Annotated in this window: 61 protein-coding genes and 1 pseudogene (1 of these 62 running past the window's edge); 17 read left to right on the top strand and 45 right to left on the bottom strand. The window is 75.5% G+C overall.

What is annotated here, in order from left to right:
- Window positions 1–56 precede the first annotated feature (56 nt).
- From sucD to ACI780_RS12375, 4 genes are all read right to left on the bottom strand, one after another.
- Window positions 57–935 (bottom strand): succinate--CoA ligase subunit alpha, encoded by an 879-nt coding sequence (gene sucD, locus ACI780_RS12360; protein ID WP_456869163.1) that lies wholly within the window; start codon window positions 933–935, stop codon window positions 57–59.
- Between the two features lie 91 nt (window positions 936–1,026).
- The gene (gene sucC, locus ACI780_RS12365) at window positions 1,027–2,187 is read right to left on the bottom strand and encodes an ADP-forming succinate--CoA ligase subunit beta (RefSeq protein WP_457003238.1); all 1,161 of its coding nucleotides are present in this window, start codon (window positions 2,185–2,187) and stop codon (window positions 1,027–1,029) included.
- 91 nt (window positions 2,188–2,278) lie between these two features.
- Complete coding sequence (locus ACI780_RS12370) at window positions 2,279–2,647, bottom strand: cobalamin B12-binding domain-containing protein (protein ID WP_456869165.1); 369 nt, start codon at window positions 2,645–2,647, stop codon at window positions 2,279–2,281.
- Window positions 2,644–3,750, bottom strand: a complete 1,107-nt coding sequence (locus tag ACI780_RS12375) for a hypothetical protein (protein WP_456869166.1) — start codon at window positions 3,748–3,750, stop codon at window positions 2,644–2,646. Before ACI780_RS12375 ends, ACI780_RS12370 begins: the two co-directional genes overlap by 4 nt.
- 283 nt (window positions 3,751–4,033) lie before the next feature.
- Here ACI780_RS12375 and ACI780_RS12380 point away from each other — a divergent pair, with 283 nt between their 5' ends.
- Window positions 4,034–4,855, top strand: coding sequence for a lipase family alpha/beta hydrolase (locus ACI780_RS12380; protein WP_456869167.1), 822 nt, complete (start codon window positions 4,034–4,036; stop codon window positions 4,853–4,855).
- A gap of 192 nt (window positions 4,856–5,047) precedes the next feature.
- On the top strand, window positions 5,048–5,947 hold the full coding sequence (locus ACI780_RS12385) for a M23 family metallopeptidase (RefSeq protein ID WP_457003241.1): 900 nt from the start codon (window positions 5,048–5,050) through the stop codon (window positions 5,945–5,947).
- Window positions 5,948–6,112: 165 nt separating this feature from the next.
- Here ACI780_RS12385 and pcrA read toward each other — a convergent pair whose 3' ends face one another.
- Window positions 6,113–8,407 (bottom strand): DNA helicase PcrA, encoded by a 2,295-nt coding sequence (gene pcrA, locus ACI780_RS12390; protein WP_456869169.1) that lies wholly within the window; start codon window positions 8,405–8,407, stop codon window positions 6,113–6,115.
- A gap of 242 nt (window positions 8,408–8,649) precedes the next feature.
- Between pcrA and ACI780_RS12395 the strand changes: the two genes are divergently transcribed.
- Entirely contained in the window at window positions 8,650–8,913 is a 264-nt protein-coding gene (locus tag ACI780_RS12395) for a chorismate mutase (RefSeq protein ID WP_456869170.1), read from the top strand.
- An 18-nt stretch (window positions 8,914–8,931) separates the two neighbouring features.
- On the opposite strand, the gene ACI780_RS12400 is transcribed toward ACI780_RS12395, so the two are convergent.
- Window positions 8,932–9,339 carry a YybH family protein gene (locus tag ACI780_RS12400; protein WP_457003243.1) on the bottom strand — a complete coding sequence of 136 codons (408 nt, stop codon included), beginning with the start codon at window positions 9,337–9,339 and terminating at the stop codon, window positions 8,932–8,934.
- Between the two features lie 162 nt (window positions 9,340–9,501).
- On the opposite strand from ACI780_RS12400, the gene ACI780_RS12405 reads away from it, so the two are divergent.
- From ACI780_RS12405 to ACI780_RS12415, 3 genes are read left to right on the top strand one after another with little or no spacing between them, the layout of a single operon-like run.
- The gene (locus ACI780_RS12405) at window positions 9,502–10,071 is read left to right on the top strand and encodes a carboxymuconolactone decarboxylase family protein (protein WP_457003245.1); all 570 of its coding nucleotides are present in this window, start codon (window positions 9,502–9,504) and stop codon (window positions 10,069–10,071) included.
- Window positions 10,068–10,940, top strand: a complete 873-nt coding sequence (locus tag ACI780_RS12410) for an RNA polymerase sigma-70 factor (protein ID WP_456869173.1) — start codon at window positions 10,068–10,070, stop codon at window positions 10,938–10,940. Before ACI780_RS12405 ends, ACI780_RS12410 begins: the two co-directional genes overlap by 4 nt.
- Window positions 10,941–10,974: 34 nt before the next feature.
- A complete protein-coding gene (locus ACI780_RS12415; RefSeq protein WP_456869174.1) occupies window positions 10,975–11,709 on the top strand; it encodes a PIG-L deacetylase family protein in 735 nt (244 codons plus the stop codon).
- 57 nt (window positions 11,710–11,766) lie between these two features.
- Here ACI780_RS12415 and ACI780_RS12420 read toward each other — a convergent pair whose 3' ends face one another.
- The 3 genes from ACI780_RS12420 to ACI780_RS12430 form a co-directional block, all read right to left on the bottom strand.
- Window positions 11,767–13,362 (bottom strand): M20/M25/M40 family metallo-hydrolase, encoded by a 1,596-nt coding sequence (locus ACI780_RS12420; protein WP_457003247.1) that lies wholly within the window; start codon window positions 13,360–13,362, stop codon window positions 11,767–11,769.
- Between the two features lie 342 nt (window positions 13,363–13,704).
- On the bottom strand, window positions 13,705–14,373 hold the full coding sequence (locus ACI780_RS12425) for a response regulator (RefSeq protein WP_456869176.1): 669 nt from the start codon (window positions 14,371–14,373) through the stop codon (window positions 13,705–13,707).
- On the bottom strand, window positions 14,370–15,635 hold the full coding sequence (locus ACI780_RS12430; RefSeq protein WP_456869177.1) for an ATP-binding protein: 1,266 nt from the start codon (window positions 15,633–15,635) through the stop codon (window positions 14,370–14,372). The genes ACI780_RS12425 and ACI780_RS12430 overlap by 4 nt, the downstream gene beginning before the upstream one ends.
- A 125-nt stretch (window positions 15,636–15,760) precedes the next feature.
- Between ACI780_RS12430 and ACI780_RS12435 the strand changes: the two genes are divergently transcribed.
- Entirely contained in the window at window positions 15,761–16,654 is an 894-nt protein-coding gene (locus ACI780_RS12435) for a PspC domain-containing protein (protein ID WP_456869178.1), read from the top strand.
- A complete protein-coding gene (locus ACI780_RS12440) occupies window positions 16,647–16,943 on the top strand; it encodes a hypothetical protein (RefSeq protein WP_089402152.1) in 297 nt (98 codons plus the stop codon). Before ACI780_RS12435 ends, ACI780_RS12440 begins: the two co-directional genes overlap by 8 nt.
- 73 nt (window positions 16,944–17,016) lie before the next feature.
- Here ACI780_RS12440 and ACI780_RS12445 read toward each other — a convergent pair whose 3' ends face one another.
- The 4 genes from ACI780_RS12445 to guaB all read right to left on the bottom strand — a co-directional run bounded on the left by ACI780_RS12445 (window position 17,017) and on the right by guaB (window position 24,231).
- Window positions 17,017–19,746: a PA14 domain-containing protein gene (locus ACI780_RS12445; protein WP_456869179.1), complete on the bottom strand. Its 2,730-nt coding sequence runs from the start codon at window positions 19,744–19,746 to the stop codon at window positions 17,017–17,019.
- A gap of 251 nt (window positions 19,747–19,997) precedes the next feature.
- Complete coding sequence (guaA, locus tag ACI780_RS12450; protein WP_457003251.1) at window positions 19,998–21,560, bottom strand: glutamine-hydrolyzing GMP synthase; 1,563 nt, start codon at window positions 21,558–21,560, stop codon at window positions 19,998–20,000.
- A complete protein-coding gene (locus ACI780_RS12455) occupies window positions 21,560–22,696 on the bottom strand; it encodes a GuaB3 family IMP dehydrogenase-related protein (protein WP_456869181.1) in 1,137 nt (378 codons plus the stop codon). The genes guaA and ACI780_RS12455 overlap by 1 nt, the downstream gene beginning before the upstream one ends.
- 2 nt (window positions 22,697–22,698) lie before the next feature.
- Window positions 22,699–24,231: an IMP dehydrogenase gene (gene guaB, locus ACI780_RS12460; protein ID WP_456869182.1), complete on the bottom strand. Its 1,533-nt coding sequence runs from the start codon at window positions 24,229–24,231 to the stop codon at window positions 22,699–22,701.
- 212 nt (window positions 24,232–24,443) lie between these two features.
- Here guaB and ACI780_RS12465 point away from each other — a divergent pair, with 212 nt between their 5' ends.
- A complete protein-coding gene (locus tag ACI780_RS12465; RefSeq protein ID WP_456869183.1) occupies window positions 24,444–24,803 on the top strand; it encodes a DUF5319 family protein in 360 nt (119 codons plus the stop codon).
- A gap of 76 nt (window positions 24,804–24,879) precedes the next feature.
- On the opposite strand, the gene ACI780_RS12470 is transcribed toward ACI780_RS12465, so the two are convergent.
- The gene (locus ACI780_RS12470) at window positions 24,880–25,614 is read right to left on the bottom strand and encodes a LuxR C-terminal-related transcriptional regulator (protein ID WP_456869184.1); all 735 of its coding nucleotides are present in this window, start codon (window positions 25,612–25,614) and stop codon (window positions 24,880–24,882) included.
- Between the two features lie 242 nt (window positions 25,615–25,856).
- Between ACI780_RS12470 and ACI780_RS12475 the strand changes: the two genes are divergently transcribed.
- Window positions 25,857–26,156 carry a WhiB family transcriptional regulator gene (locus tag ACI780_RS12475; protein WP_089402147.1) on the top strand — a complete coding sequence of 100 codons (300 nt, stop codon included), beginning with the start codon at window positions 25,857–25,859 and terminating at the stop codon, window positions 26,154–26,156.
- 177 nt (window positions 26,157–26,333) lie between these two features.
- On the opposite strand, the gene groL is transcribed toward ACI780_RS12475, so the two are convergent.
- Both groL and groES read right to left on the bottom strand, forming a co-directional pair.
- On the bottom strand, window positions 26,334–27,974 hold the full coding sequence (groL, locus tag ACI780_RS12480) for a chaperonin GroEL (RefSeq protein ID WP_456869185.1): 1,641 nt from the start codon (window positions 27,972–27,974) through the stop codon (window positions 26,334–26,336).
- 103 nt (window positions 27,975–28,077) lie between these two features.
- On the bottom strand, window positions 28,078–28,386 hold the full coding sequence (groES, locus tag ACI780_RS12485; protein ID WP_456869186.1) for a co-chaperone GroES: 309 nt from the start codon (window positions 28,384–28,386) through the stop codon (window positions 28,078–28,080).
- 182 nt (window positions 28,387–28,568) lie between these two features.
- On the opposite strand from groES, the gene ACI780_RS12490 reads away from it, so the two are divergent.
- Window positions 28,569–29,777 carry a THUMP-like domain-containing protein gene (locus ACI780_RS12490; protein ID WP_457003255.1) on the top strand — a complete coding sequence of 403 codons (1,209 nt, stop codon included), beginning with the start codon at window positions 28,569–28,571 and terminating at the stop codon, window positions 29,775–29,777.
- A gap of 11 nt (window positions 29,778–29,788) precedes the next feature.
- Here the strand turns inward: ACI780_RS12490 and ACI780_RS12495 are convergent, their stop codons facing one another.
- From ACI780_RS12495 to ACI780_RS12535, 9 genes and pseudogenes are all read right to left on the bottom strand, one after another.
- The gene (locus ACI780_RS12495; protein WP_457003256.1) at window positions 29,789–30,157 is read right to left on the bottom strand and encodes a nuclear transport factor 2 family protein; all 369 of its coding nucleotides are present in this window, start codon (window positions 30,155–30,157) and stop codon (window positions 29,789–29,791) included.
- A gap of 32 nt (window positions 30,158–30,189) precedes the next feature.
- Window positions 30,190–31,224 carry a tRNA (adenosine(37)-N6)-threonylcarbamoyltransferase complex transferase subunit TsaD gene (gene tsaD, locus ACI780_RS12500; protein ID WP_456869189.1) on the bottom strand — a complete coding sequence of 345 codons (1,035 nt, stop codon included), beginning with the start codon at window positions 31,222–31,224 and terminating at the stop codon, window positions 30,190–30,192.
- Window positions 31,221–31,667, bottom strand: a complete 447-nt coding sequence (gene rimI / locus ACI780_RS12505; protein ID WP_457003259.1) for a ribosomal protein S18-alanine N-acetyltransferase — start codon at window positions 31,665–31,667, stop codon at window positions 31,221–31,223. The genes tsaD and rimI overlap by 4 nt, the downstream gene beginning before the upstream one ends.
- Window positions 31,664–32,302, bottom strand: coding sequence for a tRNA (adenosine(37)-N6)-threonylcarbamoyltransferase complex dimerization subunit type 1 TsaB (gene tsaB / locus ACI780_RS12510; RefSeq protein WP_457003261.1), 639 nt, complete (start codon window positions 32,300–32,302; stop codon window positions 31,664–31,666). The genes rimI and tsaB overlap by 4 nt, the downstream gene beginning before the upstream one ends.
- Before the next feature lie 124 nt (window positions 32,303–32,426).
- Window positions 32,427–32,636: pseudogene (locus ACI780_RS12515) on the bottom strand (NUDIX domain-containing protein); the annotation flags it as partial.
- Window positions 32,637–32,679: 43 nt separating this feature from the next.
- A complete protein-coding gene (locus ACI780_RS12520; RefSeq protein WP_456869194.1) occupies window positions 32,680–33,186 on the bottom strand; it encodes a GNAT family N-acetyltransferase in 507 nt (168 codons plus the stop codon).
- 62 nt (window positions 33,187–33,248) lie between these two features.
- Window positions 33,249–33,938, bottom strand: a complete 690-nt coding sequence (locus ACI780_RS12525; RefSeq protein ID WP_457003263.1) for a haloacid dehalogenase-like hydrolase — start codon at window positions 33,936–33,938, stop codon at window positions 33,249–33,251.
- Complete coding sequence (gene tsaE, locus ACI780_RS12530) at window positions 33,935–34,390, bottom strand: tRNA (adenosine(37)-N6)-threonylcarbamoyltransferase complex ATPase subunit type 1 TsaE (protein WP_457003265.1); 456 nt, start codon at window positions 34,388–34,390, stop codon at window positions 33,935–33,937. The genes ACI780_RS12525 and tsaE overlap by 4 nt, the downstream gene beginning before the upstream one ends.
- Window positions 34,387–35,016, bottom strand: a complete 630-nt coding sequence (locus ACI780_RS12535; RefSeq protein WP_456869197.1) for a uracil-DNA glycosylase — start codon at window positions 35,014–35,016, stop codon at window positions 34,387–34,389. Before ACI780_RS12535 ends, tsaE begins: the two co-directional genes overlap by 4 nt.
- Window positions 35,017–35,085: 69 nt before the next feature.
- Here ACI780_RS12535 and ACI780_RS12540 point away from each other — a divergent pair, with 69 nt between their 5' ends.
- Window positions 35,086–35,673: a TIGR04222 domain-containing membrane protein gene (locus ACI780_RS12540; RefSeq protein ID WP_457003268.1), complete on the top strand. Its 588-nt coding sequence runs from the start codon at window positions 35,086–35,088 to the stop codon at window positions 35,671–35,673.
- Here ACI780_RS12540 and ACI780_RS12545 read toward each other — a convergent pair.
- The 9 genes from ACI780_RS12545 to ACI780_RS12585 form a co-directional block, all read right to left on the bottom strand.
- Window positions 35,670–36,878 (bottom strand): alpha/beta fold hydrolase, encoded by a 1,209-nt coding sequence (locus ACI780_RS12545; protein ID WP_457003270.1) that lies wholly within the window; start codon window positions 36,876–36,878, stop codon window positions 35,670–35,672. The genes ACI780_RS12540 and ACI780_RS12545 overlap by 4 nt on opposite strands.
- Window positions 36,878–38,008, bottom strand: a complete 1,131-nt coding sequence (gene alr, locus ACI780_RS12550) for an alanine racemase (RefSeq protein ID WP_457003272.1) — start codon at window positions 38,006–38,008, stop codon at window positions 36,878–36,880. Before alr ends, ACI780_RS12545 begins: the two co-directional genes overlap by 1 nt.
- Window positions 38,005–39,459 (bottom strand): NAD(P)H-hydrate dehydratase, encoded by a 1,455-nt coding sequence (locus tag ACI780_RS12555; RefSeq protein WP_457003274.1) that lies wholly within the window; start codon window positions 39,457–39,459, stop codon window positions 38,005–38,007. Before ACI780_RS12555 ends, alr begins: the two co-directional genes overlap by 4 nt.
- A complete protein-coding gene (locus tag ACI780_RS12560) occupies window positions 39,456–39,830 on the bottom strand; it encodes a holo-ACP synthase (RefSeq protein ID WP_456869202.1) in 375 nt (124 codons plus the stop codon). The genes ACI780_RS12555 and ACI780_RS12560 overlap by 4 nt, the downstream gene beginning before the upstream one ends.
- A 161-nt stretch (window positions 39,831–39,991) precedes the next feature.
- The gene (glmS, locus tag ACI780_RS12565; protein WP_456869203.1) at window positions 39,992–41,866 is read right to left on the bottom strand and encodes a glutamine--fructose-6-phosphate transaminase (isomerizing); all 1,875 of its coding nucleotides are present in this window, start codon (window positions 41,864–41,866) and stop codon (window positions 39,992–39,994) included.
- A gap of 86 nt (window positions 41,867–41,952) precedes the next feature.
- Window positions 41,953–43,296: a phosphoglucosamine mutase gene (glmM, locus tag ACI780_RS12570; protein WP_456869204.1), complete on the bottom strand. Its 1,344-nt coding sequence runs from the start codon at window positions 43,294–43,296 to the stop codon at window positions 41,953–41,955.
- A gap of 11 nt (window positions 43,297–43,307) precedes the next feature.
- Window positions 43,308–43,730 (bottom strand): 30S ribosomal protein S9, encoded by a 423-nt coding sequence (gene rpsI, locus ACI780_RS12575; RefSeq protein WP_456869205.1) that lies wholly within the window; start codon window positions 43,728–43,730, stop codon window positions 43,308–43,310.
- Entirely contained in the window at window positions 43,727–44,170 is a 444-nt protein-coding gene (gene rplM, locus ACI780_RS12580; RefSeq protein ID WP_456869206.1) for a 50S ribosomal protein L13, read from the bottom strand. Before rplM ends, rpsI begins: the two co-directional genes overlap by 4 nt.
- Before the next feature lie 175 nt (window positions 44,171–44,345).
- The gene (locus tag ACI780_RS12585; RefSeq protein WP_456869207.1) at window positions 44,346–44,831 is read right to left on the bottom strand and encodes a beta-class carbonic anhydrase; all 486 of its coding nucleotides are present in this window, start codon (window positions 44,829–44,831) and stop codon (window positions 44,346–44,348) included.
- 155 nt (window positions 44,832–44,986) lie between these two features.
- Between ACI780_RS12585 and moeA the strand changes: the two genes are divergently transcribed.
- From moeA to ACI780_RS12600, 3 genes are read left to right on the top strand one after another with little or no spacing between them, the layout of a single operon-like run.
- Entirely contained in the window at window positions 44,987–46,180 is a 1,194-nt protein-coding gene (gene moeA / locus ACI780_RS12590; RefSeq protein WP_457003277.1) for a molybdopterin molybdotransferase MoeA, read from the top strand.
- A complete protein-coding gene (gene moaC, locus ACI780_RS12595; RefSeq protein WP_457003279.1) occupies window positions 46,177–46,647 on the top strand; it encodes a cyclic pyranopterin monophosphate synthase MoaC in 471 nt (156 codons plus the stop codon). The genes moeA and moaC overlap by 4 nt, the downstream gene beginning before the upstream one ends.
- Window positions 46,644–47,141 carry a MogA/MoaB family molybdenum cofactor biosynthesis protein gene (locus tag ACI780_RS12600; protein WP_457003281.1) on the top strand — a complete coding sequence of 166 codons (498 nt, stop codon included), beginning with the start codon at window positions 46,644–46,646 and terminating at the stop codon, window positions 47,139–47,141. The genes moaC and ACI780_RS12600 overlap by 4 nt, the downstream gene beginning before the upstream one ends.
- 61 nt (window positions 47,142–47,202) lie before the next feature.
- Here the strand turns inward: ACI780_RS12600 and fdhD are convergent, their stop codons facing one another.
- A complete protein-coding gene (gene fdhD / locus ACI780_RS12605; protein ID WP_456869211.1) occupies window positions 47,203–48,033 on the bottom strand; it encodes a formate dehydrogenase accessory sulfurtransferase FdhD in 831 nt (276 codons plus the stop codon).
- Between the two features lie 41 nt (window positions 48,034–48,074).
- Here fdhD and mobA point away from each other — a divergent pair, with 41 nt between their 5' ends.
- Together mobA and ACI780_RS12615 are read left to right on the top strand one after the other, a co-directional pair.
- Window positions 48,075–48,677, top strand: a complete 603-nt coding sequence (gene mobA / locus ACI780_RS12610) for a molybdenum cofactor guanylyltransferase (RefSeq protein WP_456869212.1) — start codon at window positions 48,075–48,077, stop codon at window positions 48,675–48,677.
- Between the two features lie 32 nt (window positions 48,678–48,709).
- Window positions 48,710–49,372, top strand: a complete 663-nt coding sequence (locus ACI780_RS12615; protein WP_457003284.1) for an NAD(P)-binding oxidoreductase — start codon at window positions 48,710–48,712, stop codon at window positions 49,370–49,372.
- A gap of 1 nt (window position 49,373) precedes the next feature.
- On the opposite strand, the gene truA is transcribed toward ACI780_RS12615, so the two are convergent.
- The 10 genes from truA to map all read right to left on the bottom strand — a co-directional run.
- Complete coding sequence (gene truA, locus ACI780_RS12620; protein WP_457003352.1) at window positions 49,374–50,222, bottom strand: tRNA pseudouridine(38-40) synthase TruA; 849 nt, start codon at window positions 50,220–50,222, stop codon at window positions 49,374–49,376.
- A gap of 7 nt (window positions 50,223–50,229) precedes the next feature.
- Window positions 50,230–50,613, bottom strand: a complete 384-nt coding sequence (locus tag ACI780_RS12625; protein ID WP_456869214.1) for a hypothetical protein — start codon at window positions 50,611–50,613, stop codon at window positions 50,230–50,232.
- Window positions 50,610–51,302, bottom strand: a complete 693-nt coding sequence (gene rplQ, locus ACI780_RS12630) for a 50S ribosomal protein L17 (RefSeq protein ID WP_456869215.1) — start codon at window positions 51,300–51,302, stop codon at window positions 50,610–50,612. The genes ACI780_RS12625 and rplQ overlap by 4 nt, the downstream gene beginning before the upstream one ends.
- A 149-nt stretch (window positions 51,303–51,451) precedes the next feature.
- Window positions 51,452–52,528 (bottom strand): DNA-directed RNA polymerase subunit alpha, encoded by a 1,077-nt coding sequence (locus ACI780_RS12635; RefSeq protein ID WP_456874286.1) that lies wholly within the window; start codon window positions 52,526–52,528, stop codon window positions 51,452–51,454.
- A 130-nt stretch (window positions 52,529–52,658) separates the two neighbouring features.
- A complete protein-coding gene (gene rpsD / locus ACI780_RS12640; protein ID WP_089402122.1) occupies window positions 52,659–53,285 on the bottom strand; it encodes a 30S ribosomal protein S4 in 627 nt (208 codons plus the stop codon).
- A gap of 35 nt (window positions 53,286–53,320) precedes the next feature.
- Window positions 53,321–53,728, bottom strand: a complete 408-nt coding sequence (rpsK, locus tag ACI780_RS12645; RefSeq protein ID WP_012950456.1) for a 30S ribosomal protein S11 — start codon at window positions 53,726–53,728, stop codon at window positions 53,321–53,323.
- Between the two features lie 96 nt (window positions 53,729–53,824).
- A complete protein-coding gene (gene rpsM / locus ACI780_RS12650) occupies window positions 53,825–54,205 on the bottom strand; it encodes a 30S ribosomal protein S13 (protein ID WP_089402121.1) in 381 nt (126 codons plus the stop codon).
- Between the two features lie 15 nt (window positions 54,206–54,220).
- Window positions 54,221–54,334 (bottom strand): 50S ribosomal protein L36, encoded by a 114-nt coding sequence (gene rpmJ, locus ACI780_RS12655; protein WP_012950458.1) that lies wholly within the window; start codon window positions 54,332–54,334, stop codon window positions 54,221–54,223.
- Window positions 54,335–54,407: 73 nt separating this feature from the next.
- Window positions 54,408–54,629: a translation initiation factor IF-1 gene (gene infA, locus ACI780_RS12660; protein ID WP_012950459.1), complete on the bottom strand. Its 222-nt coding sequence runs from the start codon at window positions 54,627–54,629 to the stop codon at window positions 54,408–54,410.
- Between the two features lie 255 nt (window positions 54,630–54,884).
- Window positions 54,885–55,661: the 3' portion of a type I methionyl aminopeptidase gene (gene map / locus ACI780_RS12665; protein WP_457003287.1), read on the bottom strand. The gene runs 27 nt beyond the window's last position; the window shows 777 of its 804 coding nt (coding positions 28–804); its start codon lies beyond the right edge, outside the window — the gene reads right to left on this strand; its stop codon occupies window positions 54,885–54,887.

Genomic DNA, 55,661 nt, shown 5'->3' on the forward strand with positions numbered 1-55,661 from the left:
CCCGCCCGGTCCGGCGTGCGGACCGGGCGGGCGCCCCCGTGCGGGTCGTGCGGGGCTCAGGCGCCGACGATCTCCCGCATCAGGCGGGCGGTCTCCGACGGCGTCTTGCCGACCTTGACCCCGGCGGCCTCGAGGGCCTCCTTCTTGGCCTGCGCCGTGCCGGCCGAGCCGGACACGATCGCGCCGGCGTGGCCCATCGTCTTGCCCTCGGGGGCGGTGAACCCGGCGACGTAGCCGACGACGGGCTTGGTGACGTTGGCCGCGATGAAGTCGGCCGCGCGCTCCTCGGCGTCGCCGCCGATCTCGCCGATCATGACGATCGCCTCGGTCTCCGGGTCGTCCTGGAAGGCCTGCAGGCAGTCGATGTGCGTGGTCCCGATGACCGGGTCGCCGCCGATGCCGACGCAGGTGGAGAACCCGATGTCGCGCAGCTCGTACATCATCTGGTAGGTCAGCGTGCCCGACTTGCTGACCAGGCCGATGCGGCCCTGCTTGGTGATGTTGGCCGGGATGATGCCGGCGTTGGAGCGCCCGGGGCTGATCAGGCCGGGGCAGTTCGGGCCGATGATGCGGGTCGCGCCGCCCTGGGCGTGCGCCCAGAACGAGGTCGAGTCGTGCACCGGGATGCCCTCGGTGATGACCACGGCCAGCCCGATCTGGGCGTCGACGGCCTCGATGACGGCGGCCTTCGCGCCGGCCGGCGGCACGAAGATCACGCTGACGTCGGCGCCGGTCTCCTTCATCGCCTCGGCGACGCCGCCGAACACCGGCACGCCGGCGCCGTCGAAGTCGACGCTCTGGCCGGCCTTCTTCGGGTTGACGCCGCCGACGATCGCGGTGCCGGAGGCGAGCATGCGCTGGGTGTGCTTGCGCCCCTCCGACCCGGTCATGCCCTGGACGATGACCTTGCTGTTCTCGTTGAGGAAGATCGACATCTCGTGGGTCCTGTCTGGAGAAGATGGAACGGCCCCGTTCCAGGGGCCCGCCCCGAGCCTGCGAGGGGTGGGGAGGAAGGGGGTCCTTCCCCTAGGCGGCGAGCTCGGCGGCCCGGCGCGCGGCGCCGTCCATCGTGTCCACCAGGGTGACCAGCGGGTGGGCGGCGTCGGCGAGGATCCGCCGGCCCTCCTCGACGTTGTTGCCGTCGAGCCGGACGACCAGCGGCTTGGTCGCCTCGTCGCCGAGCAGCTGCAGCGCGTGCACGATCCCGTTGGCCACCGCGTCGCACGCGGTGATGCCGCCGAAGACGTTGACGAAGACGCTCTTCACGGCCGGGTCGGACAGGATGATGTGCAGCCCGTTGGCCATCACCTCGGCCGAGGCGCCGCCACCGATGTCGAGGAAGTTGGCCGGCTTGACGCCGCCGAACTCCTCGCCGGCGTAGGCGACGACGTCGAGGGTGCTCATGACCAGGCCGGCGCCGTTGCCGATGATGCCGACCTCGCCCTCGAGCTTGACGTAGTTGAGGTCCTTCTCCTTGGCCGCGGCCTCGAGCGGGTCGGCCGCGGCGGTGTCCTCGAGGTCCTCGTGGCCCGGGTGCCGGAAGCGGGCGTTCTCGTCGAGGGTCACCTTCGCGTCGAGGGCGAGGACCGTGCCGTCGGGCGCCTTGGCCAGCGGGTTGACCTCGACGAGCGTGGCGTCCTCCTGGCTGAACACCTCCCACAGCTGCACGGCGATGGCGATCACCTGGTCGCGCACCTCGGGGGCGAAGCCGGCGGCGTCGACGATCTCGGCGGCCTTGGCGGCGTCCACGCCGACCGTGGCGTCGACCGGGATGCGGGCCAGTGCCTCGGGGCGCTCGACGGCGAGCTGCTCGATCTCCATGCCGCCCTCGACGCTGGCCATCGCCAGGAAGGTCCGGTTGGCGCGGTCGAGGAGGTAGGAGAAGTAGTACTCCTCGGCGATGTCGCTGGCCTGGGCGACCATCACGCGGTGGGTGACGTGCCCCTTGATGTCCAGCCCGAGGATGTCCTGGGCGCGGGCCCGGGCCTCGTCGGCGTCGTCGGCGAGCTTGACGCCGCCCGCCTTGCCGCGGCCGCCGGTCTTCACCTGCGCCTTGACGACGACGCGGGTGCCGATCTCCCGCGCGATCGCCTCGGCCTGGTCGGGTGTCTCGGCCACGCCGCCGGGCAGCACGGGTACACCGTGCGAGGCCAGCAGGTCACGCGCCTGGTACTCGAAGAGATCCACGGACAGGCACCGTAGCCCCCGCCCGAGCGGCCTGCCGCACCGGCGGTGGAGGGGGTGGGACGGGTCACAGCCCCCGCGACGACGCCGCTGGTCAGGGGGTCCCGGCGCCTCGCAGCGCGGCGACGACGTCGTCGGGCGGGGTGCCGTCGGGGAACCGCAGCACACCGGCGGGCAGGCCGCCGGGGTCCCCGAGGACGGCGACGGGGACGTCGCCGGCGCCGGCGGCGCGCAGCCGGTCGAGCAGGTCGGCGATCAGGTCCGGAGGCACCGCGGCCAGGCCGACGGCGTCGGCGTCCTCCTGGACGACGGTCGCGGCCAGCGGCCCGGCGGCGTCCGGCACGCCGGTCAGCACCACCTCGGCGCCGGCGTCGCGCAGCGCCCGGGCCAGCGCGACCGCGCGCGGGTCGTCCGGCCCGCCGGGCCCCGCGACGACCACCCGCAGCCGCTCGGCCCCGGTCACCCGCTCCCGGTCCGGCGCAGCCGCCAGGCGAGGAGGGTGAGCAGCGCGTAGGCGAGGCCCGCGACCAGCAGCCCGGCGCCGGGGACGGTCCACTCCAGCTCGTCGGAGGCGACGGCGTCGCGCAGGCCGGACAGGCCCGCCGCGAGCACGGTCACGGCGACGGCGAGGAACCCCCCGACGGCGGCCAGCCGCGGCCGCAGCGACGGGGAGAGCACCGACCCGAGGACGACCGCACCGGCGAGCAGCAGCCCGCCGAGCAGCGCCAGCCCCGGCCGCTCGAGCAGCGCCTGCGGGCCCTGCTGCTCGACGACGACCTCCAGGCCGGTGGCCGGGTCGTCGACGAGGCGGTCGGGGACGTCGGCGGCGGGCAGCGCCAGGCAGAGCACGGTGAGGACGCCGAGCAGCACCGCCGCGCCGGCCAGCCCCGACCGGACGGGGTCGAGGGCGCCGCGGTCCTCCATCACGGTGCGACTCCACACGGCGGCGGCACAGACGCCGGCCAGCACGGTCAGCAGGAGCGCGACGACCGCCAGCCACCAGCCGGGACCGGTCTCCACCGAGCTGGTCAGCACCCGCTCCCCGGCGAGCACCTCGACGCCGGGCCGCACCGTCGAGGCGCTGCCCCGGTACACCTCGATGAGCAGCGCGCCCAGCGCCAGCGGGCCGCCGACGCCGGCGTAGGCCAGCCCGAACCGGGGCACCCGGCCGGCGGCCAGCCCGGCTCCGACGGCGACCGAGGTGACCGGCACGACCAGGCCCACGAGGACCCCGCCGAGCCCCCCGCCGAGCGTCAGCTCGCGGTCGCCGACGACCAGGTAGGGAGGGAACAGCGCGGCCAGGCCGGCGAGGCCGGCGAGCACGAGGAGGACGCCGGCGACCCGGGCGGCGCGGGGGACCTCGCCGACGACGAGGCCGTCGGCGGGGACCGGCTGCCCGGCGGCACGGCCCGGGGCGAGCGGGGCCCGGCCGTCGGCGGCGGCGATGCCCGCGCCGCGCCGGTCGGGCCGGGCCGCGGCGGGTCGCCGGTCACCGCCGGCCGTGGCGCGCCGTGCGGTCGCGCCGCCGGCCCGGTCGTTCCGGGTGGTGCGTTCCGGGCCGGCCACGGGTCCCCCTTCGTCGTCGAGCAGTGTGGAGCGCCTCTTCGTCGAGATGTGTCACAGAACGGCGTCGATCTCGTCGAGACGCGGCATCCCGCCGTGTGACCGTCGCCACACGGGGGCATTACCGTCCTGTGAACGGAGCACAGCGGAGTGCTCCGGCCGCCGACGGGACCCCACCCGTTCCGGGCCGACGAACGGAGAGGGCACGTCCATGCACACGACCGCCGGCCCGGGGTCCCGTCCAGCGTCGCACACGGCGGCGCCCTCTCCCGGGACGTCGCGGGGCGTGCTGCGGGCGCTCGCCACACCGGCGACGGTGACCGGTGGGCTGACCGAGCTGGCGTGGGTCGGCGCGCACGTGCTCATGTACCCGCTGGGCACCTGGACCGAGGTGCTGCGGCCCGACGAGCGCTGCCGCCCCGGCGAGCAGCCGCCCGGCGTCCGCGCCCTGTTCGCCGCCGACCCGCTGGCCGCCCGCACCCCGGTCCTGCTCGTCCACGGCCTGGTCGACAACCGCTCGGTGTTCACGCTCATGCGGCGCGGCCTGCGCCGGCGGGGCTTCGCGCAGGTCTGCACCTGGAACTACAGCCCGCTGCTGGGCGACATCGCGCAGGGCGCCCGCGACCTCGGCGAGCACGTCGAGCGGATCTGCGCCCGGACCGGGCACGACCGCGTGCACCTCGTCGGGCACAGCCTCGGCGGCCTCATCGCCCGGCACTACGTGCAGCTGCAGGGCGGCGGCCGCCGGGTCGAGTCGCTGGTCACCCTCGGCACCCCGCACGGCGGGTCGGTCCTGGCGCACCTGCTGCCCACGCCGATGGTCCGCCAGCTGCGGCCGGGCTCGCCGGTGCTGCAGGAGCTCGCCGCCCCGGCACCGGACTGGGACACCCGCACGACCGCCGTCTACAGCGATCTCGACCAGCTGGTCCTGCCGACCCGCAACGGCCGGTGCGACCACCCCGACCTGCGGGCCCGCAACGTGCTCGCGCGGGGCGTGGGGCACATGTCCCTGCCGCACCACCGCGGCGTCGTCGACGAGGTGGCGGCCACGCTGGCGGGGCTGCGCCCGGTCGCCGCGCCGACGCCGGTGCCGGCGGCGGTCGCCTGACCGCTCCGCTCGCGGTCGGTCGACTCGGCGACACGCGCGGCGGCTTCCCCCGCCGCGACCTGACGGAACGTTACGGTCCGATCACGGAGCCGGTACCCACCGGCGGGCGCCCCCGGGCGCCTCCACCGCCGTCGCTCCCCCGACGGACCGCTGCACCCGGCGGCCCCCGGAGCGTGGACGAAGGGGATCTCGGTGACCGCGCTCGTGGAGCCCGCGGCCGGCCGCGCGCCGGCCGAGCCCGAGGCGACCGGCCGGATCCCCGGCCTGCGACCGGTGGCCCCGGTGCCGCCCGCCGCCGTCCTGCCGGCACGGACCACCCGCCGCGCCCCGGCCGCTCCCGCGACCGACACCCCCGCCGCTCCGCAGGCCACGACCCCCGAGGCCGGCGTCCCCGCGGCCGGCACCTCCGACGCCGGCGTCCCGGCGGCGGTTGCGCGCCGCTCCGTGCGCCGTCCCCCCGGTCGCCGCGGCGCGCTGTGGCTGGCGGCCCTGGTCGTCGGCGCGGTCGTCGCCGCCGTCCCCGGCTTCACCGGCAGCACGGCCGGTCCCGTCACCGCCAGCGCCGCCGACTACGGGCTGGGCGCCGCCGACCTCGGGTTCACCGGCGACATAGACGACGCCGGCGTCCACCAGGGCATCACCCAGGCGGAGGCCGCCGTCCGGCTGTCCGAGCTCGCCGCCTCCCGCGCCGCCCGCGAGCCGGAGACGGTCCTGCCGACGTCGGGCCGGATGACCACCTGCTTCTGCACGCGCTGGGGCTCCATGCACTACGGCATCGACCTCGCCGCCCCGCTCGGCACGCCGATCTACGCGGCCACCGACGGGGTCGTGCTGCGGGCCGGCCGCGCCTCGGGCTACGGCAACGCCGTCTACATCCAGGACGCCGACGGCAACGTGCACGTCTACGGGCACATGCGCTACTACGACGTCGCGGCCGGCGACATCGTGCACGCCGGCGACCAGATCGCGAAGGTCGGCAACGAGGGCCAGTCCACCGGCCCGCACCTGCACTACGAGATCCACCGCGGGGGCATGACCGGCCGGCCGATCGACCCCGAGGAGTTCCTCGCCGAGCGCGGCGTCACGGTGTGATCCGTCGGCCTCCGGCCGACACCGCGGCCAGGTGCCGTACCCCAGGTGCGCGGAGCCGTTCCCTGCCGCTCGTCGGGGACCCTCCGGGCCCCGCTCCTCACGGCGCCTCGCCGGGCGGCTCCAGGCTCCTCGTCGGGAGACGCTCCGCGCCCCCGCTCCTCGGGGCTAGAGCTTGACCAGCGGGGCGTAGCGCAGCACGAGCCGCTTGGTGCCGCCGGAGCCGAAGTCGACCGTGGCCTGCGCCTTGTCGCCGGCGCCGTTGACCTCGACCACCGTGCCCAGGCCGAACGCGTCGTGGCTGACGCGGTCGCCGACCTCGACGGCGATGACCGCCCGGTTGCCCCGGCCGCCGCGGAGCCCGCCCGTGGACAGCCCGGTGGCCGCCACCCGCTGCTGCGCCGACGAGCCCGTGCTCGGCGACGGCGTCGGGTCCGTGCGGGCCCAGTGCACCGTGTCGGAGGGCAGCTCGTCGAGGAAGCGCGACGGCGGGTTGTAGGCCGGCTGCCCCCAGCTGGTGCGCACCGTGGCGCGGGAGAGGAACAGCCGCTGCTCGGCCCGGGTGATCCCGACGTAGGCCAGCCGGCGCTCCTCCTCCAGCTCGCGCGGGTCGCCGAGCGCCCGCAGGTGGGGGAAGACGCCGTCCTCCAGGCCGGTGAGGAACACGACCGGGAACTCCAGGCCCTTGGCCGTGTGCAGCGTCATCAGCGTGACGACGCCGGCCTCGTCGCCGGTGACGGGGATCTGGTCGGCGTCGGCCACCAGCGAGACCTGCTCGAGGAAGTCGGTGACCGTGCCGCCGGGGTTGGCCGCCTCGAACTCCGCGGCCACCGAGATGAGCTCGTTGAGGTTGTCGACGCGCCCCTCGTCCTGCGGGTCGGTGCTCGCCTCCAGCTCGGCCAGGTAGCCGGTGCGGTCGAGGATGCTCTCCAGCAGCGCGGCCGGGCCCGAGCCGGTCTCGACGAGCCGCTCGAACTCCTCCAGCAGCGCGACGAAGTCCTGCAGCGCCTTCAGCGAGCGCGGCGCGAGCGTGGTGATCTCCGGGCACCGGCGCAGCGCGGTGGCGAACGCGATCCGCTCCCGGTCGGCGAACTGCTCGATGCAGGACTCCGCCTTGTCGCCGATGCCGCGCTTGGGGGTGTTGATGACCCGGCGCAGGCTGACGACGTCGGCCGGGTTGGCGACCACCCGCAGGTAGGCCAGCGCGTCGCGGACCTCCTTGCGCTCGTAGAAGCGCACCCCGCCGACGACCTTGTAGGGCATGCCGACGCGGATGAACACCTCCTCGAAGACACGGGAGGCGTTGTTGGTCCGGTAGAAGACGGCGATGTCCGCCGGGCGGGCCTTCCCGGCGTCGACCAGCGCGTCGATCTGCTCGGCCACCCAGGCGGCCTCGTCGTGCTCGTTCTCGGCGACGTAGCCCTCGATGAGCTCGCCGTCGCCGGCGTCGGTCCACAGGTTCTTCGCCCGGCGGCCGGTGTTCTTGGCGATGACGGTGTTGGCCGCCCGGAGGATGCGCTGGGTCGAGCGGTAGTTCTGCTCGAGCAGGATCGTCGTGGCCTGCGGGTAGTCGCGCTCGAACTCGTCGATGTTGCGGATCGTGGCGCCGCGGAAGGCGTAGATCGACTGGTCGGCGTCACCGACGACGCACAGCTCCGCCGGCGGGACGGGGCCGTCCCCCGTGCCCACCAGCTCCCGGACGAGCACGTACTGCGCGTGGTTGGTGTCCTGGTACTCGTCGACCAGGACGTGGCGGAACCGGCGGCGGTAGTGCTCGGCGACGTCGGGGAACGCCTGCAGCAGGTTGACCGTGGTCATGATCAGGTCGTCGAAGTCCAGCGCGTGCGCCTCGCGCAGCCGCCGCTGGTAGAGCGTGTAGGCCTCCTTGAGCACCTTCTCCGGCGCCGTCTCCGGGCTGAAGGACTCCTCGTCGACGAGCTCGTTCTTCAGGTTCGACACCTGCGCGGCGAGACTGCGGCCGGGGTAGCGCTTCGCGTCGAGGTCGAGGTCGCGGGCGACCATCGTCATCAGGCGCACCGAGTCGCCCTGGTCGTAGATGGTGAACGACGACTTCAGGCCCAGCTTGGCCGCCTCGGCGCGCAGGATGCGCACGCACATGGAGTGGAACGTCGACACCCACATGGCGCGGGCGCGCGGGCCGACCAGCTGGGCCACGCGCTCCTTCATCTCGCCGGCGGCCTTGTTGGTGAAGGTGATCGCCAGGACCTCGCCCGGCTGCACCCCGCGGGCGCCGAGCAGGTAGGCGATGCGGTGGGCGAGCACCCGGGTCTTGCCCGACCCGGCGCCGGCGACGATGAGCAGCGGACCGCCCTCGTGGACGACGGCCTGACGCTGGGGGCCGTTGAGCCCGGCCAGCATGCGGTCCAGTTCCCGGCCGGCCGAGCCGGGGGCGGAACGCTGGAGCGCGGCGGTTCCGGGGAGGGCCTGCTGCACGCTGCTCATAGACACACCACTGTAGTTCGGGCGGGCGACGATCCCGTCCGCCGTGGCGGTCGCGTGCGGCGCTGTGGCACACTCCCCGACGTGCTGCTCGCCACCGTCCGCTTTTACTACGGGCACCGGGTCCCGGTGTCCGTCGCCGCCGGCTGAGCAGCCGCCGCAACGAACGCCCCGGGCCCGAGGAGCCCGGGGCGTTTCTCGTTCTCGGGGTCCTCCGGCCTCCGCCGCCCCACCAGGAGACCGAGATGAGCGCCACCCTCACCCCCGCCGACGACCGGATCGCCGAGCTGCGGGACGAGATCGACGCCTGCGACGCCGAGCTGATCCGCCTCGTGCAGCGCCGGCTGGCCGTGTCGCAGGAGATCGGCGAACTGCGTCGCGCCACCGGCGGCACCCGGCTGTCGCTGTCGCGCGAGCAGCAGGTGCTCGCCCGCTTCCAGGACGCGCTCGGCCGCGACGGCGCCGCGCTCGGGATGCTGCTGCTGCGCCAGGGCCGCGGCCGCCTCTGACGGGGCCGTTCCACCAGCTCACCCGTGCCGCTGGTCGGCCGGCGGGAAGTCGGCGTGGCGGTGGACCAGCCACCAGTCGCCCTCGACGCGCCGGTACACGTGGGTCACCCGGATCGTCATGTCCCGCGGCTCCCCGCCGTCGACCCGGACGGTCCCCTGCTCGGAGCCGACGGTGTAGGCGAGGTCGCCACTGACGTCGACCACGTCGTAGCGCGGGACGAGCCGGCCGTCGCTGAAGCGGCTGCCCACCCACTCGAAGGTCCCCGTGACGGCGTGGTGGCCCCGCTCGATCGGCCCCCAGGCGCCGAACAGGGTCACGTCGGGCAAGTCCGCCCAGCAGGCCGCGTACGGACCGGGGTTGCCGGCGCCCATGGCGGCGAGGCCGTCGGCGACCCGGTCCAGGGCCCGGGACAGCGCAGGGTCCACCTCGGCTCCTCCCCCGACGGGCCGGCGCGGCCCGTCGTGCACCCGCCCCCGTGGCCTGCCAGGATCCGCCCGCCCCGTCCCCGGCGGAACCCCGGGACGCGTGTCACACCGACGCCGGCTGCGTCGTCTCCATGGACACCCCCACGGAGAGGACTCCCCGCCATGACCAAGACCCGCACCGCCCGCATCCCGCTCGACCCGCCGCGCACCCTCCTCACCCGGGTCGTGGACCGCTGGTCGCGTCGCCGGTTCGGCACGACGCTCACGCCCGCGGCCGCCATGGGGCACCACCCGCGGCTGCTGCTCACCCAGATGCGCCACGAGCAGGCGCTGGCGCGGTGGAACCGGCTGGACCCCACCCTCAAGACGCTCGCGGTCATGTCGGCGGCGGTGACGGTCGGCTGCTCCTGGTGCGTCGACTTCGGGTACTGGGTCACCGTCCAGGAGGGCGTCGACCCCGCCAAGCTGCGCGCCGTGCCCACCTGGCGCGACAGCGACGTGCTCAGCGACCTCGAGCGCCGCGTGGTGGAGTACGCCGAGGCGATGAGCACCACGCCGATGGGCGTCACCGACGAGATGGTCGCCGCGCTCCGCCGGGACCTCGACGACGCCGCCCTGGTCGAGCTGACGACGATGGTCGCCGTGGAGAACAGCCGGTCGCGCACCAACAGCGCCCTGGGGCTGCACAGCCAGGGCTTCAGCGACCGCTGCGAGATCCCGGTCCGCGCGTGAGCGACCCGCTGCCGGCGTTCGACGCCCACCGGCGCCTGCTGTTCGCCGTCGCCTACCAGATGCTGGGCAGCGTCGCCGACGCCGAGGACGCCGTGCAGGACGCCTGGCTGCGCTGGTCGGCCGCCGACCGCGGCGACGTCGCCGACCCCCGCGCCTACCTGGTGCAGGTCACCACCCGGCTGGCCCTGGACCGGCTCGGCTCCGCCCGTGCGCGACGGGAGACCTACGTCGGCCCCTGGCTGCCCGAGCCGCTGCTGACCGGGCACGGGGGCGACCCGGCCGACGACGCGGTGCTCGGCGACGAGGTGTCGCTCGCGCTGCTCGTCGTCCTGGAGAGCCTGTCCCCCGCCGAGCGCGCGGTCTTCGTGCTGCGCGAGGTGTTCGGGGTGCCCGCCGCGGAGGTCGCTGCCACCCTCGGCCGCTCGGAGGCCGCGGTCCGGCAGATCGGCCACCGCGCCCGGGAGCACGTGGCGGCCCGGCGGCCGCGCTTCGACGCCGACCCGCGGGCCCACCGCGAGGTGACCGAGCGGTTCCTCGCCGCCTGCCTGGGGGGCGACGTCGACGCGCTGCTGGCCGCCCTCGCCCCCGGCGCGGTGCTGGTGACCGACGGCGGCGGCCGGGCGCGGGCGGCGCTGCGGCCGATCACCGGCGCGGACAAGGTCGCCCGCTTCCTCGCCGCGGTGGTCCGGGAGGGGGCGTCGCTGCCGGGGCTGCGGATGGGCCTGGCAGAGGTCAACGGACGCCCCGGCGTGGTCGCGGAGACCGACTCCGGGCCCTACGTGGCGGTGTCCCTGGTGGTCACCGGCGGGCTGGTCGAGCAGGTCCTCGTGGTGCTCAACCCCGACAAGCTGGCCGGCCTGCGGAGGTGAGGCGCGGCCCGGGCGGCTCAGTAGGCTCCGCCGGGTGACCGCGCCCCCGCCCCCGGAGCCCGCCGCGCACGTCGAGCGCGCCCTCTGCGTGCTCGCCCACCCCGACGACGTCGACTTCGGCAGCGCCGGGACCGTCGCCACCTGGACCGCCGCGGGCACCGAGGTCTCCTACTGCATCGTCACCGACGGCGACGCCGGTGGGTTCGACGACACCCCCCGCGACCGGATGGGCCCGTTGCGGCAGGAGGAGCAGCGTGCCGCCGCGGCTGCCGTCGGCGTCACCGACGTCCGCTTCCTCGGCTACCCCGACGGGCGGCTGGAGCTGACCCTCGACCTGCGCCGCGACATCACCCGGGTGATCCGGCAGGTGCGGCCGCAGCGGGTGCTCACCAGCTCGCCGGAGCGGTTCTACGAGCGGATCGGCGCCAGCCACCCCGACCACATGACCGTGGGCGAGTCGACGCTGCGCGCGGTCTACCCCGACGCCCGCAACCCCTTCGCCTTCCCCGAGCTGCTGGCCGACGAGGGCCTGGCGGAGTGGACGGTGTCGGAGGTGTGGCTGGGCGCGAGCCCGCGGGCCGACCACGCCGTCGACGTCACCGACGTCGTGGAGCTCAAGTTCGCCGCGCTGAAGAGCCACGTCTCGCAGGTCGCCCACGTCGAGGACCTCGAGGGGTGGCTCACCGGCTGGATGGCGCAGACCGCCCGCCGCTTCGGCCTGCCCGAGGGGCGCCTGGCCGAGGCGTTCCACGTCGTCCACACCGCCTGACCGGCCCCGGGCGCGGAACGGGGCCGGCCCCGGAGGACCGGCCCCGCACCTCGGCTGTCAGGCGGCGTGCTGGTGGCCCAGCCCACCGCCCTCCTCGGCGAACGTGCCCTCGGGACCGGCGGGCGCCGGCAGCTCGAAGGGCCGGCCGGGGACCCGCTTGCCCGGCACGCCGTTCACGCTCTCCGTGGAGTACGCGAACGTCAGCATCGCGAAGGCCACGAGGTCGCTGTTGACCTCCAGCGCGTGCTCGCTGAGGTTGGTGATGTCGTCGCAGGCCTCGTGGTAGCACGGGTCGAACTGCTCCTCGGCCGTGCCGCCCCAGATCGCCACCTGCGCCTCGGTCTTCAGCACCTCGGCACCCGTGAACAGACCGCCCGCGGGGATGCCGGCCTCGATGAAGGCCTGGTAGTCGCTCCGGGCGTCGAACGCGGTGTCGTCGTACGGCTCGCCGACGAGCGTGTAGTACGACTCGTACACGTCCTCGATCGCCTCCGAGCCCTCGGGGATGGTGATGCCCTCCGGTGCCGGGAACGTCGACTCGTCGGCGTCATACACCATGAAGATGTAGTTGGGCGAGCCGATCATGTCGTAGTTCATGTAGAGGGCGATGCGGTCCTGCTCCGCCTGGGACAGCCCCTCGACGTAGTCCGTCGAGCCGACCAGCCCCTGCTCCTCGGCGGCCCAGAAGCCGAACCGCAGCGTGTTCTGCGGGTGCGAGTTGGCCAGCAACAGCGCCGTCTCGAGCAGCGCGGCGGTGCCGGAGCCGTCGTCGTTGATGCCCGGCCCCTCGATGACGCTGTCGAGGTGCGCGCCGGCCATCACGACGTTGTCGGTGTTCTTGCCCGGCAGCTCGGCGATGACGTTGTAGTCGGTGCGCGTCTCGGCGGGCAGGACGTGCACGTACGCCGTCGACCCCTCCGCGGCCAGCTCGACGCCGTCGGCGAAGCTGGCGCCGACCACGGGGATGCCGTGGGTGACCGGTCCGGGTGCCCCGGGAATGGGTTCGTCCACGCTGCTGGCGTCGGCGACGATGAGCTCGAGGCGGTCGGGCGCGTTGCCCTGGTTGAAGACGATCACGGCCTCGGCGCCGGCCTGCTCGGCGTAGTAGGCCTTGGTGCCGAAGAAGCAGGTGCCGCGCTGGACGAGCGCGATGTCGTTCTCACCGCTCCAGTCGATGCCGGCGAAGTCCTCGGCCTCGCAGCCGCTGGTGCTGGCGCGGTCGCCCTCGAGGTTGATGTCCACCGGGATGACCTGACCGGTCACCTCGCCGGAGCCGCTGCCGGTGAACACCCCGGTCTCGTAGTCGGCCTCGACGGGGGTGAGCTGGCGGAGCTCAGCCGGGAAGTTGAAGGTGATCTCCACCGGGTCCAGCGTCACCTCGTAGCCGGCGTCCTCGAGCAGGCCCGAGACGTAGTCGACGCTGGCCGCATATCCCTCGGTCCCGGCGGCCCGGGTCCCCGGGTACACCGGGTCCTGGCTCTTCGTGGCGATGTCCTGGAGGGCCTGGAGGTGCTCCGTGACCCCCTCCAGGGTCATGCACTCGAGGAGCTTGTCGTAGGTGTTGTTGCTGCGGTGCTCGCACCCACCGCCGCCGTGGGACCCGCCCCCGCCCGGTGCCGCGACCGCGGCGGTCGCGGGCAGTGCGAGCGCCACCAGCAACCCGCCTGCTCCCGCGGCGAGGACCCTCGTGCCGGTCCGTGCCGACCCCGTCCGTCGATCTCCCATCCCGTTTCCTCTCGTCCGGCCCGCCGGGCAGCTGTGGCCGACGGACGCGTTCCGGTCTCGGACGCGGGTGAGGATGGCCCCGGGCGGGACGGGCGGTACAGGGACGGTCGCCGACGGGTACCGGAGACGGCGCGGCCTGGGAGGACCCTGGGAGACCGCTGGGAGCCGTGCTCGCCAGCACGGATGACGGAGTGTGACGCAGGACACGCCTCGACGGTGGGTTTCACCGTCGGTCACCGCAGGAGGACGGTCAGCTGACCTCCCGGCGGCTCAGAGGAGCCGGTTGGTCGCCGCCCAGCGGGTGAGCTCGTTGCGGTTGGACAGCTGCAGCTTGCGCAGCACGTTCGACGCGTGCGACTCGACCGTCTTCACCGAGATGAACAGGCGCGACCCGATCTCCCGGTAGGTGTAGCCGCGCGCCAGCAGCTGCATGACCTCGCGCTCGCGCGCGCTGAGCAGGTCCAGCCCGGGGTCGGTGGCCGGGTCCTCCGGCTGCGCCGCCGACGGGGAGGTCGCGGCGAACGCGTCGAGCACGAAGCCGGCCAGCCGGGGGCTGAAGACGACGTCGCCCTCGGCGACCCGCTGCACCGCCGCGACCAGCTCCGGCCCGGAGATGGTCTTGGTGACGTAGCCGCGGGCGCCGGCGCGGATGACCGCGATGACGTCCTCGGCGGCGTCGGACACCGACAGCGCCAGCCACCGCACCTCCGGCAGCTCGCCGCGCAGCGCCTCGAGCACCGCGCGGCCCCCGCCACCGGGCAGGTGCACGTCGAGCAGCACCACGTCGGGGACGGCGGCGCGGATGCCGGCGATCGCGGCGTCGGCGTCGGCGGCCTCCCCCACGACGGTCACCGCGTCGCCGAGCTCGTGGCGGACGCCGGCGCGGACCATGGCGTGGTCGTCGACCAGGAAGACCGACGGGCGCTGCGGTGCGCTCACGCGGCGTCCTCGCGCGGCAGCACGAGCTCGACCTCGGTGCCCTCGCCCGGCGCGGACCGGACCGTGGCGGTCCCGCCGAGCCGGATCACCCGGGAGGTCACCGAGTCGCGCAGCCCGCGCCGGTCGGCCGGCACGGTGGCGGGGTCGAAGCCGGCGCCGCGGTCGCGGACGAACACCGACACCTGCGCCGGGGTCACCTCGGTGTAGAGGTCGGCGGAGGAGACGCCGGCGTGCTTGGCCGCGTTGACCAGCGCCTCGCGGGTGGCGGCGCCGAGCGCGGCGAGGGCGTCGTCGACCGGGGCGTCGCCGACGACGACCGGGTCGACGGTGAGCGCGTGGTCGCCCTCCACCTCGGCGACCATGTCCGACACCAGGCCCGCCCAGGTGCCGCCGGCCGCGGTCCGCGGCTCGTAGAGCCAGGTGCGCAGCTCGCGCTCCTGACTGCGGGCCAGCCGGGCGACGGCCTGCTGGTCGCCGGCGTGCCGCTGGATGAGCGCGAGGGTCTGCAGCACCGAGTCGTGCAGGTGGGCGGCGACGGCGGCCCGCTCCTCCGAGCGGATCCGCGCGGTGCGCTCCACCTCGCGCGAGTCCAGCAGGCGCCGCCAGAACGGCGCGGTGGCCAGCACCACGCCGACGAGGATGACCACGGTGGCGACGAAGCCGTTGCGGGCGGCGGCCAGCTGGCCGGTGGTGGCCAGCAGCAGCACCACGCCGATGGCGGCCAGCACCGCCCCGCCGGCCAGCACCCAGCGGACGCCGGGCCGGGCGAGGGTGCGGTCGGTGTCGAGCTGCCGCCAGATGACGGCCAGGCCGCCGGCGACCAGCAGCAGCGGGCCGATCAGCTCGCTGCTGCCCCAGGTGGCCAGGTTCGTGACCAGCACCAGCGCGCCGAGGCCGAGCAGCACCATGGCGGCGGTCTGCCGGCGGCTGGGCTGGGGGGCCACGTCCTCGCCGGTCTCGCCCAGCGGCATGAAGAACCACAGCACCGGATAGACGACGAGACCGACACCGGTCACGGCGAGCGCGAGGAACAGCGCCCGCACGAGGAGGGGGTCGGCGCCCAGGTGCGCCGCCGTCCCCGCCGCGACGCCGGCCAGCATCCGGCCCGAGCGGGGGCGCACCAGCGGCGGCCGCCCGGACGGTCCGGCGACGGCGGGGGCCGCGGCGGGCACCGGCGCGGGCGGTGCGGGCGGGGTGTCCGGGGCGGCCGGGGTGGTCGCACCGGACGCCTCGCCCACGGGGGTGGACACGGTCCTGGTCACGATGACGATCGTCGCACCGCGCGGGCCCTCCCCGGTACCGGGAGGACCCCGGACGGGCAGGACCAGGGTCGGATGGGGGCCTTCCCCGATGTCCCGCGGGCCGCGGCGTCGGCACGCTCTGTGCCATGACCGCTCCCTTCCCTCCCGAGGCCCCGCTCGTCGGCGGCCCACCCCCGCCCGGACCGGCCGCCCGGCCGACCCTGCGGCGCAGCCGCACCGACAAGGTCGTCGGCGGTGTCGCCGGCGGCCTGGCCGAGTACAGCGGCGTCGACCCGCTGCTGTGGCGGGTCGGCTTCGTCGCCCTGACCCTCGCCGGCGGCACCGGCATCGCCGTCTACCTGCTGCTGTGGCTGCTCATGCCGGCCGGCCCGCGCCACCCCGCCGCGGCAGGCGCGCCCGCCGCTCCGCCGGGGCCGCGCTCCCCCGTCGCCGGGATCACCGTCGCCGGGCTGCTGATCGTCGTCGGCCTGATGGTGCTCGTCACCCGCTACACCGGCCTCGACCTCGGTCCGCGCGGCTTCCTCGCCGGGGCGCTGCTGGTGGTCGGGCTCGGCCTGGTCGCCTCGGCCTTCAGCCGGGGCCGGGCGCCGCGCGGCGGGCTGATCGCGCTCGGCTCGGTCCTCACCCTGGCGCTGCTGTTCACCTCGTCGGTGTCGGCCTGGACCGACGGTCACGGCGGGGTCGGCGATCGCGAGTACAGCCCCGACTCGGTCGAGGAGGTGCGCGCCGTCTACGACCTGGGCGCCGGGAACATGGAGATCGACCTGGGCGGGATCGACGCCGACGACCTCGACGGGCAGGAGGTCCGCGTCGACCACGGCCTCGGCGACCTGGAGATCACCGTGCCCGAGGACGCCGACGTCCGGGTCGTCCTCGAGCAGGGCGTCGGTGAGGCGGAGCTGTTCGGGGAGACCACCGACGAGGGTGGCTACTTCCGCGCGGAGGACGGCGACGGCCGGGCCGAGCTGGTCCTGACGATCCATCACGGAGCCGGTGACCTGGAGGTGTCCCGTGCCTGACTACAGCGAGTTCCCCACCACCCCCACCGCCTGGCAGGAGCGCGCGCTCGCCGACGCCTGGCAGCACCCGAGCGCGCTGGAGGTGCCGGAGCCGCCCCGCCGTCGCCGTCCCGACCTGGTGGCCCTGGTCCCGGGCGCCGTCTTCACGGTCCTGGCGCTGGTCTTCCTCGCCGGGGTGACCCTCCCGCTGGGCTTCCTCGCCGACGGCGGCCTGCTGTGGCTGCTGCTGGTGGGCGCCGGCGTGGGCCTGCTGGTGAGTGAGCTGCGCAAGGCGCGCCGCAGGCGCTGATCCCGACGGGGAGGGACGGGACGAGGGCCCGGGGAGCGACGAGCTCCCCGGGCCCTCGTCCGTCAGCGGCGGGTCAGGTCCACGTCACCTTCGCCGACGCCTGTCCCGTCTTCTCGTAGTGCTCGACCCGGACCTCGTGCGTCCCCTCGGTCAGGGTGAGCGTCGCCGAGCCGGTGCCGCCGGTCGCCCAGCGGTCGACCTGCAGCTGGCCGTCGACGTACACGCGGATCCCCTCGTCACCGGTCGCGGTGAAGGTGTGCGGGCCGGCGGTGAAGGAGAAGACGCCGGTCCAGCGCGACGAGAAGTTGTTCTGCCCGGCCCCCGGCGGCCCGCCGGTCCCCCAGTTGCGGTCCAGCGGCGCCGCCTCGCAGCCGGTCGACACCGGGGTGCCCGACAGGGTGCGGTTGGCGAAGTACTGCGCCCGGTACTGGCCCGGTGCGCACGTGGCCCGGTACGCCGCCGTGTAGGTGACCGCGCTCGCCCCGACGGCGACCTGGTGGGTCTGCGCCCCGCCGTCGGACCAGGAGGCGAACTCCTGCAGCACCCCCGCCGACGTCTGCGGTGACGGGGCGGACAGGCTGGTGGTCGCGCCGACGATGAGCGTGGCGGTGAACGGGGTGGCCGCCGTCCTGGTCCCGAGGGTGGCCTGCAGGCCGGCGGGCTGCGTGGCCACGGTGACCTGCACCGTCCGCGGCTGCAGGTCCCGGGTCACGGTGGCCGTCCGCCCGGCCGCGTCGGTGGCCGTGAGCCGCAGCTGCAGGTACGCGGGGTACTCGTGGTCCGGGGCCGGCATGGAGGCGCCGGACACCCCCGTCCAGGTCTGCAGCGGGTGGTCGTGGCAGTCGGCGGGACAGTGCTTGAGCACCATCTCCCACTTCAGCGCGCTCGCCGGGAGCGGCTGGCCGGCGGAGTCGGTCGCCGATCCGGCGAAGGTGATCGGCTCGCCGACCTGCCAGGTGGTGCCCGCCGCCGGGGTGTTGATCTGCGGGACCGGGTTCCCGGTCGCCGCCGCGGTGGACCAGTCCAGCTTGGCGACCGCGGCGCCGCCGGTCTCGAACCACTCGACCCGCACCTGGTGGGCGCCGGCGGTCAGCGGCCGGATCCCGGTGAACGTCGTCGCCGCCTGGTCCTGCCACTGGTCGATGACCGTGGTGCCGTCGACCGCGACCCGGATGCCGTCGTCGCTCACGGCGGTGAAGGTCGTGTCGCCGGCCGCGAAGTCGAACGTGCCGGTCCAGCGGGCCGAGAAGTTGTCCGGCCCGACGCCCGCCGGGGCACCGGTGCCCCAGTCGTGGGACAGCGGCGCGGCCTCGCAGGCGGTGACCGCCGGCGTGCCGGTGAGCGTCTTGTTCGGGAAGTACTCGGCCAGGTACTGCCCCGTCGGGCAGGTCGTCGGCCCCGGGGTCGTCCCGCCGTACACGACCCGCCGGATCGTCCCGCCGTTGAGGTCGGCGTAGAACAGCTCGCCCTGCGGCGAGAGCTCGAGGTCGACCGGGCCGGCGGCGTCGGTGACGAACGGCCGCGCCTTCAGGCGGTCGGGCAGGCCGTCGGTGCCCTTGGTCATCACCCAGATGCAGTTGCGTGAGTAGTCGGAGAAGAACAGCGCGCCGTCGTACTCGGCCGGGTAGGGGCCGCCCGAGTAGAACTGGAACGAGACGCCGGAGGTCGACGAGCCGCGGGTCACGTTGCAGTTGTCGTTGGCGTTGAGCGGCTGCCCGTGCCGGTACGGGTAGTAGGGCGCGGTGACCGCCGACGCCCCCTGGGCGTAGAGGTCCTCGCAGATCTTCACGTTGAGCCCGTCGTAGGCGGGCTGGCGGTCGTTGCCCTCGTAGCAGGGCCAGCCGAAGTTGCTGACGCCGGAGGTCGGGGCCGCCAGGCGGTCGATCTCCTCGAAGGTCCCCCACCCGACGTCACCGATCCACAGCTCGTCGGTGCCGGGCCGCTGTGTCATGCGGAAGGGGTTGCGCAGCCCGTGGGCCACGATCCGGCGTGCGTTGGCGTCGGTAGCCGCCGCGTTGGGGTTGTCCGGCATGGCCGCGCCGGTGTCCGGGGACACGCGGATCACCGTGCCGTCGAGGGAGACCGGGTCCGCTGGGGTCCGCAGGTCCTGGGAGCGCAGCGCCCCGCCCTCCGCGGTCGGCGGGGTCATGGCCCCACCGACGCCGCCCGGCGGGTCACCGCAGGGGTTGACCGGGCTGCCGTCCTGGCCGTAGTCGGCGAAGTCGAAGCTCGCGCCGTCCCCGCCGGAGGCGTAGAGCGCGCCGTCCCGGCCGAAGACCAGGTCGCCGGTGCTGTGGCTGGGGTACTGCTGGCACCAGTCGTGGATCAGGTCCTGCTTGGTCGTCGTCGTGCCGGTGAGCGTCAGCTTCACCAGCTTGCCGCTCACCACGCAGCCGTCGCTGGTGGCCCCGGGCGGGCTCGGGCAGGGGTCGCTGTCGGCGCCCGCCGTCCCCCAGCGCGGGGCCGTCCCGCCGACCGGCCCGTCGAAGGTGTAGAGCGCGTAGAGGTAGGGCCGGGTCGGGAACCCGGGGTCGACCGCCAGCCCGAGGAGGCCGCGGTCCCAGAAGTTGTGCACCTCGGTGCGCAGGTCGGCGACCTGGGTGGGGCTGGTGTCGCCCACGCCGTCGAACACCTGGATCGTGCCGCGCTTCTCGGCGACGAAGACGCGCCCGTCGGGGGCGAAGCGGACCGCCGTCGGGTTGACCAGGCCGCTGAAGGCCGTGGTGTCGCTGAACCCCGGCTGGGGGGCGGCCGCCGCCGGCGTCGCCGACGGCAGCACCACCGCCAGGCACGCGGAGAGCACCAGGAGCAGGGCCGCGGCCAGGACCCCCGCTCCACGTCCCGTCCGCCGTGCGCGTGCAGCCCAGCCGTCCATGGCGATCCCCGTGTCCCTCCGGGCCCTCCCGCGGGGCCGGGTGCGGGGACGCTAGGCCGCGCCGGAGCCAGTCAGGCGGGGCCGCCGACACGCCGACGGTGCTGTGACCTGCGCCACAAGGCGTGGCGTGACGCCGCGTGCCCGCCGGACGACGCCGGACCGCTGACGGCCCGGGGCGCCTACTCCCACTCGATGGTGCCCGGGGGCTTGCTGGTGACGTCGAGGACGACCCGGTTGACCTCGGCCACCTCGTTGGTGATCCGGGTCGAGATCCGGGCCAGGACGTCGTAGGGCAGCCGGGTCCAGTCGGCGGTCATCGCGTCCTCGCTCGACACCGGGCGCAGCACGACCGGGTGCCCGTAGGTCCGCCCGTCACCCTGGACGCCGACCGACCGGACGTCGGCCAGCAGCACCACGGGACACTGCCAGATCTCCCGGTCCAGCCCCGCCGCGGTGAGCTCGGCCCGGGCGATGGCGTCGGCCCGCCGCAGCACGTCGAGCCGCTCCTGGGTCACCTCGCCGACGATGCGGATGCCCAGACCCGGGCCGGGGAACGGCTGGCGCCACACCATCGCCTCGGGCAGCCCGAGCTCCAGGCCGACGGCGCGGACCTCGTCCTTGAACAGCGTCCGCAGCGGCTCGACGAGGGTGAACTGCAGGTCCTCGGGCAGCCCGCCGACGTTGTGGTGGCTCTTGATGTTGGCCGTCCCGGTGCCGCCGCCGGACTCGACGACGTCGGGGTAGAGCGTGCCCTGCACGAGGAAGTCGACGCGCTCGCCGTGCTCCCTCGCGTCACCGACGACGTCGAGGGCGGCCTGCTCGAAGACCCGGATGAACTCCCGGCCGATGGTCTTGCGCTTCTCCTCCGGGTCGGCGATCCCGGCCAGCGCGCCGAGGAACCGCTCCCGCGCGTCGACCACCCGCAGGTCCACCCCGGTGGCGGCGACGAAGTCCCGCTCGATCTGCTCGGTCTCGCCCTCGCGCATGAGGCCGTGGTCGACGTAGACGCAGGTCAGCCGGTCGCCGATCGCCCGCTGCACCAGGGCCGCGGCGACGGCGGAGTCGACGCCGCCCGACAGCGCGCACAGCGCCCGCCCCTCGCCGACCTGCGCGCGGATCCGCTCGACCTGCTCGTCGACGACGTTGGCCGCGGTCCACGTGGGCTCGAGGCCGGCGATGTCGAACAGGAAGTGCTCGAGCACCGTCTGCCCGTGCGCGGTGTGCCGCACCTCCGGGTGGAACTGCACCCCGGCCAGCCGGCGGTCGACGTCCTCGAAGGCGGCCACCGGCGCACCGGTGGAGGTCGCGGTGACGGTGAACCCGGGCGGCGCGAGGCTGACGGCGTCGCCGTGGCTCATCCACACCGACTGCTCGACCGGCAGGTCGCCGAAGAGCCGGCCGCCGGTGGTGACCGTCAGCGGGGTGCCGCCGTACTCGCGGTCGCCGGTGTGCGCGACGGTGCCGCCGAGGGACTGCGCCATCGCCTGGAACCCGTAGCAGATGCCGAAGGCCGGCACGCCGCCCTCGAACAGCGCGGGGTCGACCTGCGGCGCCCCGTCGGCGTACACGCTGGAGGGTCCGCCGGAGAGCACGATCGCCGCCGGCTGCCGCTCCAGGATCTCCTCGACGGGTACCGACGACGGCACGATCTCGGAGTAGACCCCGGCCTCGCGGATGCGCCGGGCGATGAGCTGGGCGTACTGCGCGCCGAAGTCGACGACGAGGACGGTCGGGAAGTCCATCAGTCGGGACGACCCCCGAGGACGAGGTCCACGCGCTGGAACTCCTTGAGGTCGCGGTAGCCGGTCTTGGCCATCGTGCGGCGCAGCGCCCCGAAGAGGTTGGTGCGGCCGTCGGAGGTCTCGGCCGGCCCCAGCAGCAGCTGCTCCAGCGACCCGCGGGCCGGCACCGGCGCCGAGGTGCCGCCGCGGGGCAGCCGCGGGTGGGCGGCGACCGAGTCCCACCACACGCCGGCGGCCGGGGCCTCGCGCGCCGCCCGCAGCGGCTCGCCGATCTGCACCGCGTCGGCGCCGCAGGCCAGCGCCCGGGCGATCGCGCCGCTGGTCTCGATCCGGCCGTTGGCGATGACGTGCACGTACCGGCCGCCGGTCTCGTCGAGGTAGTCGCGGCGGGCGGCCGCGGCGTCGGCGATCGCGCTGGCCAGGGGCACCCGGATGCCCATGACGGCGTCGCCGGTGGAGAAGCTGTCGGCGCCCACGCCGACGATCACGCCGGCCGCGCCGGTGCGCATGAGGTGCAGCGCCGTCGTGTAGTTGGCCGCCCCGCCGACGATGACCGGGACGTCGAGGTCGGCGATGAACGACTTGAGGTTGAGCGCGGCACCCTGGGTGGTCACGTGCTCGGCGGAGACGATCGTGCCCTGGATGACCAGCAGGTCGACCCCGGCGGCGAGCACGGTGGGGGCGAGCTGCTCGGTGTGCTGCGGCGAGACCCGCACCGCGGTGGTCACGCCGGCGTCGCGCATCTCCTTGATCCGGGCGCTGATGAGGTCGGGCTTGACCGGCTCGGCGTAGACCTGCTGCAGCAGCGACACCGGCGGCGGGGCCTCGGCGGCGGCGTCGCGCAGCTGCCGGTACACCGGCAGCGGGTCGTCGTAGCGGGTCCACAGCCCCTCGGCGTTGAGCACGCCGAGACCGCCGGCCTGCCCGACGGCGATCGCCGTCGCCGGGCTGACGACGGCGTCGCTCGGGCTGGTGACCAGCGGGATCTCGAAGCGGAAGGCGTCGATCTGCCAGGCCGTGGAGACGTCGTCGACGTCGCGGGTGCGGCGGGAGGGCACGATCGAGATCTCGTCGAGGTCGTAGCCCCGGCGGGCGAACCGGTTCATGCCGATCTCGACGGTGTCACGGGCGGGCATGGTCAGCGCCCCCGGTAGTTCGGCGCCTCGACGGTCATCTGGATGTCGTGCGGGTGGCTCTCGGTCAGCCCGGCCGCGGTGATCCGGATGAGCCGGCCGCGCTCCTGCAGCTCGGCCACGGTGGCGGCACCGGCGTAGCCCATCGAGGCGCGCAGCCCGCCGACGAGCTGGTGGGCCACGGTGGCCAGCGCCCCGCGGTAGGGGACCTGGCCCTCGATCCCCTCGGGGACGAGCTTGTCGTCGGAGAGGACGTCGTCGGCGAAGTACCGGTCGCGGCTGAAGGACTGGTTGCCGCGCTTCTGCATCGCGCCGAGCGAGCCCATCCCGCGGTAGGTCTTGAACTGCTTGCCGTTCATGAACACCAGCTCGCCGGGGGCCTCCTCGACCCCGGCGAACAGCCCGCCGATCATCACCGTGTCGGCGCCGGCGACGAGGGCCTTGGCGATGTCGCCGGAGTACTGCAGGCCGCCGTCGGCGATGACCGGCACGCCGGCCGGCCGGCACGCCCGGGCGGCCTCGTACACGGCGGTGAGCTGGGGTACGCCGACGCCGGCGACCACGCGGGTGGTGCAGATCGACCCCGGCCCGACGCCGACCTTGACCGCGTCGACCCCGGCGTCGACCAGCGCCTGCGCCCCGGCGCGGGTGGCGACGTTGCCGCCGACCACCTGCACGCCGCCGTCGCCGCCGAACTCCTTCCGCACCCGGGCGACCATGTCGAGCACCGCCCGCTGGTGGCCGTGGGCGGTGTCGACGACGAGCACGTCGACCCCGGCGTCGACCAGCAGCCCGGCCCGCTTGAAGGCGTCCTCGCCCACGCCCAGCGCGGCGCCGACGACCAGCCGGCCGTCGGCGTCCTTGGTGGCGTTCGGGTACTGGTCGCGCTTGACGAAGTCCTTGACCGTGATCAGCCCGCGCAGCCGGCCGGAGTCGTCGACGATCGGCAGCTTCTCGATCTTGTGCTGGGACAGCAGCCGCAGCGCGGTGTCGGCGTCGACGCCCACCGGCGCGGTGACCAGCGGCATCCGCGTCATGACGTCGCGCACCAGCCGGTGCTGGTCGGTCTCGAAGCGCATGTCGCGGTTGGTGACGATGCCGACCAGCACGCCGTCGTCGTCGACCACCGGGGCACCGGAGATGCGGTAGCGGGCCGAGAGCGCGTCGACCTCGGCGAGGGTGTTGTCCGGCGAGCAGGTGACCGGGTTGGTGACCATGCCGGCCTCGGAGCGCTTCACGAGGTCGACCTGGCCGGCCTGCTCCTCGGCGGCGAGGTTGCGGTGCAGCACGCCGACGCCCCCTACGCGGGCCATGGCGATCGCCATCCGGGCCTCGGTGACGGTGTCCATCGCGCTGGAGACCAGCGGGACGGCGATCCGGATGCCGCGGGTCAGCCGGCTGCTGGTGTCGACCTCGGCGGGGACGACGTCGGACTCACCGGGGATGAGCAGGACGTCGTCGTAGGTCAGGCCGAGCGGGGCGAACTCCGCCGGCAGCTCGGGGCGGTGCCCGTCAGGTGCGTGGTCGTCGGGCTGCATGGTCGCCGCCACCCTCTCGGTCGGATCAGCCCCCCGCCGGGTGCGCGGGAACCGTCCTCGATCGTAGGCCGGGCCGCCGGAGGCCCGGGACGCCGCCGGGAGGTGCTGGGCGTGGGAACGGGAGGTGGGGGCGGCTACCGTGTCCTGCGGACGTGCGGGCCCCGCGCGCCCGTGCCGAAGCGAAGCGCCGCCAGCACGAGGGAGGAGGCACCGTGAGTCCCTTCGACGACTCCCCGGACCCCGGCCGCACGCCGTCGGACCCGCCACCGCTGACCATGGAGGAACGGGCCGGCGTCCTCGACGACCTGGCCGAGCTCGAGGTCTTCCGGACGCTGCTCGAGCCCACCGGCATCAAGGGCATCGTCGTCGACTGCCCCGACTGCGACGAGGAGCACCACGTCGACTGGGCGCTGATGCAGGCCAACCTGCGCCAGCTGCTCGAGGAGGGTCAGACCGGCCGGCACGAGCCGCCCTTCGACCCCGACCCCGACGACTACGTCAGCTGGGACTACGCCAGCGGCTACGCCGACGGGGTGGCCGCGGTCGCCGAGCGCGAGGAGCCCGGCGGCTGAGCAGGGCGACCGCCCACGACGTGCCGAGGGGCCCCTCCGGTGTGCGGAGGGGCCCCTCGGTGCGTCCTGGTGCCGGTCAGCTCATCATGCCGCGGCGGAATCCCGTCGCGACGGCCTCGGCGCGGTCCTTGGCGCCGAGCTTGCGGAACAGCCGGCGGGCGTGGGTCTTGATGGTGTCCTCGGACAGGTAGAGCTCGCGGCCGATCTGGGCGTTGCTCTTGCCCTGGCTCATGCCGGTGAGGACCTGCATCTCCCGCATCGACAGCGCCACCGGGGGCGCGGTCTCGCGGACCGTCGAGCTCACGGCGCGCGGCCCGGCGCCGTTGAGCGGCGTCGCCCACGCCGGCGCGGGGGCGCCGACCGAGGCCAGCGGGACCGGCGCGCTCACCGTGTGCGGCGGGCGGCCGTCGGCGCGCAGGCCGACCCGGGACAGGCCCAGGCCCATCTCCAGGGCGCTGGCGTCCCAGCGCAGGTAGCCCCGGGCGCCGACCGCGACCGCGGCGCGCACCGTCTCGGCGTCGTCGGGGGCGCCGAGCACGAGCACCGGGACCGACGGGTGGGTCCGGATCACCTGGGTGGCCACGGTCAGGCCGGTGTCGACGGCGCGCTGCGTGCCCACCAGGAGCACGTCGGGCTGCCGGGTGGCCAGCCGCTGCACGAGCGCGACGGCGTCCCCGACGACCTCGACCCGGCCCACGAACGGCAGGGCCACCAGGCGGGCGGCGACGTCGTCGCGGACCCGGCGGCGCTCGTCGTACACCCACACGGTCGTGGCACCGTGCCCGGGCCCACGCATCCTGTCGTCGATCACGCGTTGCTCCTCGTCTCCCCCGTCCGGGCGGTCGCCCGGGTCACTCGACCCGCGTAACGGCGGGGCCGGTGATCACCTTGACCGGCGGTGGGGACGCAGGACAGCCGTGCTCACCCTGCGGAGGGAGAGGACAGCCGGGAAAATGCCGATCCCGGTTGTGTTTGGCGCCACCGACCCTCGGGCACCGGCCCACGTGCAGCCGGACCGCCCCCTCCGGCTCGCACTGAGCCGAGGAGGACCAGATGGCCGACATCCGCCGACTGCCGACGCCCGTGGCCGAGGTCTGGGACTGGCAGTTGCACGGCGCCTGCCGTGGAGAGAGCACGGCCCTGTTCTTCCACCCGGACGGCGAGCGCGGCCCCGCGCGGGCCCGTCGCCAGGCCGCCGCGAAGGCCGTCTGCGGCAAGTGCCCCGTCGTCGAGGCCTGCCTCAAGCACGCCCTCGCCGTCCGCGAGCCCTACGGCGTGTGGGGCGGCATGAGCGAGGAGGAGCGGGCCCGGCTGATCGCCGCGGAGCCCGCTGCCGTCGCCGCCGGGGTGTAACCACCCCCTCAGACACCGGAGGGCCGGTCCAGCAGCTGCTGGACCGGCCCTCCGTCGTGTGTGCGCGACCGCCCGTCGACGGGCGTCCTCCCTCACCGCGCGGCGTCCTCCCCCACGGTGGGCCGTGAGGGAGGACGCACCACGATCAGGTCCCCTGATCGTGGCGCGCCCCCCGCGTCAGTGGCTGTGGCCGTGCCCGTGCGAGTGGCCGTGGGTGTGGTGCCCGGCCCCCGCGTGCTCCTCCTCCTCCGGCGCCTCGACGACGGCGGAGTCGGTGGTGAGCACCATCGCGGCGATCGACGCGGCGTTGCCCAGCGCGGCCTTGGTGACCTTGACCGGGTCGATGACGCCCTGGGCGGCCAGGTCGCCGTACTCGCCGGTCGCGGCGTTGAAGCCCTGGCCGGCACCGAGGTCGCGGACCCTGCTGACGACGACGCGGCCCTCGAAGCCGGCGTTGTCGGCGATGCGGGCCAGCGGGGCCTCCAGCGCGCGCTGCACCGAGCGGGCGCCGGTCAGCTCGTCGCCGGAGAGCTCCAGCGCGTCGACCGCGGCGGCGGCGTGCACCAGCGCGGAGCCACCGCCGGGGACGACGCCCTCCTCCACCGCGGCACGGGTGGCGGCGATGGCGTCCTCGATGCGGTGCTTGCGCTCCTTGAGCTCGACCTCGGTGGCCGCGCCGACCCGGATCACGCCGATGCCGCCGGCGAGCTTCGCCAGCCGCTCCTGCAGCTTCTCGCGGTCCCAGTCGGAGTCGGTGGACTCGATCTCGCGGCGGATCTGGGCGACCCGGTCGCCGATCGCGCCGGCCGTGCCGCCGCCGTCGACGATCGTGGTGGTGTCCTTGGTGACGGTCACCCGCCGGGCGGTGCCGAGCACCTCGAGGCCGACCTGGTCGAGCTTGAGGCCGACGTCCTCGCTGACCACCTGGCCGCCGGTGACGATGGCGAGGTCGGTCATGAAGGCCTTGCGGCGGTCGCCGAAGTAGGGCGACTTGACCGCGACGACGCGGATCGTCTTGCGGATGGAGTTGACGACGAGGGTGGACAGCGCCTCGCCCTCGACGTCCTCGGCGACGATCAGCAGCGGGCGGGCGCCGTTGCCGAGCACCTGCTCCAGCAGCGGCAGCAGGTCGGCCAGCGCGCCGATCTTGCCCTGCACGAGCAGGACGAGCGCGTCCTCGAGGACGGCCTCCATCGCCTCCTGGTCGGTGATGAAGTAGGGCGAGAGGTAGCCCTTGTCGAACTGCACGCCCTCGGTGACGTCGAGGTCGGTCGACATGGTGGAGCTCTCCTCGACGGTGATCACACCGTCCTTGCCCACCTTCTCCATCGCCTCGCCGATCAGGGCGCCGACCTCGGCGTCCTGGGCGGAGATGGTCGCGACGCCGGCGATGGCGTCCTGCTCCTCGACCGGGGTGGCGACCTCGTCGAGGGCGGCCGAGACCGCGTCGACGGCGGCGCGCATGCCGCGGCCGAGCGCCATCGGGTTGGCGCCCGCGGCGACGTTGCGCATGCCCTCCTTGACCAGCGCCTGGGCCAGCACGGTGGCGGTGGTGGTGCCGTCGCCGGCGACGTCGTTGGTCTTGGTCGCGACGTTCTTGGCCAGCTGGGCGCCGAGGTTCTCGTAGGGGTCCTCGAGCTCGACCTCGCGGGCGATGGTGACGCCGTCGTTGGTGATGGTCGGGGCGCCGAACTTCTTGTCGAGGACGACGTTGCGCCCGCGCGGGCCGAGGGTCACCTTGACGGCGTCGGCGAGCTTGTCGACGCCGCGCTCGAGCGAGCGGCGGGCGTCCTCGTTGAACTTGATGATCTTGGCCATGGGGCCCTTCCGATCAGGGTCGCTGCGGGGGAGACGACGACCGCCCCGGGGCCCGAGGGAGTCGGGTCGCCCGGGGCGGTCGGTCAGTGCTGGTGGAGCGAGGTCACTTCTCCACGACGGCGAGCAGGTCGCGGGCGGAGAGCACCAGGTACTCCTCGCCGGCGTACTTGACCTCGGTGCCGCCGTACTTCGAGTAGATGACGACGTCGCCGACGTTGACGTCGAGCGGGACGCGGTTGCCGTTGTCGTCGATGCGGCCGGGGCCCACGGCGACGACCGTGCCCTCCTGCGGCTTCTCCTTGGCGGTGTCCGGGATGACCAGGCCGGAGGCGGTGGTGGTCTCGGCCTCGTTGGCCTGGACGACGACGCGGTCCTCGAGCGGCTTGATGGTGACCTTGGTAGCGGTCGTCACGGGGTGACGCCCCCTTCGGGATCGGACGGCTGGTGGTCTCACATGCTGTGGCACGGGGGCCGGGCCTGCCGTCGCGGGGGTCAGGCGCCTGCCCGTGTCGATTGGCACTCTACCCACGAGAGTGCCAGCCCCTCAACCGGGTCCGCCGCCCGGGCGACCCGGCCCTGGGGGAGGCTGGCCCGGTGCCCGCCGACGACCTGGTCCGCCTCCGCACCCCGGAGGGCGCGGCGGCCACGGCCCGGGCCGCCGCGCTGCTGGCCGAGGGGGTCGACGTCCTGGCCGGCGTGGCCCGGCTGCGCGCCGAGGTCGGCCCGGAGCTGGCCGGGCCGGCGTGGGAGCTGGCCCGGCTGCGGGCGCGGGCCAGGCCGGTGTTCGGCGCCGACGCCGACCGGCTGTTCCTCACCGCCGGCACCCTGGAGCAGGCCGGCCGGCCCGAGCTCGCCGCCCGCCGCGCCGCCCGGCTGCTCGCCGACGGCACCGACGCCGCGGCCGACCTCGGCTGCGCGGCCGGCACGGACACGATCGCGCTGGCCCGGGCCGGGGCGCGGGTGCTGGCCGTCGACCGCGACCCGGTGGCACGGGGACTCACCGCCGCCAACGCGGCGGCGCTCGGCGTGGCCGACGACGTGTGGGTGGTGGCCGGCGACGTCGTCGAACTGGTGGAGGCCGCCCGCGGTGGTGAGGTCGCCGGCTGCGGCGCCGCCGTCCTCGACCCCGCCCGGCGGGCCGGCGGACGACGGCAGCTCGACCCCGACCGCTGGTCGCCGCCGTGGTCGACGGTGGCGGCCCTGCTCGAGCGGGTGCCGCGGTCGGTGGTCAAGGTGGCGCCCGGGCTCGACCACGGGCGGGTGCCCGAGGGGATCGAGGCCGAGTGGGTGTCGGTGCGCGGGTCGATCGTCGAGGCGCTGCTGTGGGGCCGCGCCGTCTCGGCCACCTGGCGGCGGGCGACGGTGGTCCGCGACGACGCCGTCCACGAGCTCACCGCCGACGCCGACCCGGGACCGGCCGCCACCGGACCGGCCGGCGGCTGGCTGCACGAGCCCGACCCCGCCGCCATCCGCTCGGGCCTGGTGTCCCTGGTGGCCGCCGACCTCGGGGCGACGCTGGTCGACCCGACGATCGCCTACCTGACCTCCGGTGCGCCCGCCGACTCCCCCTGGGTCACCTCGTACCGGGTCGACGAGGTGCTGCCGTTCAACCTCAAGAGGCTGCGCGCACTGCTGCGGGCCCGCGGGGTGGGCCGGGTCGTGGTGAAGAAGCGCGGGTCGCCGATCGAGCCCGAGACGCTCGCCCGGCAGCTCCGCGGTCCGGGCGCCGGCACCGCGACCGTCGTCGTCACCCGGGTGGCCGGCGCCCCCACCGCGCTCGTCTGCGGCACCGGACACGGATAGGCGCGGTCGGCCTACCCGACGATCTTCCAGTACGAGTCCTTGCGCCGGATGCGGCCGTCGTCGGCGAGGTCGAACAGGTCGCACCCGCGCACCCGGACCTCCTCCCCCGCCGTCGTCGTGCCCGTGAGCAGCCACCGCGAGACCGCGTGGTCCCCGCAGGTCCAGTGCTCGTCCTCGCCGTAGTGGACGTCCGGGATGCCGCTGAACCGGGCCGCCAGCCCCTCCCGCACGGCGGCCGGGCCGCTGAAGCGCGTGCCCCACGGATCGGCCCCGCGGGGGGTCTCCAGCACGCAGTCGTCGGTGAAGAACCCCATGATCCGGTCGAGATCGTGCGCGTTGAAGGCGGCCACGAGCTCCCGGAGCGCTGCCTCGTCGGTCATGCGCGGCAGTGTGCTCGCGCGCAGCCGCCGGGTCAGCGGCTGACGACGTCGACCGGCAGGCTGCTGTCGGCGCCGAGGTCGGGCTCGGACGGCGCGACGCCCGACGCGACCAGCCGCGACCCGAGCGCGGCGACCATCGCGCCGTTGTCGGTGCACAGCCTCGGGCTGGGCACCCGCAGCACGATCCCGGCCGCGGCGCAGCGCTCCTCGGCCAGCGCCCGCAGCCGCGAGTTGGCCGCCACTCCCCCGCCGAGCACCAGGTGGTCCACGCCGTGGTCGCGGCAGGCGCGCACCGCCTTGGCGGTGAGCACGTCGGCCACCGCCTCCTGGAACGACGCCGCGACGTCGGCCACCGGCACCGGCTCCCCGGCCCGGCGGCGGGCCTCGACCCAGCGCGCGACGGCGGTCTTCAGCCCGGAGAAGCTGACGTCGTAGGGCGCGTCGCGGGGGCCGGTGAGGCCGCGCGGGAAGTCGATGGCGGCCGGGTCGCCCTCGCGGGCCGCGCGGTCGATCGGCGGGCCGCCGGGGAAGGGCATGCCGAGCACCCGGGCGACCTTGTCGAACGCCTCGCCGGCGGCGTCGTCGATCGTGCGGCCCAGCGGGGTGACCTCGCGGGCGAGGTCGGGCACCAGCAGCAGCGAGCTGTGCCCGCCGGAGACCAGCAGCGCCAGCGACGGCTCGGCCAGCCGGCCGTGCTGCAGCTCGTCGACGGCGACGTGCGCGGCGAGGTGGTTCACCCCGTACAGCGGCTTGTCCAGCGCCAGCGCGTACGCCTTGGCCGCGGCCAGCCCGACCAGCAGCGCACCGGTCAGCCCGGGCCCGGCGGTGACGGCGACGGCGTCGACGTCGGACGGCGCCACCCCGGCCTCGGCCAGCGCGCGGTGCACGGTCGGGACCATCGCCTCCAGGTGCGCCCGGGAGGCGATCTCCGGTACGACGCCGCCGAAGCGCTCGTGCTCGGCGATCGAGGTGGCCAGCGCGTCGGCGAGCAGGGTGTGCCCCCGGACGACGCCGACGCCGGTCTCGTCGCAGGAGGTCTCGAAGCCGATCACCAGCGGCTCGGTCACAGCAGTTCCCTCTTCATCACGACGGCGTCGGTGTTGCTCGGCTGGTAGTAGCGCGGGCGCCGGCCGATCTCGGTGAACCCGCGCCGCCGGTAGAGCCCCTGCGCCACGTCGTTGTCGGCGCGGACCTCCAGCAGCACGACCGGGCTGCGGCGGTCGGCCTCGGTGAGCAGGGCGTCGAGCAGCAGCGCCCCGATGCCCTCGCCCTGCCGGTCGCGGGCGACGCCGATGGTCGCGACGTGCGCCTCGTCGTCGTAGGCGATCAGCCCCGCGTAGCCGACGACGGTCCCGCCGTCCTCGGCGACCAGGTAGTGGCGGGTGTCGGTGCGGGCCAGCTCGTCGCGGTACATCGCGCGGGTCCAGGTGTCGGGCGCGAAGAGCTCCTCCTCCAGCGCCAGGACGGCGTCGAGGTCGGCCAGCCGCATCGGCCGCAGCCGCGCCGTCATGCGCTGGTCACCGGCTTGAACGACGTCGGCGGGACGGCGTCGGGACGGCGCAGGTAGAGCGGCACGAGCGGCCCGGCCGACGCGGGGTCGGCCAGCGGCCCGGCCGCGGCGCGCAGCAGGCCGGCCGTGGTCACCTCGGCCGGCTCCACCGGGGCGCCCAGCCGCTCGGTGAACCGCGGGTCGCCGACCAGCGGCCCGCTGAGGTCCGCGTCCTCGGGACGGACGACGCCGGGCCCGTCCACCCGCGCACCCCCGGCGTCGTAGGTGGCCCAGTAGACCTCCCTGCGCCGGGCGTCGGTGACCACCGTGCGCGCTCCCGACCCCACGGCGTCCAGGGAGCACACGCCGACCGCCGGGACGCCGCGCGCGTCGGCGAGCGCCGCGGCGGTGACCACCCCGACCCGCAGCCCGGTGAACGGCCCGGGGCCCAGCCCGGCGACGACGGCGTCGACGTCGGCGAGCGCGAGGCCGGCCGCCGCGAGCACCTCCCGCACGGTGGGGACCAGCAGCTCGGCGTGCCGGTTGCCCGAGGGGACGGCGCGCTCGGCGAGGACCTCGGCGTCCCCTGCGGCGGAGCGGCGGGCGACGCCGGCGACCAGCGTGGGGGTCGCGGTGTCGAGGGCGAGGACCAGCACGACCGTCGAGGTTAGTCGCGCGGGTGTCCCGGCTCCGGACGACGGCGGTCAGGTGCCGGGGGCGCGGCCGGCCGGCGGACGACGTCGGCCCAGGCGGGTGGGCCAGGTGCCGCCGCGGGAGGTCCGCGGCGGTCACCCGGCGCAGCTCGTCGTGCGCGTGGGGCTGCAGGTTGCGCGGCTCGCCGTCCCAGGCGCGCACCGCCCACAGCGCGAGGTGCAGGTCCGCGTCCTCGACGGCCGGCACCCGGTCGGCCTGCAGCGGGGTCACGCCGAGCTCCTCGGACAGCTCCCGGGCCGGCGCGGCCGGCTCGTCCTCCCCCGGGCTCGAGGTGCCCGCCCGGGAAGTCCCACGCGTCGGGGTACCAGCGGCGGGCCGCTCACACGCCGACCTCGTAGACGATCTCGAGGCCGTCGTCGGGGTCGACCTCCCGGCCCACCTCGACGAAGCCGAACGGCCGCGCCACGGCCTGCGACGCGACGTTGTCCGGGGCGATCGAGAGCCGGACCACCCGCACGGCCGGGTCCGCGCGGGCGCGGTCGAGCAGCGCCACCAGCGCGGCCCGCGCGTACCCGCGGCGCCGGTGCTCGGGCAGCACGGCGTAGCCGATCTCGACCGTGCCGCGCTCGTCGGGCGGGCCGTGGAACCCGGCGCGGCCGACGGCCAGCCGCCGGTCCGGGTCCCAGACCACGCCGGTCACCCACTCGGCCACCGCGGGGTCGGCGGCCACCTGCGCGGCCCGCATCCGCCACACCGGCGCCCAGTCGGGATCGGCGAAGGCCGGCGGCAACGGCACCGGGCTCGCCGCGTTCGCCGCAGGGAGGTCGCCGTCGGCCAGGGCGGCGAACACCGGGCCGGACAGGGCCAGCACCTCGACCCGGAGCACGGCCGCGAGGCTAGACCTGCCGGTCGGGCGCCGCCCCGGCGAGGCAGCCGTCGGTCGTCCCCTCACGCCCGGCGCTGCGCCCAGCGCAGCAGGTCGACGTCCGCGCCGAGCTCCCGCCGCAGCCGGGCCAGGTCCCGCGGCGTGGGGTCCACCACGTGCGGGACGCGGGCGGCACGCAGCAGCGGCAGGTCCGAGGCGCTGTCGGAGTAGGCGTGGTCCACCGGCAGCGCGACCCCGGCGGCCCGCAGCGCCTGCAGCTTGCCCCGACCCCGCGCGGGGACCGTGCGGGACGGCAGGCCCCAGCGCGTGCGGCGCAGGTCGGAGGCGACCACCTCGACCTCGCCCAGCCCGATGACCCGGCACACCTCGACCGCCAGCGGCACGGGGCAGGCGGTGGCCACGACGACCCTGTCGCCACGGTCGAGGTGCCCGCGGAGCCGGGCGACCGCGGCCACGGCGGCGCGACCGCCCGCGACGCCGGCGTGCTCCCCGGCGAACGAACGGGCGGCCGCGGCGAAGGCCTCGGCGTCGAGGCCCACCGCGGCCAGCCACACGAGCCAGCGCTCAGCGGACACGCGCACCGGACCGAGTCCGAGCGCCGGCAGCCACACCGGCGCAGTGAGCAGCGCCGCGGCCAGCCGCAGGGGGTGCCCCGCCAGCAGGGAGCGGAGGAAGGCGCCGAAGGAGTCCCCGGCGACGAGCGTGCCGTCCAGGTCGAAGACGACGGTCTGCCGCCGGCCGGCAGCGGTCACCGGGCGCCGTCGAGCCGGGTCTCCCAGCCGGGGCCGCGCGGGACGAGGACGGCGGTGCGGACGTCGTCGTCGCGGCGGTCCAGGCGGACCTCCAGGTGCTCGTCGGCGAGCTGCTCGACCAGCCCGGCGCCCCACTCGACGACGGTCACCGACTCCTCGGTGGAGGCGTCGAGGTCGAGGTCGTCGACGTCGGCGGCCGCGCCGAGGCGGTAGGCGTCGACGTGCACCAGCGGCAACCGCCCGCCCCGGTGCACGCGGGCGATGACGAACGTGGGCGAGGTGACCGGCTCGGCGACCCCCAGGGCGGCGCCCAGGCCCTGGGTGAGCGCGGTCTTGCCGGCGCCCAGCGGGCCGGTGAGCACCACGAGGTCGCCGGGCCGGACGACGGCGGCCAGCGCCGCGCCCAGCGCCCGGGTGTCCTCGACCGTGGGCAGGACGTGCGCGCGCCTCACCGCAGGCTCGCCGCGACGGAGGTCAGGTCGGCCAGCAGCCCGGCGCGGGGCGCCCCGTTCGGGCCGAAGCGGATGGCCGCCGACGGGTGGTAGGTGGCCCAGACGGCGCGGCCGTCGACGTCGTGCGGGCGGCCGCGGGCCTCGCCGAGCACGGTCCTCGGCCCGAGGAACCACTTCGCCGACGACAGCCCGAGGGCCACCACGACCGGCGGGTCGAGCAGCTGCAGCTGCCGGCGCAGCCAGCCGCTGCAGCGGGCGACCTCCGGCGTCCTCGGCGTGCGGTTGCCCGGTGGGCGGCACTTGACGACGTTGAGGACGGCGGCCTCGGCGCGGTCCAGCCCGGCCTCGGCGAGCAGCAGGTCCAGCAGCTGCCCGGACTTCCCGACGAAGGGCCGGCCGGTGCCGTCCTCGGTCGCGCCCGGCGCCTCGCCGACCAGCGCGAAGCGCGCCCGCCCGCGCGCCGGGGGGTCGCCGACGACGACGTGCTGGCGGCTGGCGGCCAGCTCGGGGCAGGCGACGCAGGGCGTGGCGGCCGCGGCCAGCGCGGCCCAGTCGGCGGCCGCGGCGGCGGTGCGGGCGACCTCCTCGGCGGTGGCGTCGGACCGGGGCGGACGGGGGGCGGCCACGGCCCGACCCTACGGCGGGCGGGCGGGCGGAGCCCGGGGGCTTCCGCGCCCGCCCGCGTCCTGTCACCGTTGGCCCGAGCCCCCGCGCCGGGAGGAGCCGCCATGACGCAGCAGCCGGACGTCTACGACGTCGCCTGTCTCGCCGGCGGCCCGCACCGGGTGGTCGACACGGCCCTGGTGGCGCTGGTCGTCACCGGCCGGGTCCGCGCGGTCGCCCCCGGGGAGCTGCAGGTGCTCGACCCGCGGCGGCGCCACCCGGTCGAGGCCGCCGTCCTCGACGCCGTCGGCGGCCGGGGGCGCCGCTCGGTGGAGACGGTGCGGTGGCGGGCCCTGGCCGACGAGCGGGTCACCGGCATCGCCCGGTGGCTGCGCGGCCGGCGGCTGCTCGGTCGCTTCGGACGGCTGACCGCGGCGGGGCGCCAGGTGCTCGAGCGGGCCCGCGCGGCCGACGTCGGGCCGGTGCTGCACGTCGCGCTCGACGGCCGGGAGCGGCTGACCGACCCCGAGCTGCGCGCGGCGGTGCTGGAGCCGCCGCGCCGGCCGGTGCTGGCCGGCAGCGGGGTCTCCCCGTGGGTGCTCTCCTACGCCGACGGCTGCGACGTCGCCCAGCGGACCCGCGACCGGCTGCTGGCCCGCGGGGCCGACGGCCGGCTCTAGGCTCCCGGGACCCGGCCCGCGGTCTCCGCCGCCACCCGGCGCACCAGCCGGCCCAGCGCGCGGGTGACCTCCTCGGGCTTCTCCAGCGGCACGAGGTGCCCGGCGTCGGGCACGACGACGTACTCGACGGTCGGGCCCTCCCCGCCGAGCAGCTCGACGAGGGTGCCGCTGTGCGCCGGCGGGATCATCGAGTCCGCGTCCCCGGTGAGCACCAGCGTGGGCACCCGCCGCAGCGGCGCGAGGGCACCGGTCTGGTCGAGGCCGGCCAGCGCCGGGTAGAACTCCGCGATCACGTCGACCGGGGTGCCGGCGATCATCGCGTCGACGTAGCGGCCCAGCCGCGGGTCGACGTCGGTGGAGGCGAACGACAGCGACCAGGTGGCCGCCGAGACGACGTCGGCGGCCAGCCGGCGGGTGCGCTCGGCGAAGGCCGGCCGGCGCCGCATCGTCCAGGCCGCGACCGGGAGCACCGCGGCCCGCACGCGGGTCAGGAACTCTGGCAGGCCGAAGTCGAGGTCGGCGAGGTTGCCGCTCGACGTCGACACCAGCGCCACCCCGGCCACCTTCGTGCCGAACAGCTCCGGGTGGAGGTCGGCCAGGCCCATGACGGTCATCCCGCCCATGGAGTGGCCGACGAGCACGACCGGCCCGGTGGGCACCCGCGTCTCCAGCACCGTGGCGAGGTCGCGGGCGAGCTGCTCGATGGTGGAGTTCTCCGCCGGCCCGCGCGAGGAGGCGCCGTGGCCGCGGTGGTCGTAGAAGACCAGCCGGGCCGCGGGCCGGTGACCGTTGGCGGTGGCCAGCTCGGCGCCCAGCGCCCGCCGCTGGAAGGTCCACGACGCCATCGACAGCGTGTAGCCGTGCACGAAGACGACGGTCAGCGGCGCGTCGAGCGGGCCGACCTCCTCCACCGCGAGCAGCACGCCGTCGTCGGCCTGGACCAGCGCGGTGCGGTCGGCCTGCCGCGAGGCCGGGCCGAGCGGGTCGTCCTCGCGCAGTTGCGCGTCGCTGGCGCCCTCGGGGAGCGCGCCGCCCGGCGCGAGCCGCTCCGCGCGCACCCGGCGGGTGGCGATCCGGGCCACGGCGACGCCGACGGCGGTGGTGGCCGCCGCCAGACCGACGACGGCGCCGGCGACCCCGACGGCCGGGTGCCGCTCCAGCGCCCCGGCCAGCCCGGGTCGTGCCGTGCCGGTGCCGCGTGCCATCAGACCGCCCCCGCCGACCCGACGTACCGGCGGGTGAAGCGCCCGCCGACGCGGGTGACCAGCTCGTAGTGGATGGTGTCGAGCGCGTCGGCCCACTGCTGCGCGGTGGGCTCGCCGCCGTCGCCGGGACCCCACAGGACCACCGCGTCGCCCGGCGCCACCGCGGCGTCGTCGACGTCGAGGACGAACTGGTCCATGCACACCCGCCCGGCGATGACGCGCTGGGCGCCGCCGGCGAGCACCGGCGCGCGGTTGCCGGCGGCCCGCGGGACGCCGTCGGCGTAGCCGACCGGCACCAGCGCCAGGGTGGTGTCGGTGGCCGGCGCGTAGGTGTGGCCGTAGGAGACGCCGGCGCCGGCCGCCACCCGCTTGGTCAGCGCGACCCTCGCCCGCACCGTCATCGCCGGCCGCAGGCCGTGGACGGCGGGGTCGCCGCCGAGCGGGTCGAGCCCGTAGAGGGCGATCCCGGGGCGGACCATGTCGTACCAGGTGTCGGGCAGCGCCACCGTGGCCGCGGAGTTGGCCAGGTGCCGGCGGCCGTCGAGCCCGGCGGCGCGGGCGAGGTCGACGGCCTCGTCGAACAGGCGCACCTGGGCGCCGATCGTGGGGTGGGTGGGGGCGTCGGCGTAGGCCATGTGGCTCCACAGCCCCACGACCTCGACCTCGCCGGCGTCCTGCGCGCGGGCGGCCGCGGCGACCAGGCCGGGCCAGTCGGCCATCGTGGCGCCCTCGCGGGACAGGCCGGTGTCGACGAACAGGTGCAGCCGGGCGGTGCGGCCGGTGGCGCGGGCGGCGTCGACCACCTCGGCGAGCCCCCACTCCGCGTTGACCGACACCTCGACCTCGGCGGCCAGGGCGGGGGCGAAGTCGGTGCCCGGCGTGTGCAGCCAGGCCAGCAGCGGCGCGGCCACCCCGGCCGCGCGCAGCGCCAGCGCCTCCTCCAGCACGGCGACGCCGAGGGCGTCGGCGCCGCCGGCGAGGACCGCGCGCGCGGCGGGCACCAGGCCGTGCCCGTAGCCGTCGGCCTTGACCACGGCCATGAGCGGCCGGCCGACCCGCTCGCGCAGCGCGGCGGTGTTCGCCGCGATCGCGTCGAGGTCGACGACCACCTCGGCCCGGGGTGTGTTCACACCCCCGAGTGTCCCAGGCCGGGACCGCGGACCCGTTGCACCGCCTCGGGGAGCCGCCGCACCAGGTCGCCGGCCACGATCGGGCCCCGCTGGGCGGCGACCTGACCGGCGCGGCCGTGCAGGTGCGCGGCGGCCGCGGCGGCCTCGGCGGCGCGCGCACCGGTGGCCAGCAGCGAGCCGAGGATCCCGGACAGGACGTCGCCGCTGCCGGCGGTGGCCAGGTCCGACGTGCCGGTCGCGTTGACGAACGCCGTCCCGTCGGGGGCGGCGACGACGGTCGCGTCGCCCTTGAGCAGGACGACGGCGCCGAGGTCGGCGGCCAGCCGACGGGCGCTGCCGATCCGGTCGGCGCCCACCGGCTCGCCGAAGCGGGCGAACTCGCGGTCGTGCGGGGTGAGCACGGTGGGCGCGCTCCGCCCCCGGACCAGCTCCGGCTCGCGGGCGGCCAGCGTCAGCGCGTCGGCGTCGACCACGACGGGCAGGTCGGTGGCGAGCACCTCGGCGAGCACGCGGCGGGCGTCGTCGTCGGTGCCCGCGCCGGGGCCGACCACCCAGGCCTGCACCCGGCCGGCCTCGCCGGGTCCGCCGTCGGTGACGATCACCTCCGGCCAGGCCGCGCGCACGGCGTCGCCCGCGGGGCCGGCGTGGCGGACCAGGCCGCAGCGCGTCCGCAGCGCCGCCCCGGTGCACAGCACGCCGGCGCCGGGGTAGGCCGCCGAGCCGGCGACGACGCCGACCACGCCGCGGGAGTACTTGTCGTCGCTCGGCCCCGGTGGCTCCAGGTGGACGGCGACGTCGGCGTCGGTGAGCTGGTGGGCGCGGGCGGGCGCGAGGTGGGGGCCGAGGCCGATGTCGACCAGGTGCACCGTGCCGGCGTAGCCGCGCCCCTCCCCGACGACCAGCCCGGGCTTGACCGCGCCGAAGGTGACCGTGTACAGCGCGGGGAAGGCCGCGCCCTCGACCGCACCGGTGTCGGCGTCGACGCCGCTGGGGACGTCGACGGCGACCGTCAGCCCGGGTCCGGTGGCGGCCCGCTGCGCCAGCCGCGCCGCCTCGGGGCGCAGCCCGCCGCGGCCGCCGATGCCCACGATGCCGTCGAGGACGAGGTCGGCGCGGTCGAGCCCGTCGTCGCCGTCGGGGCCGGTCACCCGCCCGCCGGCGCGGCGGAGCGCGGCCAGGCCGGCGGGGTGGGCGCGGGCGGGGTCGAGGAGGACGGCGGTGACGCGGGCGCCGCGGGCGGCCAGGTGCGCGCCGGCGAACAGCGCGTCGCCGCCGTTGTTGCCGCCGCCGACGAGCAGCGTGGCGCGGGTGCCGTGGGCCCGGCCGAGCAGGCGCAGGCAGACGGTGGCCAGTCCGGTGGCCGCGCGCTGCACGAGCGCGCCCTCGCGGGTGGCGGCGAGCAGCACGTCCTCCGCGGCGCGCACCTCGGCGACCGTGGACAGGCCGATCACGGCGCCCCCTCGCCGACGACCACCGCCGAGGCGATCCCGCCGTCGTGGCTCAGCGACAGGTGCCAGCGGGTGATGCCCAGCTCCGCGGCCCGGGCGGCGACCGTGCCGCGGACGGCCAGGTGCGGCCGGCCGTGGTCGCCGACGGTCACCTCGACGTCGTGCCAGCGCAGCGCTCCTGGCGCGCCGAGTGTCTTGGCCACCGCCTCCTTCGCGGCGAACCGCGCGGCGAGCGACTCGGCGCTGCGCTCCGTGCCGCGCGGGGTGGTCTGCTCGGCCTCGGTGAACAGCCGGTCGCGCAGGCCCGGGGTGCGGACCAGCGACTCGGCGAAGCGGGTCACGGGGACCACGTCGATCCCGACCCCGACGATCACCGGGTCAGTCTGCCGTGCCGCTGCGTCGCCCGCCGTCCTGGCCCACCGCAGCGCGTCCTCCCGCACCGCAGCGCGTCCTCCCGCACCGCAGCGCGTCCTCCCTCGCGGTGCACCGTGCGGGAGGACGCGCCACGATCAGGTCACCTGATCGTGGCGCGGCCTCACTCGACGGTGACGCTCTTGGCCAGGTTGCGCGGCTGGTCGACGTCGAAGCCGCGGGTGTCGGCGATCTCGCAGGCGAGGATCTGCAGCGGCACCGTGGTCACCACCGGCGCGAGCAGGGTCGGCGTCCGGGGCACGCGGATGAGGTGGTCGGCGTAGGGGACGACGTCCTCGTCACCCTCCTCGGCGATCACGATCGTGCGGGCGCCGCGGGCGCGGACCTCCTGGATGTTGGAGACCACCTTGCCGTGCAGCAGGCTGCGGCCCCGGGGCGACGGCGCGATGACGACGACCGGCGTGCCCTCGTCGATCACCGCGATCGGGCCGTGCTTGAGCTCACCGGCGGCGAAGCCCTCGGCGTGGATGTAGGCGAGCTCCTTGAGCTTGAGCGCGCCCTCGAGGGCCACCGGGAAGCCCACGTGCCGGCCGAGGAACAGGATGGTGTCGGCGTCGGCCAGCGAGCGGCCGAGCTCGCGCACCGGCTCCATCTGGGTGAGCACCTGCTCGACGGCCTCGGGCAGCTTCTGCAGCTCGGAGACGATCGCGGCGACCTCGTCGGCGTACTTGATGCCGCGCACCTGGGCGAGGAAAAGGCCCACGAGGTAGCAGGCGACGATCTGCGCCAGGAAGCTCTTCGTCGAGGCGACGGCGATCTCCGGGCCGGCGTGCGTGTAGAGCACGGCGTCGGACTCGCGCGGGATCGTCGAGCCGTTGACGTTGCAGATGGCCAGCACGCGGGCCTTCTGGTCCTTGGCGTGGCGCAGCGCCATGAGGGTGTCCATCGTCTCGCCGGACTGGCTGATGACGACGACCAGCGTCGAGCGGTCCAGCACCGGGTCGCGGTAGCGGAACTCGCTGGCCACCTCGACCTCGACCGGGATGCGGGTCCAGTGCTCGATGGCGTACTTGGCGATCAGCCCGGCGTGGTAGCTGGTGCCGCAGGAGACGACGAAGACCTTGTCGACGTCGCGCAGGTCCTGGTCGGACAGCCGCACCTCGTCGAGGACCAGCTCGCCCTCGTCGCCGAGCCGCCCGAGCAGGGTGTCGGCGATGGCGTGCGGCTGCTCGGCGATCTCCTTGAGCATGAACCAGTCGTGACCGCCCTTCTCGGCGGCCGCGGCGTCCCAGTCGACGGTGTAGGCGGTGGGCTCGGCCGGGGCGCCGTCGAAGTCGGTGACGGTCAGCCCGCGGGTGCGGTCGATCTCGACGACCTGGTCCTGGCCGAGCTCGCGGGCCTCGCGGGTGTGCGCGATGAACGCGGCGACGTCGGAGCCGAGGAAGTACTCGCCGTCGCCCACGCCGACGACCAGCGGGCTGTTGCGGCGGGAGGCGACCAGCGTGTCGGGCTCGTCGGCGTGCGCGGCGACCAGGGTGAACGCACCCTCCAGCCGGCGGCTGACCGCGCGCATCGCCTCGGCCAGCCGGCCGGCGCCCTCGGGCTGCCGCTCGTAGGCGGCGGCCAGCAGGTGGGACACGACCTCGGTGTCGGTCTCCGAGCGCATCTCGACGCCGGCGGCCTCGCACTCGGCCCGCAGCGCGGCGAAGTTCTCGATGATCCCGTTGTGGATCACGGCCACCCGGCCGTCGGCGGACAGGTGCGGGTGGGCGTTGCGGTCGGTGGGGCCCCCGTGGGTGGCCCACCGGGTGTGCCCGATGCCGATCGTGGACTCGGGCAGCGGCGCGTCGGCCAGCACCTTCTCGAGGTTGGCGAGCTTGCCGGCCTTCTTGGCCGTGGCCAGCTCCCCGGAGTCCGGGCCGCCCACGCGGACGGCCACGCCCGCGGAGTCGTAGCCCCGGTACTCCAGCCGCCGCAGGCCCTCGAGGACGACGTCCAGGGCGTTCTTGGGGCCGACGTAGCCGACGATGCCGCACATGTGCACCGAGGGTACCGGCGGAGGTGGACCGATCCGTCCCTCCGAGGTGTGAGACGTACCGGCCGTCCCAGCCGCCTCACCGGCTGTCAGCCGACGGCGGCGACGACCTCGGCGAGGCGCCGGGCGACGGCGTCGGCGTGCTCCTGGGTGGGCGCCTCGACCATCACCCGCACCAGCTGTTCGGTGCCCGAGGGGCGCAGCAGCACCCGGCCGTCGTCGCCGAGTTCCTCCTCGGCGGCGTTGACCGCGGCGGCGACGGTGTCGCTCTCCACGACGGCGATGCGGTCGCGGACCGGCACGTTGACCAGCGTCTGCGGCAGGCGCTGCACCACCGCGGCGAGCTCGGCCAGCGGCGCCCCGGTGACCGACATGCGCGAGAGCAGCGCCAGCCCGGTGAGCAGGCCGTCGCCGGTGGTGGCGTGGTCGAGGAAGACCAGGTGGCCGCTCTGCTCCCCGCCGAGGGACAACCCGCGGGCGCGCAGCGCCTCGAGCACGTAGCGGTCGCCGACGGCGGTGGTGTGCACCCCGATGCCGGCGTCGCGCATGGCGTGGTGGAAGCCGAGGTTGCTCATCACGGTGGCGACGACGGTGTCCTGCGCCAGCGCGCCGCGCTCCTTGAGGCCGAGCGCGCAGACGGCGAGGATCGCGTCGCCGTCGACGACCTCGCCGGTGGCGGTGACGGCCAGGCAGCGGTCGGCGTCGCCGTCGTGGGCGATGCCGAGGTCGGCGCCGGTCTCCCGCACGGCCTGCGTCAGCGGGCCCAGGTGGGTCGAGCCGACGCCGTCGTTGATGTTGCGGCCGTCGGGCTCGCCGCCGATGACGGTGACCTCGGCGCCGGCGCGGCGGTAGACGTCCGGCGCGCAGGTGGCCGCCGAGCCGTGCGCGCAGTCGACGACCAGCCGCAGCCCCGCGACGGGCGCGGGCAGCGTGGCCAGCAGGTGGGCGGCGTAGTCGGCGGCGCCGCCGGGCAGGTCGCGGACCCGCCCGATCTCGGCCCCGACGGGCCGGTGGCCGGCCGCGTCGCCGGCGAGCACGGTCGACTCGATCGCCGCCTCGACCGCGTCGGGCAGCTTGTGGCCGCCGCGGCTGAACAGCTTGATGCCGTTGTCGGGCATCGGGTTGTGGCTCGCCGAGATCATGACGCCGAGGTCGGCGCCGGTCCCGGCGGTGAGGAAGGCGACGGCCGGGGTCGGGAGCACGCCCACGCGGAGCACCTCGGCGCCCGCGCTGGCCAGGCCCGCGACCACGGCGGCCTCGAGCATCTCCCCGCTGGCGCGGGGATCACGGCCGACGACCGCGACGGGACGCGAGGTCCCGTCGCGGTCGGCGAGCACACCGGCGGCCGCACGGGCCACCGAGAGGGCGAGCTCCGGCGTGAGGTCGGCGTTGGCCCGACCCCGGACGCCGTCGGTCCCGAAGAGGCGACCCACGGCGGTGCCGGTCAGCGCTTCGAGTACTGAGGCGCCTTGCGGGCCTTCTTCAGGCCGTACTTCTTGCGCTCCTTGACCCGCGCGTCGCGGGTGAGGAAGCCGGCCTTCTTCAGGGCGGGACGGTCCTCGGCCTCGACCTCGATGAGGGCGCGGGCGATGGCCAGGCGCAGCGCGCCGGCCTGGCCGGTGACGCCGCCGCCCTTGAGCAGGCCGACGACGTCGTACTGCTCGGCCTTCTCGAGGGTCACCAGCGGCTCGCGGACCAGCTGCTGGTGCACCTTGTTCGGGAAGTACTGCTCGAGGGTGCGGCCGTTGAGCTGGAACTGGCCGGTGCCGGGCACGAGCCGCACGCGGACGACGGCCTCCTTGCGCCGGCCGACGGTCTGGACGGGACGCCCCTCGGCGTCGGTCACGGTCGTCACGGGCGTGGTCACTGGGCCACCTGCTTGATCTCGAAGGTCTTCGGCTGCTGGGCGGCGTGCGGGTGCTCGGGGCCCGCGTACACCTTCAGCTTCTTGAGCATCTGCCGGCCGAGGCTGTTGTGCGGCAGCATGCCCTTGACGGCGCGCTCGACGACCCGGTCGGGGTGCGTGCGGATCTGGTCGCCGACGTTGATGGCCCGCAGGCCGCCCGGGTAGCCGGAGTGCCGGTAGGCGGTCTTCTGGTCCCGCTTGGAGCCGGTCAGGGCGACCTTGCCGGCGTTCACGACGACGACGAAGTCGCCGACGTCCACGTGCGGTGCGAACTGGGGCTTGTGCTTGCCGCGCAGCAGGGTCGCGATCTGGCTGGCGAGTCGACCGAGCACCACGTCGGTGGCGTCGATGACGTGCCAGACCCGGTCGACCTCGCCGGGCTTGGGTGAGTACGTGCGCACGGCGCTCGTGTCCTCCGTCGTCGTCGGGGCGGCTGGTGGGATCGCCTCACCGAGCACGGGAGACGGAGCGGCGCGCGCGCACCAGCCGGCGGCCGCGCACCAGCCGACGACGATACCAGCCGGTCCGCCGCGGCCGGCCGGCCGCCCGGGAGCCCGCGGCGGGCGGCGACCGGGCTCAGCCCACCCGGCGCAGCTGCCCGGTGGAGACGTCGTAGACGGTGCCGCAGACGTCCTTCGACAGCAGGAACGGGCTCTCCTGCAGCAGCCGGATCGACTCGCGGACGTCGTCGTCGGGGTCGCTGAAGGTGCGGGCCGGCCACGGCGGGCGGGCGCCGGTGGCCTGCTCGACGAGGTCGGCGAAGGCGGCGTCGTCGGTCTTCTGCAGCCCGCAGTCGGTGTGGTGGACCAGGACGATCTCCCGGGTCCCCAGCAGGTGCTGGGAGATCGTCAGCGAGCGGATGGTGTCGTCGGTGACCACCCCGCCGGCGTTGCGGATGACGTGCGCGTCGCCCACGTCGAGCCCCAACAGCGGGAACAGCGGCATCCGGGAGTCCATGCAGGCGACCACGGCGACCTTGCGCGCCGGCGCCACGGGCAGTTCGCCCGGGAAGCGTCGCGCCCACTCCTCGTTGGCGGCCAGCATCCGCTCGTACTCGGCCACGTCGGCACCCCTCTCGTGCAGGCACAGGAAGCTCTCCGCACGTCTGCGGCGCGCGGACCCGGGAAGAGCTTCCTATGCCGCGGACCGGCGGGCACGCGCGACCCGGGTCGACGGGCCCGCCAGCCGGGTCCGCGGCCATCGGCCAGGATGACCGGGTGCGCACGGTCGAGGAACACCAGGCGGTGGTGGCCGCCCTGCTCGCGCCCCTCGGCGAGGAGGAGGTGCCGGTGGCCGCGGCGCACCGGCGCGTGCTCGCCCGCGACGTGCCCGCCGCCGTCCCGCTGCCCGGCTTCGACAACTCGGCGATGGACGGCTACGCCGTCCGCTCGGCGGACGTCGCGGCGCTCCCCGTCCGGCTCCCCGTCGCCGACGACATCCCGGCCGGCCGCACCGGCGTGCTCCCGCTCGCCCCGGGGACCGTGCAGCGGATCATGACCGGAGGGCTGCTCCCGCCCGGCGCCGACGTCGTCGTGCCCGTCGAGCTCACCGACGCCGCCACCGACGTCGTCGAGATCCGCGACGCCCCCACCGCCGGCACCCACCTGCGCCGGGCCGGGGAGGACATCACCGCCGGCACCGTGGCGCTGGAGGCCGGGAGCCCGCTCGGCGCCGCGCAGCTCGGCCTGGCCGCCGCCGTCGGGGCGCGCACGCTGTGGGTGCGCCGCCGGCCGCGGGTGCTGGTGCTGTCCACCGGCAGCGAGCTGGTGGAGCCGGGCGAGCCGCTGCTGCCCGGGCAGGTCTACGAGTCCAACTCGCTGCTGCTGTGCGCGGCGGTCGAGGACGCCGGCGGCACCGCCCGGCGGCTGCACTTCGTCCCCGACGACGTCGACCAGTTCCTCGCCACCGTGCGCGCCGAGCTGGCCGACGCCGACCTGCTGGTCACCAGCGGCGGGGTGAGCGCCGGTGCCTACGAGGTGGTCAAGGACGCCTTCCGCACGCTGGGCACCGTCGAGTTCGTCAAGGTGGCGATGCAGCCCGGCGGGCCGCAGGGCGCGGGCACCGTCGACGGCGTCCCGGTGGTGACGCTGCCGGGGAACCCGGTGAGCTCGTTCGTGTCCTTCGAGGTCTTCGTCCGCCCCGCCCTGCGCCGGGCGCTCGGCCACGCCGCCCCCGGCCGGCTGCGGGCGCCCGCCGAGCTCACCGCGCCGCTGCGCTCCCCCGCCGGGCGGCGGCAGTTCCTGCGCGGTCGCTACGACGCCGGCCGCGTCTCCCAGGTGGGCGGGCCCGGCTCGCACCTGGTCGCCCACCTCGCCCGGGCCAACTGCCTGGTCGTCGTCCCCGAGGACGTCACCGAGCTGCCCGCGGGCGCTGCGGTCGACGTCGTCCTGATCGAAGGAGCACTGCAGTGAGCGACCGGCTGACGCACGTCGACGAGACGGGCGCCGCCCGCATGGTCGACGTCTCCGCCAAGCCCGTCACCGCCCGCGAGGCCACCGCCGCCGGGCGGGTGCTGGTCAGCCCCGAGGTGGTGGCGCTGCTGCGCGACGAGGGGGTCCCCAAGGGCGACGCGGTGGCCGTCGCGCGGATCGCCGGCATCGCCGGGGCCAAGCGGACGCCGGACCTCGTCCCGCTGTGCCACCCGATCGCGCTGCACGGCGTGACGGTGGACGTGACCGTCGCCGACGACGCCGTCGAGATCACCGCGACCGCGCGCACCGCCGACCGCACCGGCGTGGAGATGGAGGCGCTGACCTCGGTCGCCGTCGCCGGGCTCACGGTGATCGACATGGTCAAGGCCGTGGACCCGCGGGCCGCCATCACCGACGTGCGGCTGCTGGCCAAGTCCGGCGGCAGGAGCGGGGAGTGGCGGCGGTGACCCTCCCCGAGGGCGCGCGGGCCGTCGTCGTCACCGCCTCCAACCGGGCCTCGGCCGGCGTCTACGACGACCGCAGCGGGCAGGTGCTGGCCGAGGGGCTGCGCGAGCTCGGGTTCGCCGTCGAGGGGCCGCACGTGCGCCCCGACGACGTCGACGCGCTGGTCGCCGTCCTCCGCGAGGCGGTCGCGTCCGGGGCCGACGTCGTCCTCACCACCGGCGGCACCGGGCTGTCCCCCACCGACGTCACGCCCGAGGCCACCCGTGCGGTGGTCGAGCGGGACGCGCCGGGGCTGGCCGAGGCGGTGCGCCGCTACGGGGAGGGGGAGGTGCCGACGTCGGTGCTCTCCCGCGGCGTCGCCGGCACCGCGGGGCGGACGCTGATCGTCAACCTGCCCGGCTCGACCGGCGGCGTGCGCGACGGGCTGGCGGTGCTGGGGCCGCTCCTCCCCCACGTGGTGTCCCAGCTGCGCGGCGGCGACCACCCGCGGCCCTGAGCGTGTGCGCCGGCGCCGTGTTCCCGGCCCGGGAGCGCGGCGTGGGCGCACCCGCTCGGCGTCAGTCGGGCAGGACGAGGCGGTCGGAGCGGGTGTAGACGTTGCAGCCGTCGCCGCGCAGGAAGCCGACCAGCGTGATGCCCACGTCGGCGGCCAGCTCCACCGCCAGCGACGACGGCGCCGACACCGCGGCCAGCACCGGGATCCCGGCCATCGCCGCCTTCTGGGTCAGCTCGAAGCTCGCCCGCCCGCTGACCATGAGCACGTGCCCGGACAGCGGCAGCCGGCCCGCGCGCACCGCGTCGCCGACCACCTTGTCCACCGCGTTGTGCCGCCCGACGTCCTCGCGCAGCGCCACCAGCTCACCGTCGGCGGTGAACAGCCCCGCGGCGTGCAGCCCGCCGGTCCTGCTGAACACCTCCTGCGCCGCGCGCAGCCGGTCGGGCATCGCCAGCAGGGTCGCCAGCTCCAGCCGGGTGGCGTCGGCGGCGACGTCGTGGCGGGTGCGGGTGCGGATCGCGTCGATGCTCGCCTTGCCGCAGACGCCGCAGGAGCTCGAGGTGAGGAAGTTCCGGTCCAGCGCGGTGGCCGGCGCCTCGACGCCGGCGGCCAGGTCGACGTCGACGACGTTGTAGGTGTTGCGGCCCTCGTCGTCGACGGAGTTGCAGTAGCGCAACCCGGCGACGTCCTCGACTCCCCCGATGACCCCCTCGGTGGCCAGGAAGCCGTGCACCAGGTCGAAGTCCGCGCCGGGCGTGCGCATGGTGACCGCCAGCGGCGTGCCGTCCAGCCGGATCTCCAGCGGCTCCTCCGCGGCCACCGTGTCGGGCCGGGTGGTGCGCACGGGGCCCCGGATGCGCAGCACGGGGGTGCGGCTGGTGACTCGTCCCACGATCAGCGACGGTACCCAGGCCCGACCCCTACGGTCGCTCCGTGACCGCAGCGGACCCGCTCCCGCCCTACGCGGCGGTGGTGCTCGCCGGCGGCCGCGCGGCCCGGCTCGGCGGCCGGGCCAAGCCGCAGCTGCTGGTCGGCGGCCGCACGATGCTGGCCGCCGTGCTCGACGCCGTCGCCGACGCCGGCCCGCGGGTCGTCGTCGGCCCGCCGCAGCCGGTGCCCGACGACGTCGTCGTGGTGCGCGAGCAGCCGCCCGGCGGCGGCCCGGTCGCCGCGATGCGCACCGGCGTCGCCGCCGTCGACACCGACGTGGTCGCGGTCCTCGCCGGCGACCTGCCGTTCGTGACCCCCGCGCTGGTCCGGGAGCTGCGCGGGCTGCTCACCGGCGACGGCGTCCTCGTCGTCGACGACGCCGGCCGCGACCAGTACCTGCTGGGGATCTGGCGGACGGCGGCGCTGCGGCGCGCCCTCGCCGGCGCGCGCGGTCCCGTGCCGGTGCGCCGGGTGCTGGCCGCGCTGTCGGTCACCCGTCACCGGCCCGGCCGGCGGCCCGGCACGCCGCCGCCGTGGACCGACTGCGACACCCCCGCCGACCTCGCCCGTGCCCGCGCGGCCGCCGGCGAACTGGGCTGGGGGTGACCGCGCCCGCCGGAGGGTGGTAGGACGGCGCCATGCGCGTCGCCATCGCCGGTGCCCACGGACAGGTCGCCCGCCGCCTCGGCCGGCTGCTGAGCGGCCGCGGGGACACCGTGGTCGGGATCGTCCGCAACCCCGACCACGCCGCCGACCTGGAGTCCGACGGCGTCACGCCGGCCGTCCTGGACCTCGAGTCCGCCTCGGTCGACGAGGTCGCCGAGGCCGTGCGGGGAGCCGACGCCGTCGTCTTCGCCGCGGGCGCCGGCCCGGGCAGCGGCGCGGCCCGCAAGCACACCGTCGACCACGCCGCCGCGGTGCTGCTCGCCGACGCCGCCGAGCGCGCCGGCGTCCGCCGCTACCTGCTGGTGTCCTCGATGGGCGTCGAGCAGGCCCGGCAGGGGACGCCGAAGGGCATGGACCCCGTCTTCGCCACCTACCTGCAGGCCAAGCTGCGCGCCGAGGACGTGATCCTCCCGCGCACCGCGCTGGACACGGTGATCCTGCGGCCGGGACGGCTCACCGACGACCCCGGCACCGGGCGGGTCACCCTCGACCACGGCGTCGAGCCCGGCGACGTCCCGCGCGACGACGTCGCCGCCGTCCTGGTCGCACTGCTCGACTCCGGGAAGGCCGACGAGGTGGTCGAGCTCGTCGGCGGCTCGACGCCGATCGAGGAGGCCGTCGCGGCGCTGCCGTGACTCAGCTGCGCAGCGCGCGGGTGACCTGCACGCGGGCCGCCAGGTCGGCGTCGGCCGGGTAGTCGACGCGCAGCAGCGTCAGCCCGCCGGGCGGGGCGACGGCGACCTCGTCGGCGCGCCGGGCCCGGGTCAGCAGGGCGGCCGGCCACCCGGGCTCGCGGCGGCCCTCACCGACGGCGAGCAGCGCCCCCACGAGGCTGCGCACCATCGAGTGGCAGAAGGCGTCGGCGGAGGCCTCGACGGTCACCACGTCGCCGTCGCGGGCCACGCCCAGCGCCAGGAGCGTGCGGATGGTGGTCGCGCCCTCGCGGCGACGGCAGAACGCGGCGAAGTCGTGCCGGCCGAGCAGCAGCTCGGCGGCCGCGTCCATGGCACCGGCGTCGAGGCGCCGCGGCCAGCCCACCGTGTCGGCCCGGCGCAGCGGCGACGGGCCGCCGTCGGCGTCGGTGAGGCGGTAGGCGTAGTGCCGGGCCAGCGCGGCGAAGCGGGCGTCGAAGCCCGGCGGCGCCTCGGTGACGGCGCGGACGGCGACGTCGGGCGGCAGGACGCCGCGCAGCCGGCGGACCAGGCGCCCGGCCTGCGCGACCCACGCGTCCCGCGGCACGTCGGCGTGGGCGACCTGCCCGGTCGCGTGCACGCCGGTGTCGGTGCGGCCGGCGACGGTCAGGTGCACCGGCGTGCGCAGCACCGTCGTCAGGCCGGCCTCGAGCTCGGCCTGCACGGTGCGCCGCCCGGGCTGGCGGGCCCAGCCGGAGAAGCCGGTGCCGTCGTAGGCGAGGTCGAGGCGGAGACGGACGAGCCCGCCACCGGTGTCGGTGGCGGGCTCGTCCGTCGGGTGGTGGCTGCTCAGCGAGCGCTCACCGGGGGTCGGGCGCGGACTCGCCGCCCGGCGAGAGCGTGCCGGAGGTGGCCGCGTCGCCCAGCTCGGCGGCCTCGATCTCCGCGGCGGCCGCGCGGGCCACGTCCGGCGGCAGCGTCGGGTCGTCGACGACCGCGGCGTTCTCCCGCTGCGGCTCCGGCCGGACGTCGCTGTCGTCCTGGCGGTCGCCGTCGGGGCTGAACACGTCGGTGACGACCTGCTGCGCCTCGGGGTCGACCTCGCCGGCGGTCACGGCCGGGGAGGTGTCGCCCCCGGGGCCGGTGGTCTCGCCGGCGAACGTCGCGCCCTGGTCACCGCCGCTGGCGGGGACGCCGACGGCGCCGGCGTTGCCGCCCTCGCCGGGGCGCTCCGCGCTGGTCACCGGGTGCCGCCGGGGGCCGCGCCGTCGCCCGGGGTCTCGGCGTCGCCGGGAGTCTCGGCGTCGGCGGCGACGGTCTCGGTGGCGTCGGCGGTGGCCGCGTCGTCGGCGTCGGTGGCCTCGGCCCCGCCCTCGGCGGCAGCCACGGCCTCGTTCTCCGACGCGAGGGTGTCCGACTCCTCGGTGGTGTCCGCGTCGGCGCTCGGGGTGTCGGCGTCGGCGGCCTCGATGGCGTCGGCGGTGACCTCACCGGAGGCCGACGCCGCGCCGGCACCGGAGGCGAAGCGGGTGCCGCGGGCGCGCTCGGCCTCGCCGACGGCCTGCTGCGCGACGGTCAGCGCCTCGACCAGCTCGATGACGGCCATGGGCGCGTTGTCGCCCTTGCGCGGGCCGACCTTGGTGATGCGGGTGTAGCCGCCCGGCCGGTTCTCGAAGCGGGGGCCGATCTCGGCGAACAGGTGGTGGACGACGTCCTTGTCCCGGATGACCGTCATGACCTGACGGCGGGCGTGCAGGTCACCGCGCTTGGCGAAGGTCACCAGCTTCTCGGCGAACGGACGCAGCCGCTTGGCCTTGGCCTCGGTGGTGGTGATCCGCCCGTGCTCGAACAGCGAGGTGGCCAGGTTGGCCAGCATCAGCCGCTCGTGCGAGGGGGACCCGCCGAGACGGGGGCCCTTGGTGGGGGTGGGCATGTCGGTCCTTCCTCAGGCGGCCGGGCGGGCGCTGCCGGCTGCGTCCAGGTGCTGCTGTGCGTTCGTGCTCGGTGTGGCGGGGCCCGGTGTGGTGGCCGGGGAGCCCTCGGCCGGGCGGTGGGGTACCCCGCCGCCCGGCCGGTGCAGCGTCAGAGCTGCTCGGTCTCCTGGTAGGAGCCGTCGTCGTACTGGACCTGCCCGTACTCGGTGCCGTACTCGCCGGTGCCGTGGTAGGCGTCGGTCTCGTAGCCCTCGTCGTAGCTCTCGACGGAGGTCGGGATGAACCCGGGCGGGCTGTCCTTGAGCGCGAGGCCCATGGCCGCCAGCTTCATCTTGACCTCGTCGATCGACTTGGCCCCGAAGTTGCGGATGTCGAGCAGGTCGGCCTCGGAGCGGGTGACGAGCTCGCCGACGGTGTGCACGCCCTCGCGCTTGAGGCAGTTGTAGGACCGGACGGTGAGGTCCATGTCCTCGATCGGCATCGAGAAGTTGGCGATGTCGGCGGCCTCGGCCGGGCTGGGGCCGACCTCGATGCCCTCGGCGTCGACGTTCAGCTCGCGCAGCAGGCCGAACAGCTCGACCAGCGTGGAGCCGGCGGAGGCGATGGCGTCGCGCGGGGCGATCGACGGCTTGGTCTCGACGTCGACGACGAGGCGGTCGAAGTCGGTGCGCTGCTCGACGCGGGTGGCCTCGACGGCGTAGGTGACCTTGAGGACCGGCGAGTAGATCGAGTCGACCGGGATGCGGCCGATCTCCTGGCCGGGCTGCTTGTTCTGCGGGGCGGGCACGTAGCCGCGGCCGCGCTCGACGACGAGCTCGATCTCCAGCCGGCCCTTGCCGTTGAGGGTGGCGATGTGCAGGTCGGGGTTGTGCACCTCGACACCGGCCGGGGGCGCGATGTCGGCGGCGGTGACCTCACCGGGGCCCTGCTTGCGCAGGTACATGGTCACCGGCTCGTCGGAGTCGGAGCTGACGACCAGGCCCTTGAGGTTGAGGATGATCTCGGTGACGTCCTCCTTGACCCCGGGCACGGTCGTGAACTCGTGCAGGGTGCCCTCGATCCGGATGCTGGTCACGGCAGCACCGGGGATCGACGACAGGAGGGTGCGGCGCAGGGAGTTGCCGAGGGTGTAGCCGAAGCCGGGCTCCAGCGGCTCGATGACGAACCGCGAGCGCTGCTCGGTGAGGGTCTCCTCGGTCAGCGTGGGTCGCTGTGCGATGAGCACGGTGGATCTCCTTCACTGTCCTCCGGCGCCCGCCATATGACGCCGTGAGGGGGGTGGTGCAGGCCCCGGCGGACATCGGTCCGCCCGCCGGGGCCGGGTGGTGCTGTCGTGCTGGTGGTGCTGCGAGCCCTTACTTGGAGTAGAGCTCGACGATCAGCTGCTCCTGGACCGGGGTGTCGATCACCTGGCGGGCCGGGACGCTGTGGACGACGGCGCGCAGCTGGCCGCTGATGACCTCCAGCCACGGCGGCACGGGCCGCTCGCCGGCGCGGGCCTGGGCGATCTCGAAGGGCACCATCCGCCGCGACTTCTCGGCGACCTCGATGATGTCGTTCGCGCTCACCCGGTAGGACGGGATGTCGACCTTGCGGCCGTTGACCCGGATGTGGCCGTGCTTGACCAGCTGGCGGGCCATGTCGCGGCTCTCGCCCCAGCCGGCCCGGTACACGACGTTGTCCAGGCGGGACTCGAGGATCTGCAGCAGGACCTCACCGGTCTTGCCGGTCTTGCGGTTGGCCTCCTCGTAGTAGCCGCGGAACTGCTTCTCGAGGACGCCGTAGATGCGGCGGGCCTTCTGCTTCTCGCGCAGCTGCAGGAGGTACTCGCTGTCCTTGCTGCGGCCCCGGCCGTGCTCGCCCGGCGGGTAGGGCCGGATCTCGATCGGGCACTTCGGGGACTCGCACTTGCTGCCCTTGAGGAACAGCTTCATCTTCTCGCGCCGGCACATCCGGCAGTCGGCTCCGGCGTAACGGGCCACGTCAGGTACTCCTCGTTCGTCTCGTCAGTGGCCGGTCAGACCCGGCGGCGCTTCTTGGGGCGGCAGCCGTTGTGCGGCTGCGGGGTCACGTCCTGGATCTGCCCGACCTCGAGGCCGGTGGCCTGCAGCGAGCGGATCGCCGTCTCACGGCCGGAGCCGGGGCCCTTCACGAAGACGTCGACCTTGCGCATGCCGTGCTCCTGGGCCTTGCGCGCGGCGTTCTCGGCGGCCATCTGGGCGGCGAACGGCGTCGACTTGCGCGAGCCCTTGAAGCCCACGTGGCCGGCGGAGGCCCAGCTGATCACGTTGCCGGTCGGGTCGGTGATCGACACGATCGTGTTGTTGAACGTGCTCTTGATGTGCGCGGCGCCGTGGGCGACGTTCTTCTTCTCCTTGCGGCGGACCTTCTTGGCGCCGGCCGCGGCACGAGCCCTGGGAGGCATCTCTCTCCGGTTTCCTTCTGATCAGTGGCCAGGTGCAGCACGTCGCGCGCCGTCGCTCCCGCCCTCACGGGTCGCTGCGACGGCGCGCTGACGGCCTTACTTCTTGCCGGCCTTCTTCTTGCCGGCGATGGTCTTGCGCGGGCCCTTGCTCGAGCGCGCGTTGGTGCGGGTGCGCTGACCGTGCACCGGCAGGCCGCGGCGGTGCCGCAGACCCTGGTAGGCGCCGATCTCGATCTTGCGGCGGATGTCCGCGGCCACCTCGCGGCGGAGGTCACCCTCGACGCGGAAGTGCTCGTCGATGTAGTCGCGCAGCTTCAGCAGGTCCTCGTCGCCGAGGTCCTTGACGCGCAGGTCCGGGCTGACACCGGTCGCCGCCAGGGTCTCCTTGGCGTGCGCCTTGCCGATCCCGTAGATGTAGGTGAGCGCGATCTCCATCCGCTTCTCGCGGGGCAGGTCGACGCCGGCCAGTCGTGCCATGTCTCAGGTACTCCCTCAGCCCTGCCGCTGCTTGTGGCGGGCGTTGTCGCAGATGACCATGACCCGGCCGTGCCGGCGGATCACCTTGCACTTGTCGCAGATCTTCTTCACCGACGGCTGGACCTTCACCTGTGCCGCCCCTCATTCCTGTCGATCGATGGCCGCCCGCACGGCACCGGGAGGTGCCCCGCGTCGGCGGCGGTCACTTGTAGCGGTAGACGATGCGACCGCGTGTCAGGTCGTAGGGCGAGAGCTCCACGACGACGCGGTCCTCCGGCAGGATGCGGATGTAGTGCTGGCGCATCTTGCCGCTGATGTGGGCGAGCACCCGGTGCCCGTTCTGCAGCTCGACCCGGAACATCGCGTTGGGCAGCGGCTCGACGACGCGACCCTCGACCTCGATGGCCCCGTCCTTCTTCGCCATGCCCGACACGGCCTCCCTGACTCGGTGGTGCTGGTGGTGTGGTGCTGGAGTCGCGTGCGACCATGCCGGGGCCGGCAGGTCGCGCGCGGTGGTTGCAGACCAGGTGGTGCAGACGCTCTCGCGAGGGCGCCCCGCGCCGTGCGGCCACAGCACGACGACAGAGCGGCGCGAACGCCGTCGTTCACTGTACCCCGCTGCGACGGACCGCTCCAACCCGGCCTCGGTCACAGCGGAGACCCGGCGGAGGGTCCTCCCTCAGGTGCGGGGCGTGATCCCGAAGGGGGCCAGCCCCGCGACGCCGCCGTCCTCCGCCGTCAGGACCCAGGGCCCCTCGGGGGTGATGGCGACGGTGTGCTCGAAGTGCGCGGCCCGCGACCCGTCCTTGGTGACCACGGTCCAGCCGTCGTCGAGCTCGACGGTGGCGGGGTCGCCCACGGTCACCATCGGCTCGATGGCCAGCGCCAGGCCCGGCACCAGCCGGGGACCGCGACCGGGCCGGCCGTAGTTGAGGACGTGCGGGTCCTGGTGCATCTCGGTGCCGATCCCGTGGCCGCCGTAGTGGTCGACGATGCCGTAGGGGTGCGACTCCGCGGTGATCGCCTGCTCGACGGCGGCGCTGATGTCGGTGAGCCGGCCGCCGGCGACCGCCCGGGCCAGCCCCGCCCACATGCTCCGCTCGGTGACGGCGATGAGCGCGGCGTCCTCGGTCGACGGCGGGCCGACCGTCACGGTGACGGCGGAGTCCCCGTGCCAGCCGTCGAGGATGGCACCGCAGTCGATGGAGATGTTGTCGCCCTCGGCGAGCACCCGCCCCGGGTCCGGGATGCCGTGCACGACCTCGTCGTTGATCGAGGCGCAGATGCTGCCGGTGAAGCCGTGGTAGCCCAGGAACGAGGGAACCGCCCCGGCCGACCGGATGGTGTCTTCGGCGATGGCGTCGAGCTCACCGGTGGTCACGCCCGGCCGGACGGCGGCGCGCACGGCGCCGATCGCCCTCGCGACGACGAGGCCGGCGCCGCGCATGAGCTCGAT

It is taken from the genome of Geodermatophilus sp. SYSU D00814 (assembly GCF_054050055.1).

Bases quoted from the DNA above. Each gene is read 5' to 3' on its own strand.
- rplQ (WP_456869215.1), bottom strand. From the start codon at position 51,302: ATGCCCACCCCCACCAAGGGCCCCCGTCTCGGCGGGTCCCCCTCGCAC.
- ACI780_RS12495 (WP_457003256.1), bottom strand. From the start codon at position 30,157: ATGACCGACGAGGCAGCGCTCCGGGAGCTCGTGGCCGCCTTCAACGCG.
- rpsM (WP_089402121.1), bottom strand. From the start codon at position 54,205: ATGGCACGACTGGCCGGCGTCGACCTGCCCCGCGAGAAGCGGATGGAG.
- ACI780_RS12395 (WP_456869170.1), top strand. From the start codon at position 8,650: ATGAGCGCCACCCTCACCCCCGCCGACGACCGGATCGCCGAGCTGCGG.
- ACI780_RS12435 (WP_456869178.1), top strand. From the start codon at position 15,761: ATGACCGCTCCCTTCCCTCCCGAGGCCCCGCTCGTCGGCGGCCCACCC.
- guaB (WP_456869182.1), bottom strand. From the start codon at position 24,231: ATGCAGCCCGACGACCACGCACCTGACGGGCACCGCCCCGAGCTGCCG.
- rpsK (WP_012950456.1), bottom strand. From the start codon at position 53,728: ATGCCTCCCAGGGCTCGTGCCGCGGCCGGCGCCAAGAAGGTCCGCCGC.
- groL (WP_456869185.1), bottom strand. From the start codon at position 27,974: ATGGCCAAGATCATCAAGTTCAACGAGGACGCCCGCCGCTCGCTCGAG.
- ACI780_RS12405 (WP_457003245.1), top strand. From the start codon at position 9,502: ATGACCAAGACCCGCACCGCCCGCATCCCGCTCGACCCGCCGCGCACC.
- sucD (WP_456869163.1), bottom strand. From the start codon at position 935: ATGTCGATCTTCCTCAACGAGAACAGCAAGGTCATCGTCCAGGGCATG.
- guaA (WP_457003251.1), bottom strand. From the start codon at position 21,560: ATGGACTTCCCGACCGTCCTCGTCGTCGACTTCGGCGCGCAGTACGCC.
- ACI780_RS12475 (WP_089402147.1), top strand. From the start codon at position 25,857: ATGGCCGACATCCGCCGACTGCCGACGCCCGTGGCCGAGGTCTGGGAC.
- ACI780_RS12615 (WP_457003284.1), top strand. From the start codon at position 48,710: ATGCGCGTCGCCATCGCCGGTGCCCACGGACAGGTCGCCCGCCGCCTC.
- rimI (WP_457003259.1), bottom strand. From the start codon at position 31,667: ATGACGGCGCGGCTGCGGCCGATGCGGCTGGCCGACCTCGACGCCGTC.
- glmS (WP_456869203.1), bottom strand. From the start codon at position 41,866: ATGTGCGGCATCGTCGGCTACGTCGGCCCCAAGAACGCCCTGGACGTC.
- pcrA (WP_456869169.1), bottom strand. From the start codon at position 8,407: ATGAGCAGCGTGCAGCAGGCCCTCCCCGGAACCGCCGCGCTCCAGCGT.
- infA (WP_012950459.1), bottom strand. From the start codon at position 54,629: ATGGCGAAGAAGGACGGGGCCATCGAGGTCGAGGGTCGCGTCGTCGAG.
- ACI780_RS12455 (WP_456869181.1), bottom strand. From the start codon at position 22,696: ATGCCCGCCCGTGACACCGTCGAGATCGGCATGAACCGGTTCGCCCGC.
- ACI780_RS12545 (WP_457003270.1), bottom strand. From the start codon at position 36,878: ATGGCACGCGGCACCGGCACGGCACGACCCGGGCTGGCCGGGGCGCTG.